The sequence below is a fragment of the Sphingorhabdus sp. Alg239-R122 genome (assembly GCF_900537065.1).
GTDB lineage: Bacteria > Pseudomonadota > Alphaproteobacteria > Sphingomonadales > Sphingomonadaceae > Alg239-R122.
Window position 1 is genome coordinate 1 of sequence record NZ_UNRC01000005.1, and the last position, 57,671, is coordinate 57,671.

The 57,671-nt window shown below is 53.3% G+C and carries 52 protein-coding genes (1 of these 52 running past the window's edge); 28 read left to right on the forward strand and 24 right to left on the reverse strand.

The genetic code is table 11. The annotated features are described in order from the left end of the window. A partial coding sequence (locus G6Q15_RS06675) for an MFS transporter (RefSeq protein WP_164117019.1) occupies positions 1 to 1,118 on the reverse strand: 1,118 nt, incomplete at its 3' end. Between the two features lie 171 nt (positions 1,119 to 1,289). Here G6Q15_RS06675 and pgsA point away from each other — a divergent pair. Beyond that, positions 1,290 to 1,841, forward strand: coding sequence for a CDP-diacylglycerol--glycerol-3-phosphate 3-phosphatidyltransferase (gene pgsA, locus G6Q15_RS06680; protein WP_164117315.1), 552 nt, complete (start codon positions 1,290 to 1,292; stop codon positions 1,839 to 1,841). Here pgsA and G6Q15_RS06685 read toward each other — a convergent pair. Beyond that, positions 1,838 to 2,758: a hydrogen peroxide-inducible genes activator gene (locus G6Q15_RS06685; RefSeq protein ID WP_164117021.1), complete on the reverse strand. Its 921-nt coding sequence runs from the start codon at positions 2,756 to 2,758 to the stop codon at positions 1,838 to 1,840. The genes pgsA and G6Q15_RS06685 overlap by 4 nt on opposite strands. Further along, positions 2,755 to 3,960 carry a ribonuclease D gene (gene rnd, locus G6Q15_RS06690; protein ID WP_164117023.1) on the reverse strand — a complete coding sequence of 402 codons (1,206 nt, stop codon included), beginning with the start codon at positions 3,958 to 3,960 and terminating at the stop codon, positions 2,755 to 2,757. The genes G6Q15_RS06685 and rnd overlap by 4 nt, the downstream gene beginning before the upstream one ends. A gap of 122 nt (positions 3,961 to 4,082) precedes the next feature. Between rnd and aspS the strand changes: the two genes are divergently transcribed. The 3 genes from aspS to G6Q15_RS06705 all read left to right on the forward strand — a co-directional run bounded on the left by aspS (position 4,083) and on the right by G6Q15_RS06705 (position 7,473). Continuing rightward, on the forward strand, positions 4,083 to 5,876 hold the full coding sequence (gene aspS, locus G6Q15_RS06695) for an aspartate--tRNA ligase (RefSeq protein WP_164117317.1): 1,794 nt from the start codon (positions 4,083 to 4,085) through the stop codon (positions 5,874 to 5,876). Between the two features lie 62 nt (positions 5,877 to 5,938). Beyond that, a complete protein-coding gene (locus tag G6Q15_RS06700; protein ID WP_164117025.1) occupies positions 5,939 to 6,724 on the forward strand; it encodes a polyphosphate kinase in 786 nt (261 codons plus the stop codon). Positions 6,725 to 6,735: 11 nt separating this feature from the next. Continuing rightward, complete coding sequence (locus G6Q15_RS06705) at positions 6,736 to 7,473, forward strand: CPBP family glutamic-type intramembrane protease (RefSeq protein ID WP_164117027.1); 738 nt, start codon at positions 6,736 to 6,738, stop codon at positions 7,471 to 7,473. On the opposite strand, the gene greB is transcribed toward G6Q15_RS06705, so the two are convergent. Together greB and G6Q15_RS06715 are read right to left on the reverse strand one after the other, a co-directional pair. Continuing rightward, positions 7,463 to 7,939, reverse strand: a complete 477-nt coding sequence (gene greB / locus G6Q15_RS06710; protein WP_164117029.1) for a transcription elongation factor GreB — start codon at positions 7,937 to 7,939, stop codon at positions 7,463 to 7,465. The genes G6Q15_RS06705 and greB overlap by 11 nt on opposite strands. Before the next feature lie 46 nt (positions 7,940 to 7,985). Beyond that, entirely contained in the window at positions 7,986 to 10,022 is a 2,037-nt protein-coding gene (locus tag G6Q15_RS06715) for a lytic transglycosylase domain-containing protein (protein WP_345940290.1), read from the reverse strand. 95 nt (positions 10,023 to 10,117) lie between these two features. Between G6Q15_RS06715 and dapA the strand changes: the two genes are divergently transcribed. From dapA to recA, 6 genes are all read left to right on the forward strand, one after another. Continuing rightward, entirely contained in the window at positions 10,118 to 10,993 is an 876-nt protein-coding gene (gene dapA, locus G6Q15_RS06720; protein WP_164117033.1) for a 4-hydroxy-tetrahydrodipicolinate synthase, read from the forward strand. Between the two features lie 6 nt (positions 10,994 to 10,999). Next, positions 11,000 to 11,482: an SsrA-binding protein SmpB gene (smpB, locus tag G6Q15_RS06725; protein WP_164117034.1), complete on the forward strand. Its 483-nt coding sequence runs from the start codon at positions 11,000 to 11,002 to the stop codon at positions 11,480 to 11,482. A gap of 34 nt (positions 11,483 to 11,516) precedes the next feature. Then, positions 11,517 to 12,065, forward strand: coding sequence for a DUF2062 domain-containing protein (locus G6Q15_RS06730; protein WP_240330793.1), 549 nt, complete (start codon positions 11,517 to 11,519; stop codon positions 12,063 to 12,065). A 104-nt stretch (positions 12,066 to 12,169) separates the two neighbouring features. Then, positions 12,170 to 14,581, forward strand: coding sequence for a response regulator (locus tag G6Q15_RS06735; RefSeq protein ID WP_164117037.1), 2,412 nt, complete (start codon positions 12,170 to 12,172; stop codon positions 14,579 to 14,581). Further along, a complete protein-coding gene (locus tag G6Q15_RS06740; protein ID WP_164117039.1) occupies positions 14,581 to 14,943 on the forward strand; it encodes a response regulator in 363 nt (120 codons plus the stop codon). Before G6Q15_RS06735 ends, G6Q15_RS06740 begins: the two co-directional genes overlap by 1 nt. A 150-nt stretch (positions 14,944 to 15,093) precedes the next feature. Next, positions 15,094 to 16,173 (forward strand): recombinase RecA, encoded by a 1,080-nt coding sequence (gene recA / locus G6Q15_RS06745; RefSeq protein WP_164117041.1) that lies wholly within the window; start codon positions 15,094 to 15,096, stop codon positions 16,171 to 16,173. Positions 16,174 to 16,300: 127 nt separating this feature from the next. Here recA and G6Q15_RS06750 read toward each other — a convergent pair whose 3' ends face one another. Further along, on the reverse strand, positions 16,301 to 16,816 hold the full coding sequence (locus tag G6Q15_RS06750) for a translation initiation factor 2 (protein ID WP_164117043.1): 516 nt from the start codon (positions 16,814 to 16,816) through the stop codon (positions 16,301 to 16,303). 344 nt (positions 16,817 to 17,160) lie between these two features. On the opposite strand from G6Q15_RS06750, the gene alaS reads away from it, so the two are divergent. Beyond that, complete coding sequence (gene alaS, locus G6Q15_RS06755) at positions 17,161 to 19,809, forward strand: alanine--tRNA ligase (RefSeq protein ID WP_164117045.1); 2,649 nt, start codon at positions 17,161 to 17,163, stop codon at positions 19,807 to 19,809. A gap of 36 nt (positions 19,810 to 19,845) precedes the next feature. On the opposite strand, the gene G6Q15_RS06760 is transcribed toward alaS, so the two are convergent. Together G6Q15_RS06760 and G6Q15_RS06765 are read right to left on the reverse strand one after the other, a co-directional pair. Next, positions 19,846 to 21,633 carry a cation:proton antiporter gene (locus G6Q15_RS06760; RefSeq protein WP_164117048.1) on the reverse strand — a complete coding sequence of 596 codons (1,788 nt, stop codon included), beginning with the start codon at positions 21,631 to 21,633 and terminating at the stop codon, positions 19,846 to 19,848. Between the two features lie 147 nt (positions 21,634 to 21,780). Further along, complete coding sequence (locus G6Q15_RS06765; protein WP_164117050.1) at positions 21,781 to 23,001, reverse strand: NADP-dependent isocitrate dehydrogenase; 1,221 nt, start codon at positions 22,999 to 23,001, stop codon at positions 21,781 to 21,783. Positions 23,002 to 23,228: 227 nt separating this feature from the next. Between G6Q15_RS06765 and G6Q15_RS06770 the strand changes: the two genes are divergently transcribed. The 8 genes from G6Q15_RS06770 (at position 23,229) to rimK (ending at position 30,055) form a co-directional block, all read left to right on the forward strand. Continuing rightward, positions 23,229 to 23,963 carry a phosphatidylserine decarboxylase gene (locus tag G6Q15_RS06770; RefSeq protein WP_164117052.1) on the forward strand — a complete coding sequence of 245 codons (735 nt, stop codon included), beginning with the start codon at positions 23,229 to 23,231 and terminating at the stop codon, positions 23,961 to 23,963. Between the two features lie 47 nt (positions 23,964 to 24,010). Next, complete coding sequence (locus tag G6Q15_RS06775) at positions 24,011 to 24,832, forward strand: phosphatidylcholine/phosphatidylserine synthase (RefSeq protein WP_164117054.1); 822 nt, start codon at positions 24,011 to 24,013, stop codon at positions 24,830 to 24,832. Between the two features lie 3 nt (positions 24,833 to 24,835). Continuing rightward, on the forward strand, positions 24,836 to 25,546 hold the full coding sequence (locus G6Q15_RS06780) for a hypothetical protein (RefSeq protein WP_164117056.1): 711 nt from the start codon (positions 24,836 to 24,838) through the stop codon (positions 25,544 to 25,546). Positions 25,547 to 25,699: 153 nt separating this feature from the next. Continuing rightward, complete coding sequence (gdhA, locus tag G6Q15_RS06785) at positions 25,700 to 27,055, forward strand: NADP-specific glutamate dehydrogenase (RefSeq protein WP_164117058.1); 1,356 nt, start codon at positions 25,700 to 25,702, stop codon at positions 27,053 to 27,055. A 38-nt stretch (positions 27,056 to 27,093) separates the two neighbouring features. After that, positions 27,094 to 27,981 (forward strand): AraC family transcriptional regulator, encoded by an 888-nt coding sequence (locus G6Q15_RS06790; RefSeq protein ID WP_164117060.1) that lies wholly within the window; start codon positions 27,094 to 27,096, stop codon positions 27,979 to 27,981. Positions 27,982 to 28,047: 66 nt separating this feature from the next. Further along, entirely contained in the window at positions 28,048 to 28,584 is a 537-nt protein-coding gene (locus G6Q15_RS06795) for a hypothetical protein (protein ID WP_164117061.1), read from the forward strand. A gap of 66 nt (positions 28,585 to 28,650) precedes the next feature. Further along, on the forward strand, positions 28,651 to 29,109 hold the full coding sequence (locus G6Q15_RS06800; protein WP_164117063.1) for a RimK/LysX family protein: 459 nt from the start codon (positions 28,651 to 28,653) through the stop codon (positions 29,107 to 29,109). Positions 29,110 to 29,149: 40 nt separating this feature from the next. Next, a complete protein-coding gene (rimK, locus tag G6Q15_RS06805) occupies positions 29,150 to 30,055 on the forward strand; it encodes a 30S ribosomal protein S6--L-glutamate ligase (protein ID WP_164117065.1) in 906 nt (301 codons plus the stop codon). 26 nt (positions 30,056 to 30,081) lie between these two features. On the opposite strand, the gene G6Q15_RS06810 is transcribed toward rimK, so the two are convergent. The 3 genes from G6Q15_RS06810 to G6Q15_RS06820 all read right to left on the reverse strand — a co-directional run bounded on the left by G6Q15_RS06810 (position 30,082) and on the right by G6Q15_RS06820 (position 33,507). Continuing rightward, positions 30,082 to 30,969 (reverse strand): NAD(P)H-hydrate dehydratase, encoded by an 888-nt coding sequence (locus tag G6Q15_RS06810; protein WP_164117067.1) that lies wholly within the window; start codon positions 30,967 to 30,969, stop codon positions 30,082 to 30,084. Positions 30,970 to 30,971: 2 nt separating this feature from the next. Beyond that, the gene (locus tag G6Q15_RS06815) at positions 30,972 to 32,057 is read right to left on the reverse strand and encodes a succinylglutamate desuccinylase/aspartoacylase family protein (RefSeq protein ID WP_164117069.1); all 1,086 of its coding nucleotides are present in this window, start codon (positions 32,055 to 32,057) and stop codon (positions 30,972 to 30,974) included. 64 nt (positions 32,058 to 32,121) lie between these two features. Next, entirely contained in the window at positions 32,122 to 33,507 is a 1,386-nt protein-coding gene (locus tag G6Q15_RS06820) for a DUF11 domain-containing protein (protein ID WP_164117071.1), read from the reverse strand. Positions 33,508 to 33,903: 396 nt separating this feature from the next. On the opposite strand from G6Q15_RS06820, the gene rpsM reads away from it, so the two are divergent. From rpsM to G6Q15_RS06855, 7 genes are all read left to right on the forward strand, one after another. Next, complete coding sequence (rpsM, locus tag G6Q15_RS06825) at positions 33,904 to 34,272, forward strand: 30S ribosomal protein S13 (RefSeq protein ID WP_164117073.1); 369 nt, start codon at positions 33,904 to 33,906, stop codon at positions 34,270 to 34,272. A gap of 79 nt (positions 34,273 to 34,351) precedes the next feature. Continuing rightward, complete coding sequence (gene rpsK, locus G6Q15_RS06830; RefSeq protein ID WP_164117075.1) at positions 34,352 to 34,741, forward strand: 30S ribosomal protein S11; 390 nt, start codon at positions 34,352 to 34,354, stop codon at positions 34,739 to 34,741. Positions 34,742 to 34,856: 115 nt separating this feature from the next. Then, positions 34,857 to 35,909: a DNA-directed RNA polymerase subunit alpha gene (locus G6Q15_RS06835; protein ID WP_164117077.1), complete on the forward strand. Its 1,053-nt coding sequence runs from the start codon at positions 34,857 to 34,859 to the stop codon at positions 35,907 to 35,909. Positions 35,910 to 36,029: 120 nt separating this feature from the next. After that, positions 36,030 to 36,455, forward strand: a complete 426-nt coding sequence (rplQ, locus tag G6Q15_RS06840; protein WP_164117079.1) for a 50S ribosomal protein L17 — start codon at positions 36,030 to 36,032, stop codon at positions 36,453 to 36,455. 206 nt (positions 36,456 to 36,661) lie between these two features. Then, positions 36,662 to 38,812, forward strand: a complete 2,151-nt coding sequence (locus G6Q15_RS06845) for a prolyl oligopeptidase family serine peptidase (RefSeq protein WP_240330794.1) — start codon at positions 36,662 to 36,664, stop codon at positions 38,810 to 38,812. 335 nt (positions 38,813 to 39,147) lie between these two features. Further along, positions 39,148 to 39,726 (forward strand): hypothetical protein, encoded by a 579-nt coding sequence (locus G6Q15_RS06850; protein ID WP_164117084.1) that lies wholly within the window; start codon positions 39,148 to 39,150, stop codon positions 39,724 to 39,726. A 122-nt stretch (positions 39,727 to 39,848) separates the two neighbouring features. Beyond that, on the forward strand, positions 39,849 to 40,442 hold the full coding sequence (locus tag G6Q15_RS06855) for a hypothetical protein (RefSeq protein WP_164117086.1): 594 nt from the start codon (positions 39,849 to 39,851) through the stop codon (positions 40,440 to 40,442). Here G6Q15_RS06855 and G6Q15_RS06860 read toward each other — a convergent pair. The 12 genes from G6Q15_RS06860 to G6Q15_RS06915 all read right to left on the reverse strand — a co-directional run bounded on the left by G6Q15_RS06860 (position 40,439) and on the right by G6Q15_RS06915 (position 54,184). Further along, complete coding sequence (locus G6Q15_RS06860; RefSeq protein WP_164117089.1) at positions 40,439 to 41,182, reverse strand: PepSY domain-containing protein; 744 nt, start codon at positions 41,180 to 41,182, stop codon at positions 40,439 to 40,441. The two genes, G6Q15_RS06855 and G6Q15_RS06860, sit on opposite strands and share 4 nt — an antisense overlap. Beyond that, positions 41,172 to 41,822, reverse strand: coding sequence for a trimeric intracellular cation channel family protein (locus tag G6Q15_RS06865; protein ID WP_164117091.1), 651 nt, complete (start codon positions 41,820 to 41,822; stop codon positions 41,172 to 41,174). Before G6Q15_RS06865 ends, G6Q15_RS06860 begins: the two co-directional genes overlap by 11 nt. Positions 41,823 to 41,846: 24 nt before the next feature. Next, positions 41,847 to 43,259, reverse strand: coding sequence for a dihydrolipoyl dehydrogenase (gene lpdA, locus G6Q15_RS06870; protein ID WP_164117093.1), 1,413 nt, complete (start codon positions 43,257 to 43,259; stop codon positions 41,847 to 41,849). Positions 43,260 to 43,270: 11 nt separating this feature from the next. Beyond that, a complete protein-coding gene (gene odhB, locus G6Q15_RS06875; protein WP_164117095.1) occupies positions 43,271 to 44,491 on the reverse strand; it encodes a 2-oxoglutarate dehydrogenase complex dihydrolipoyllysine-residue succinyltransferase in 1,221 nt (406 codons plus the stop codon). Positions 44,492 to 44,499: 8 nt separating this feature from the next. Then, complete coding sequence (locus G6Q15_RS06880; protein WP_164117098.1) at positions 44,500 to 47,421, reverse strand: 2-oxoglutarate dehydrogenase E1 component; 2,922 nt, start codon at positions 47,419 to 47,421, stop codon at positions 44,500 to 44,502. 46 nt (positions 47,422 to 47,467) lie between these two features. Continuing rightward, positions 47,468 to 48,358, reverse strand: a complete 891-nt coding sequence (gene sucD / locus G6Q15_RS06885) for a succinate--CoA ligase subunit alpha (RefSeq protein WP_164117100.1) — start codon at positions 48,356 to 48,358, stop codon at positions 47,468 to 47,470. Between the two features lie 90 nt (positions 48,359 to 48,448). Then, positions 48,449 to 49,411, reverse strand: coding sequence for a malate dehydrogenase (mdh, locus tag G6Q15_RS06890; protein WP_164117103.1), 963 nt, complete (start codon positions 49,409 to 49,411; stop codon positions 48,449 to 48,451). Positions 49,412 to 49,740: 329 nt separating this feature from the next. Further along, positions 49,741 to 50,859, reverse strand: coding sequence for a cell division protein ZapE (gene zapE, locus G6Q15_RS06895; RefSeq protein ID WP_164117105.1), 1,119 nt, complete (start codon positions 50,857 to 50,859; stop codon positions 49,741 to 49,743). Next, positions 50,856 to 51,338, reverse strand: a complete 483-nt coding sequence (locus tag G6Q15_RS06900) for a PaaI family thioesterase (RefSeq protein WP_164117107.1) — start codon at positions 51,336 to 51,338, stop codon at positions 50,856 to 50,858. Before G6Q15_RS06900 ends, zapE begins: the two co-directional genes overlap by 4 nt. 28 nt (positions 51,339 to 51,366) lie before the next feature. After that, the gene (locus tag G6Q15_RS06905) at positions 51,367 to 52,152 is read right to left on the reverse strand and encodes a succinate dehydrogenase iron-sulfur subunit (protein ID WP_164117110.1); all 786 of its coding nucleotides are present in this window, start codon (positions 52,150 to 52,152) and stop codon (positions 51,367 to 51,369) included. Positions 52,153 to 52,273: 121 nt separating this feature from the next. Beyond that, the gene (locus G6Q15_RS06910) at positions 52,274 to 53,299 is read right to left on the reverse strand and encodes a phosphoribosylglycinamide synthetase (RefSeq protein WP_164117112.1); all 1,026 of its coding nucleotides are present in this window, start codon (positions 53,297 to 53,299) and stop codon (positions 52,274 to 52,276) included. Positions 53,300 to 53,347: 48 nt separating this feature from the next. After that, complete coding sequence (locus G6Q15_RS06915; protein WP_164117114.1) at positions 53,348 to 54,184, reverse strand: NTP transferase domain-containing protein; 837 nt, start codon at positions 54,182 to 54,184, stop codon at positions 53,348 to 53,350. Between the two features lie 181 nt (positions 54,185 to 54,365). Here G6Q15_RS06915 and G6Q15_RS06920 point away from each other — a divergent pair, with 181 nt between their 5' ends. Beyond that, positions 54,366 to 55,694, forward strand: coding sequence for an oligosaccharide flippase family protein (locus G6Q15_RS06920; RefSeq protein WP_164117116.1), 1,329 nt, complete (start codon positions 54,366 to 54,368; stop codon positions 55,692 to 55,694). A gap of 5 nt (positions 55,695 to 55,699) precedes the next feature. On the opposite strand, the gene G6Q15_RS06925 is transcribed toward G6Q15_RS06920, so the two are convergent. Next, positions 55,700 to 56,701 carry a phosphoribosylglycinamide synthetase gene (locus G6Q15_RS06925; protein WP_164117118.1) on the reverse strand — a complete coding sequence of 334 codons (1,002 nt, stop codon included), beginning with the start codon at positions 56,699 to 56,701 and terminating at the stop codon, positions 55,700 to 55,702. Positions 56,702 to 56,847: 146 nt separating this feature from the next. Between G6Q15_RS06925 and G6Q15_RS06930 the strand changes: the two genes are divergently transcribed. Then, positions 56,848 to 57,671 carry the 5' portion of a hypothetical protein gene (locus G6Q15_RS06930; protein WP_164117120.1) on the forward strand. It continues 652 nt past the right edge of the window, so the window shows 824 of its 1,476 coding nt (coding positions 1-824); its start codon is at positions 56,848 to 56,850; its stop codon lies beyond the right edge, outside the window.

Below are 57,671 nucleotides of genomic sequence, written 5' to 3' on the forward strand. Positions count from 1 at the left end.
CTGATATCGACGGTCGTGGTCAGAAATGCGTATAGCGGTACCACAAACATGCCGCCGGTAATGGCAATGCCTGCCAGTGCGGCAATAATAAACCAGCTATGCTTGAAGCTGATAAAATCCCAGAAATCATAAAGCTGTCCTTCTGGCAGACCCTGCCAGCCAAGGCACAGGAAGTAGAGCAGCAATGCAAAACCACCCATGGCGATCACACTAATCGGTGCAAACCTTGCTGATACCTTGCTTTTGAGAATCAGGTTGATGAGCACCGAACCAATGGCGATTCCGATGGAAAACACACCCAAAACGCCAGTGGCAACACTGGGATCAGCAGTCAGAACGTTTTTGACCAACGGTGGAAACAGGATGATCAGCACTGCACCAATCGTCCAGAAAAAACTGATAGCGATAATGGCCAGAAATACAGTGCGGTTTTTCATGGTGGCGCGGATGAGATTATAAGAAGCGCGAATGACGTTATAATCGATCTTCTCGCGCGCCATTTGCGGCGGTGCAGCAGGGATTTGCCGGGCAGATATCCAGCCGGCTATGGCGACAACCAGGACGGCGCCTGCTGCCAGTTTCGGGTCATATTCCCCGGGTACGGTTTCGGTGGCATAGATCAGGGCTCCGCCCAATATCGTGCCGCCCAGGATGGCAATATAGGTGCCGGCCTCGACAAGGCCTGTACCCGCCAGAACTTCTTCTTTTTCAAGGTGCTGGGGCAGGATGGCATATTTGATTGGCCCGAAAAATGTCGATTGCAGCCCCAGCAGGAACAGGGCTGTCAGCATCAGCGGAATGTTTTCGTATATCAGGCCAATGCCGCCGACTATGGCGAGCAATATCTCGATATTCTTGACCAGGCGGCTGATCCGCGCTTTGTCGAAATTGTCGGCAAGTTGTCCCGCCAGAGCGGAGAAGAGAAAGAATGGCAGGATAAAAAGTCCCGAAGAAACCGCGCTGAACTGCGCTTCCTGAAGCGGGTCGTTGTATATGCCATAGACTACCAGAATCAGCATTGAGAATTTGAAAAGGTTATCGTTAAACGCCCCCAGCAACTGCGTGATGAATATCGGCAGGAACCTCCTTTTGTTAAGGAGAGAAATTGCTGATGACATATAAGATACCTTTTATGGCCTAGCCCTGTAGCAGGGGTAGCGGTTTCACCTCTCATCTCCAAGGGAAGATTTTCATGGGCATCCTGTCCCATGAACAGCGGCAGCTTCGTTAACAGGATAATTGCTATGGCAATTCCATTTACGTCTGAATATGGTTATGTCGGGAGAAATATGCTGACACTGCCAAACATCTTGACGCTCTCGCGTATCTTTACTGTGCCGGTACTGGTTGCACTGTTATGGTGGCCGGACTGGGAAATCGGCTATCTTGCGGCATTTCTTGTTTACTGCCTGATGGGCATCACTGATTATTTTGACGGTTACCTGGCGCGTTCACAGGGTACGGTATCGAAGCTCGGTATATTCCTTGACCCGATTGCTGACAAAATCATGGTGGCGTCGGTGATCCTGATCCTGTGTGCGAACCAGAATATCGCCGGTTGGCATGTCATCGCCGCGCTTGTTATCCTGCTGCGCGAAATTACCGTATCTGGCCTGCGCGAATTTCTGGCAGGCTTGCAGGTGTCGGTGCCTGTGTCCAAGCTTGCGAAATGGAAAACTACAGTGCAACTTATTGCTTTTGGCGGCCTGATATTGGGCGGTGGTTTGCCCCAATACACATGGATTCATGACACGTCACTGGGCTTGCTATGGCTTGCCGCACTGCTGACGATTATCACAGGCTGGGATTATCTGCGAGCGGGCCTCAAATACATGGATTAAGGGGACTTAGCACCCGTTTCCCAGCCATCGCGCAGCAAATCTGCCAGCATCTTGAATTCACCGCCACGTGGGCTATTTTTACGCCACACCAGCGCGATATCGCGCGCTGCATTTTTGGCAGTAAGCGGGCGTGCGGAAATGTCGGTATCGGTCAAAATACCGCTATCTATGGCAAGTTTTGGCAACAATGTAAGTCCCAGCCCGTTGTCGACCATCTGCACCAGTGTATGCAGCGATGTCCCGATCATTGTAGCACTGGCCTGTAATTCAGGACGATTGCATGCGGCCAGCGCCTGATCTTTCAGGCAGTGTCCGTCTTCCAGCAGCAAAAGCCGGTTTTCGTCGATCAACTCGGGCTTGACCGTGTCCGGTGGATCCCGTGGGTCGCCCTTGGGAAAAGCGACATAAAATTCATCGCTGAACAATATTTCGCTTTCGATATCACCGCAGGCATAAGGCTGTGCGAGCAATACGCAATCGACTTGGCCATGGTGCAGCGACTCACAGGCAGCGGCACTGATTTCCTCGCGCAAAAAGAGTTTAAGCTGCGGGCGCTCACGGCGCAGTCCAGGTAACAGCTTGGGCAGCAGGAAAGGCGCGATGGTTGGAATAACGCTCATCCTGAGCTCGCCAGCAAGAGGCTGTCCTGCAGAGCGTACGATATCATTCAATTCTTCGGCTTCGCGTAATATACGGTGCGCTTTTTCCACCACCAGATTGCCGAGCGGTGTAAAGCGCACCACGCGGCGTGTGCGTTCGACAAGCGTGACATCCAGCAGGTTTTCCATCTCACGCAGTCCTGCTGACAGAGTAGACTGCGTTACAAAACAGGATTCGGCAGCGCGGCCAAAATGGCCATATTCTTTCAGCGCGACCAGATATTGCAGCTGCTTGAGGGTCGGCAGATGACCGCTCATGACGCCATGCTGTCCTGTATCTGCTGTTCGTTTGCGCTATCGAGCCGCGTCATTTTCAGTTTGCCGTCAACAATCGCGAAAGCGAGTTTGCCTTCGACAAGGTCCAGTGCATCGCTGCCAAACTGTTCGAAGCGCCAGCCTTCAAGAATATCCAGCCCTTCACGTTCACCCGCGGCGAGCCGTTCCAGTACATCGGCCTTGGCAATTAATCGTGAGGCCACATCAATCTCACGCGACCGGATTTTGAGCAGCAGTTTAAGCAGGTCGGCAACCAGTGCGCCTTCCTTGCCCAGGCCAGGGCCGCGGCGACCACGTTTTGGCATTTCATCCGCCGGCAGCGGACCAGCCTGTTCCAGCACCTGCATCATGCGTCCGCCGATATCGTTATTTTTCCAGGCGGCGGATAATCCGCGTACACGGCCAAGATCCGTCTGTTTCTTGGGAGGATGAGCTGCGATATCCGCCATAGTCTCATCCTTGATTATACGGCCGCGTGGCAGGTTTTTTTCCTGCGCTTCATTTTCACGCCATCCGGCCAGTGCCTTGAGCCGACCGAGCACTTGAGGATTGCGGCCTGGGGACTTGACGCGCCGCCATACGGTTTCGGGGTCAACAGCGTAATTATCGGGACTGGCCAGTTTTTCCATCTCTGTGTTCAACCACAAGCCGCGATCTGTTTCCTGAAGTTTTTGCAGCATTCTGGGGAATATTTCCGAAAGGTGTGTGACATCGCCAATGGCGTAATCGATCTGGCGGTCATCCAGTGGCCGGCGTGACCAGTCAGTAAAACGTGCGCCCTTGTCGACATGTATCCCGAGCCAGCTTTCGACCAAGTTGGCATAACCTATCTGTTCCGACTGGCCGAGCGCCATGGCCGCAATCTGCGTATCGAAAATTGGATGCGGTGTTTTGCCCGTCAGGTTGTAGATAATTTCCACATCCTGGCCGCCGGCATGGAATACCTTGAGAACGTCTTCGTTGTCCGTAAGCAAGTCGAGCAGAGCTGTAAGATCAATATCATCGGCGAGCGGATCAATCGCTGCGGCTTCTTTGTCATTGCCAACCTGAACCAGACAAAGCAGCGGATAATAGGTGCTTTCCCGCATAAATTCGGTATCGACCGTGATAAAATCTGAGCTGGCAAGGCGCTCGCACAATTGCACAAGTGACTCGGTTGTCGTAATGAGCGGGTGAATTTTCATGAACAATCCCCTTAAAGCGCAACTCGCGCCTTGACAAATGCTTGCTTCCCCTGTGTTAGCACTTGCAACAGATTTTGATAGAAACCTACGGGCTTTGCCCACAGAAAATACTGGTGATAACAATGCACGCCTATCGTACCCATAACTGTTCCGAGCTTCGAAAGTCCGATGTAGGCAGCGAAGTCCGCCTTTCCGGCTGGATTCATAAGAAACGCGACCATGGCCAGCTCGTCTTTGTTGACCTGCGCGACCATTATGGAATTACGCAGATTGTAACCGATATCGACAGCGATGCTTTCAAGATTATTGATAAAGCGCGCAGCGAATCCGTTATCACTGTGACCGGCAAGGTGGTTGCGCGTTCCGATGAAACGGTGAATGCGAATTTGGATACCGGTGAAATTGAAGTGACTGCCGCAACAGTCGATGTGCAGTCCGCGGCAGAGGAATTGCCGATGCCAGTGGCAGGCGAGGCTGAATATCCTGAGGATATCCGTCTGCGTTACCGCTATCTCGACCTGCGCCGTGAGCGGTTGCACAATAACATCATGCTGCGTAGTCAGGTGATTGCGAGCTTGCGGGGCCGCATGGTGGAGCAGGGCTTTACCGAATTTCAGACGCCGATCCTCACCGCATCTTCGCCAGAGGGCGCGCGTGACTATCTGGTACCGAGCCGTGTGCATCCGGGCAAATTTTATGCGCTGCCGCAGGCTCCGCAAATGTTCAAACAGCTGATGATGGTGGCGGGTTTTGACCGCTATTTCCAGATTGCGCCTTGCTTTCGCGATGAAGACGCACGTGCGGACCGCAGCCCAGGCGAGTTCTATCAACTTGACCTTGAAATGAGTTTTGTCACGCAGGAAGATGTATTCCAGGCACTGGAGCCAGTTTTGGCCGGTGTATTTGAGGAATTTGCAAACGGTAAAACCGTAACTAAATCGGGTGAGTTCCCGCGCATTCCCTACAAAGAAGCAATGTTGAAATACGGCAGTGACAAGCCTGACCTGCGTAACCCGATTGAAATCAAGGACGTGACCGAGCATTTCAAAGGGTCCGGTTTTGGTTTGTTTGATAAAATTACCGGCAGCGGCGGTACAGTGCGCGCTATTCCGGCGCCGGGCGCTGGCACAAAATCGCGCAAATTCTTTGATGATATGAATAACTGGGCACGCGGTGAAGGCTTTGCGGGTCTGGGCTATATCAACATGAAGGACGGTGTACCGGGCGGTCCGATTGCCAAGAATCATGGCGAGGAAGCTACCGCAAAATTGCTCGCTGGTCTGGGTATCGGCGCAGACGATGGCGTGTTTTTTGCCGCAGGCAAGGAAGGCGATGCCGCTAAGCTTGCCGGTGCTGCGCGTACCCGTGTGGGTGAACAACTGGAACTGATCGAGCAGGGTGTTTTCAAATTCTGCTGGATCGTCGATTTCCCGATGTTCGAATATGATGAAGATGCGAAAAAAATCGATTTCTCGCACAACCCGTTCTCCATGCCGCAGGGAGAGATGGACGCGTTGGAAAACAAGGATCCGCTCGACATTCTGGCCTGGCAGTATGATATTGTTTGTAACGGTGTGGAGCTTTCTTCTGGCGCAATTCGTAACCATCGTCCCGACATTATGTACAAGGCATTTGAAATTGCCGGCTACGATCAGGCGACAGTGGACAAGGAATTTTCCGGTATGATCAACGCGTTCAAGTTTGGCGCGCCGCCGCATGGTGGTTCTGCGCCGGGTGTGGACCGTATGGTGATGCTGCTTGCCGACGAGCCGAATATCCGCGAAGTTGTACTGTTCCCGATGAATCAGAAGGCCGAGGACCTGATGATGAATGCGCCTTCGCCGGTATCGCTCAAACAGCTACGCGAGCTTAACATTCGTGTGCTAGAGCCACAGGCGACGACAAAAAAGGACTGACAGCCTATGGCTTAACCGTTAGTCCTGTTGACAACGTGCAGCAGTAACGGAGCGTTCGGGCAATGGCGATAGACCTGTCAGACTATGAAAAAAATTCGGAATTTGAGGGTGATTACAAGGATGCGTTAAAGGCGGCGCAAAAGCGGCTCGCCTATGTGCATTTTGCGCATATCATCCATAAAAAGCGCACAGTCCTTGCCTTTGAAGGCTGGGATGCTGCGGGTAAGGGTGGCGTGATCCGCCGTATGGCTGCGGAATGGGATCCGCGTTATTTTGAAGTCTATCCGGTAGGTGCGCCCACAAAGGCGGAAAAAGACCGGCATTTCCTATGGCGTTTCTGGCGCGATTTACCGGGAGATCGCAGTATCTCTGTATTCGATCGGACATGGTATGGCCGTGTGCTCGTCGAACGTGTTGAAGGCTATTGCAGCGAGGCCGAATGGCGGCGCGGCTATGATGAAATAAACGAATTTGAAGCGCAGCAAATCGATAGCGAAACCAATATCATAAAAATTTTCCTGCACACCACGCAGGAAACACAGGACAAACGTCTCGCGGACCGTTTGGATACACCAGAAAAACGCTGGAAAGTGACCAAGGACGATTTTCGCAACCGTGCGAAGCGCGCGGACTATCTGGCGGCCTATAATGATATGTTCAAAAATACCGACACACGTTGGGCACCCTGGGCGGTTTTTGACGGCAATAACAAAAAAGCGGCACGGATTGCCGTGCTGAATTATGTCGCCGAGCGCATGGAAGCTGATGTTCCGACTGATTTTCCGGAGGCCGATCCTGAGTTGCTGAAGTTGGCGGAAAAAGCGTTTGGGTATAAGCAGCCTGATTAGAAAGGAACTATATGAAAAATTGGCGCGGCATTGCTCTTTACGCTGTTTTAGCAACATTGATTTCCGGGCTTTTTCGCAGCCCATTTTTTGATTTCTACAACAATGATAACTTTCATTTTTTAGCGGCTTTTGCATGCGTGACAATTTTGATCGGTTGGGGACCCGCTATTGCTGCCGTATTCAGCTGGAAAATGTTTGGTGCGCAAGGCCGTAGCTCTACGCTCTTTGGCGCTTGGAAGGGCGGCGCGCTAATCATGGCGTTGGCGCCGCTGGTCGTTTTTGGTGCATTTGGTTATCCAAATGATTTTGGAATGAATGCACATCTTGCGGGCGGCATACTGGGCGGTCTTATATTTTTATATGCGTTAGGGGAAGAGATCGGCTGGCGAGGTTATATGCATGATGCCTTGGCCCCAAAATCTATATGGATGCGGGCTATACTTATCGGATCGGTCTGGTGGACGTGGCATTTGTTTTTTCTGACATCACTTGAGCCCAATTATATTTTGCTGACACTGGCGATAATCATACCGACTGCATTTATTTTTTCATGGGTAATTTCTGAAAGCAGGTCATGGATATCAGCCGCTGCGTTTCATAGTGTCGGGAATATTGCATTTATGGCAACAGCGATAAACATGCCGCAAACAGACCGTTTTACAGTGGCTGGTACTGTTTTTGGTATATTATTAACAGTGCACCATTTTTGGAAAAGACGCATTTCGGCTGAAATAGCAATTAATAGCTAATCGCCATTATCTCCCATTCTTTCGGCCCCGATGGCAGGCGCACAGTACGGATATCACCAACTTGTGCACGGCGTAGGCTGCGAGCGAGGGGGCTGTTCCAGCCGATGTGGCCTTTATCGGGTTCCGCTTCATCATCACCGATCAGCGTAATGGTGCAGCGGTTGTCATCTTCGTCGGCCAATTCGGCAGTCGCGCCGAAATAGATGCGGCCTTTATCAGGTTGTTCCGAGGGCTCTACAACTTGTGCTGATTTGATCCGTTTGTTGAGCCAGCGCACTTCGCGGTCAATTTCGCGCAGGCGTTTCTTGCCATAGATATAATCGCCATTCTCGCTGCGATCGCCATTGCCCGCGGCCCAGCTGACGATATCCACGACTTTGGGGCGCTCGATATTGAACAGCTCATGATAGCGCTCACGCAGCGCTTCATAACCAGACGGGGTGATATAGTTGGGCTTTGTGTTCATGGGAGGCTTTTCGTGCAACGAACAATAGCCGTAAGGTCAAGCAGAATCACCCCGGCCTGCGCTTGCCCAGATAATAGCTGGTCGGATTGGAACCACGATAATTCGCCTTGCCGGGCTCCATCGCGTCATAAACAACTGCGTTTTCAATCACGCGCTGTACGTAATTACGCGTTTCATAGATCGGGATTTTCTCGACCCATTTCAGGATATCAATCTGCCCCGTGCGCGGGTCGCCATTGCGGCGCAGCCATTTGTTTACGTTGCCGGGTCCCGCATTATAGGCAGCAATCGCGAGCGGATAGGAGCCATTATAGTAACGCAGCATTCGTGCGAAATAACCTGAACCCAGCCGAATATTGTAGGCCGGGTCATTGGTAAGAGCACTATAGCTGTAGCTGAGGCCAACTTTGCCCGCCTGTTCGCGGCCCGTGCCGGGCATAAGCTGCATCAGGCCCTGGGCGCCTGCATGGCTGGAAGCGTTTTGTGCGAACTGGCTTTCCTGCCGTGTAATGGCGTGGATGACTGTCCAGTCGCGCTCAAGACCCCGTGGCACTGGCATTTTTGGGAAGGCAACCATCTGGAAATTATCAATGCCCTTGGTCCGTGCACTTGACCCCAGGATAACAGCCAGATCGCGACGACCAATGTCGCGCGCAAGGTCGGCCACCATCTGGTGCTCGGCTTCAGTTTCCGCTTCGGAAACCAGTGCGCGGAAGAAGCGGTTTTGTGTTTTCCAGTCTCCGCCGCGAGAAATATCTCGCACGGCCCTTACCAGTGATTTGCTGTTAAATGCGAGCCGCTGTGCTGAATCAACCGTGATATTGGGTGCAGACGCAAAGCGCGGTACGGAACGGCCCAGCCGTTCGAGTGCCAGTTGCCCATAAAAATGGTCTGAATATTCTGTCGCCATTTCGAAATATTTGTTTGCAGTGGCGGTGTCGCGTGCCTCAACAGCGGCTACACCGGCCCAGTAAAAACCCTTGGACCGTGTTTGCGCGGTACGCGCGGCATTGCCATAGCGTGAAAACATGCTGATGGCCTTTGATGGCTGCCGCATGTCCCAGAGCGCAGTGGTTCCTGCCAGCCAGGTCAGGCTGGTATAGTCATCACGCACACCCAGGCTCTGGGCGCTGATATCTGTGCCTGCCGGGAAGGCGTCATCCACTTTGGAAGCGATGCGGTAAGCCAGCGAATATTGCCGATCATTGGCCGCCGCGCGCGCGTTTACGAGCAGCGTTTCATACCATTCTTCCTCATCAAGAGGATAGGTTGTAAGTTTTGGGCGGTTTGCCAGCATATTACGCACAGTGGAACTTTGTCCACCCTTGCGCCATGCGCGGGCGCGCTGCTCGACAAGACCGGGATCGGTCAGTGCTTTTGTACCAAGCCCGGAAATAAGCGCGTTCGCATTGGGCGATCCTGTCAGCTTGGCGTAGCGCGCCTGAAACAGTGCGCGTTTGGAAGGTGAAACATAGCCCAGCTGACGTCCGGCAGCAGCCTTGGCATAGGCCCAGAGCAGCGCATCCATGCGTTTGTCATGGTCTTCCATGGTGAAATCACGGCTGAACATACCGATGAGCAGCGTTTCATCTTCTGCCTTCATCGTACCGCCGCGCCATGCTTCACGCGCTATTTCGCTGGCTTCGGCACGTTTGCCTGTATTGCGGAGCGCCATCGCATAGCGCGCTTTGCCTGTATTGGTCAGCGGCGGGTATTTGGCAAAAAAGTCCAGAACCTGGTTATTGGAATAGCTGTTGAGCGCAATTGCGGTTTCAGCATTGCGGCGCATGCGGCTTTCATTCGGCCAGCCGGGATGACGCATCAGGAAATTGGCGTAGGTGCTAAATCCGTAGGCGTCCGATTCGCTCAGCCGTTTCCATTCGGCAATCGCGCCGCTCATTTCACTGCGACCGGAGCGGAGCAGCTCACGGCGTGCACGATCCCAGTCGCTACCATCGCTGGCAGCCTGCGCGGCAACAGCCGTTGATGTCTGCGCAAATGCCGGGGCAGTTGCAAATTGGGGGAGGGCCATTACGGTTATAATGGCGGTTGAGAGAGTAAATCTTTTCATCATGCTGGACATGATAGGCATATGCTCCTTATCAGGCGCTGAACGAGCACCCCTGTTGGTTTAAATTATTTCTATCCTTATATGGGGTAAAATTAAGGAGTAAATCCATGTTTTCCGGTTCCATTCCGGCTCTAGCGACTCCCTTTTGCGACGGGGCGTTTTCAGAAGGGCATTTTCGCGATTTTATCGACTGGCAGATCGAATCGGGTTCCAGCGCGTTAGTGCCGTGCGGCACTACGGGCGAAGCTGCGACTATGACGATTGAAGAACATAACCATGTAGTGAAAATCTGTGTGGAGCAGGCGGCAGGGCGCGTGCCGGTGATCGCAGGATGTGGTTCAAATGATACCAAAGTGGCGCTGGATCATATGCGCCACGCAAAGGACGCGGGCGCTACCGCCGCATTGCTGGTGCCGCCATATTATAATCGGCCAAGCCAGCAGGGTGTGATTGCCCATTTTGAGGCATTGGTGAATGGGTGTGACCTGCCAATCGTGCTCTATAATGTGCCGTCGCGTACCGTGACAGATATAAGCTGCGCAACTATGGCTCAGCTTGCAAAGCTGCCGACAGTGGTTGGACTTAAAGATGCAACCGGTGAATTACAGCGCGTGAGCGACCATCGCCAGAACTGCGGTGCGAACTTCTGCCAATTGTCAGGCAATGATGATGTGGCGCTGGCCCACCGCGCGATGGGCGGTGCGGGCTGTGTTTCGGTGACTGCCAATGTTGCGCCTGCGTTATGCGCAGCATTCCAAAAAGCTCTGGATGCAGGCGATTATGCCAGCGCACTTGAATATCAGGATAAGCTGTTTGCGCTGCATACTGCACTGTTCAGCGATGCCTCACCGGGGCCTGTTAAATATGCGTTATCACGTGTTCGCACGGATTTTCCGCAAGAACTGCGCCTGCCGATGACGCCGTCATCTGCACAGAGCCGCGCCTTGGTCGATGCCGCTCTGGAAATAGCTGGACTGGTATAGGTTCACATGGCTCGCCCACGTCCCACCACTTTTGACAAAGTCAAGGTCGTCGCGGAAAACCGCCGCGCGCGGTTCGACTATGCGCTGGATGAGATATTTGAGGCGGGCATTGTGCTGACCGGAACCGAGGTGAAATCGCTACGCTTCGGGCAGGGCAATATTGCCGAAAGCTATGCCGAGGTGAAGGATGGCGAGGTGTGGCTGGTCAATTCAAACATTCCCGAATTCAGCCATGGTAACCGGTTCAACCATGAACCGAAACGGCCGCGTAAGTTGCTGCTTAATGCACGTGAAATCAATAAGATGCATGGAGCCGTTAACCGCAAGGGCATGACGCTGGTGCCGCTCAACATCTATTTCAATAGTCACGGCCGCGCCAAGGTGGAACTGGCGCTTGCCAAGGGTAAGAAAGCACCTGATAAGCGTGCTACCGTAAAAGAACGTGACTGGAAGCGCGAACAGGGACGCCTGCTTCGAGACAAAGGTTAAGAGATGGGAATGATGTTGTGATAGGCTGTCTTCCATGAGCGGATGGTTTGCAAAATGGCTGGACCGGAATATGCCCACGCGCGAGGATATGGAGCGAAGCCGCTTCCTAAAGCCTATTGCGCACCGCATATTGCGATCCGAATTGTGGCGCTTCACGCGTCGTTCGGTACCGCGCGGCGTGGCGCTGGGCATGCTGGCCGCATTTCTGATTCCCATCGGTCAGATTTTTGTCGCAGCCTTCCTTGCATTGCCTGCACGTGCCAATGTTCCCATTGCGGCGCTGACTACATTCATAACCAATCCATTCACTTACCCATTTTGGGTGGTGATCGCTAACCGGGTCGGCAAGTTTATTCTTCAGGTCGATGCCATGACCTATGGTGCGCCGCTGAATGAACAGATGCGGAGCAGTTTTGGCGAGTGGCTCAGATGGCTCGGTCATGAAGGCGGCCCCACCGCTTTCGGGTTTGTGGTGCTGGCGGCTTTATTCGGTTCGGTCGGCTATCTTGCCAGCTCGTTTGGCTGGCGTATCTGGATCGCGCGTAAAAGGCGGGCTAAACTGACACCGAAACCACTCGATTAAACCTCCATTTTGTGCAAGATGAAGCGCATCCGTATTTTTGAAATTACAGAAGGCCTTTAGTGCACAATCCGGTAGGACATTTAGTGGGAGACGAGCGTAAGGTCATGCCTGACCTCGTCGCTGAAGAACAGGACCGCAGGCGTACTGCGGCGATACTGGTCCTTGCGGTATTACTTTCAGCCATAATCATTTATTTTTCGGTGGGAAGCGTCGCCCTGACCGGTATTTTTGCAGGTGCAATGCTGGCGTTGGTTGTGTTTTTCTATGCCTATAGACGACAATATCCCGCTACCGTTGCAGAAGATGTCGTCACACCGGACTGGTCGGTAACCTTTGCCGCAGCAGACCAGGCTGATACCGCTATTGCTATCACCGACCGTGCAGGCCGCCTGACATGTGCCAATAGCTGTTTTTCAGATTGGTTTGGCCCGCAAACCGCTCCGCCGAAAATGCCATTTGAGAAAGAGGATAATGACCGCTTGGTTGAGGCGGGCCGATCCGCATGGCGCGACGGGAGTAGTGAAACAGGTGACCTGCGTGTTGGTGATCAATGCTATGATGCCGAAATCCAGCGTATTGGGCGGGGAGAAGACTATCTGCTCTGGCGCTTCACCCCCTTCATGCAGACCGATATTGTATCTGAAGCCAACCGCATGCTTGCCGGAAAGCCTGGTGAAATGTTGGGTGTGTCTGCCATTATGTCAGCGGTTATCGGCCGGGAAGGTCACGTTCGTTCTGCCAATTCAGCTTTTATTGCGCGGGCAACAGGGGACGCTGGAGCAGATATAACAGGCCAGGATTTTGCCAGTTTTCTGAGGTCGGATGAACGCAACAATATCTTTTTCGCCCGTGAAGGCAGGAGCGGCACAGCGATAAGGCTGATGCATATTCCGCTTGCCGATCCCGACATGGTTGAAACGGGGTCGGGCCGCAAAAGCCCGTCACTGATCGTCATGATTGACCAGGACGCCAATTTGCAGGACCGGGCAACGGCACTTTCCTATATAGAAAACCTGCTTTCCATGCTGCCTTTCGGATTGGCGATGGCCGACCGTGACGGACGCTTTTTGTTCATCAATAAAAGCTTTGCGAGGGCGAGCGGGGTGGAAGACAAGTCCATGCCAGCCTATCCGAGCGACATTGTGGTGCATGAAGACAAGGCGGCCTTGTCCGATGCCGTGCACCGCTATGCCAGCGGATCTGCATCTGGCGTTTCGGGTATGCGCGGGGATGTGACGGTTCGCCTGCAATCTGCGCCTGAAGAGCCAGTGTCGATCAAGCTGTCGGGTGTGCGGGGCCTTGGCGACGCAGCTGTGCTGCTATCGCTCAAGGATTCCAGTGAAGAGACCAAGCTGAAACGGCAAATCGCCCAAGCGACGAAAATGCAGGCTGTGGGGCAGCTTGCCGGCGGTGTGGCACATGACTTCAACAATGTGCTGACGGCCATTATCGGGCATTGCGACCTGATGCTGATGCGTCATGCGCCGGGCGACAGCGATTATGATGATATCCAGCAGATCAGAAATAATTCCAACCGCGCGGCAAGTCTGACACGGCAATTGCTCGCTTTTTCACGGCAACAGACATTGCGCCCACAAGTGTTGCAATTGCCCGATATCGTGTCTGAAGTATCAAACCTTCTCAAACGCCTGCTGGGAGAAACGGTTAAGCTTGAGGTTATGCATGACCGCAATCTGGGACTTGTTCGCGCTGACCCTGGGCAGTTGGAACAGGTGATTGTCAATCTTGTCGTCAATGCGCGTGATGCCATGCTCGATGGCGGGACTGTCACAATTTCCACGCGTAAGGTTACGGCTACCGACGTGCGCAGAATGCAGAGCGAGATATTGCCGATTGGCGAGTATTCCAGCCTGATTGTGGCGGACACCGGTAGCGGTATTGCGCCTGAACATATTGGCAAGATTTTCGAACCGTTCTTTACTACCAAGGCGGTGGGCAAGGGAACAGGGCTGGGGCTTTCGACGGTCTATGGTATTATCAAACAGTCAGGCGGTTATATTTTTGCCGAATCTGACTTGGGGCAAGGCACCAGTTTTGTCATCTATCTGCCTGTACATGAGGCGCGTGAAGGTGAGCCATCAGGGCAGAAGAAAGAAAAAGTGCGTATCAAGGAGAACTGGGGCAGTGGCACCTTGCTGCTCGTAGAGGACGAGGCCATGGTCCGTGCTGTGGCACAGCGCGCGCTTGAGCGGCAGGGTTACACTGTGCTGACCGCCAATGATGGTGAAGAGGGCCTGGAACGACTGCGCAGCAATGCGGAGATTGATCTGGTGATCAGCGATGTCGTCATGCCCAATATGGATGGCCCGAAAATGGCTGAACAGATCCGGCAGACATACCCTGAATTACCGATCCTTTTCATGTCTGGCTATGCCGAGGAGCAACTGCGCAAATCAATTGATATTTCCAATATGCATTTTTTGCCCAAACCATTCTCAGTCACGCAAATTGCCGAGGCTGTGCAGGAAGCGCTTACATTGAGCGGAGCCAACTGATGGCGGGAAACATTATGCGGATATTGATTGTCGAGGACGAACCGATGATTGCCATGTTGCTTGAGGATACTCTTGATATGCTGGGTCATGAAGTAATCGGAACTGCTGAAAGCGTTGAAGCGGCAATTGCCCTGATTGATGCAGATGCCATTGACGCTGCCATCGTCGATATCAATCTAAACGGTGAAAAGGTATGGCCGGTTGCTGCAGCGTTGAAGTCGGCCTCTGTTCCTTTTGCTATTTCCAGCGGTGCTGTGGATTCGGAAATTCCGGAGCAACATGCCAGTGCCCCGCTCCTGAAAAAACCATATATGATTGCCGATATTGAAACTGTTCTGGAAGAACTTTCAGCTGCTTCATAGTTTGTAAGCGTGGTTTACCGCGGTGTGGCAAGGTAAATGCAGATTTATTTTGTTCCACTCTTGTTCTTTTAGAACAAAACATATACAAACCTTCTCAATGATGGATTGCCAAACGGCATTTCTGATGGCATTGAGTGAAGGAGCAGGCATATGGCCGGACAGTTAAAAGTCGTAAAATCAGACAATCAGGCAAAAGATATGGACAGACAAAAAGCACTCGATGCGGCATTAGCGCAGATTGACCGCGCCTTTGGTAAAGGGTCGGCAATGAAACTGGGTTCACGCGAAGCGATGAATGTTGAAGCGATTTCGACTGGTTCACTGGGTCTGGATATTGCGCTTGGCATTGGCGGTCTGCCTAAAGGTCGGATTATCGAAATTTACGGTCCGGAAAGTTCGGGCAAGACAACACTGGCATTGCATGCCATTGCTGAGGCGCAAAAAACGGGCGGTACGGCAGCTTTTGTCGATGCTGAACATGCACTCGACCCGGCTTATGCAAAAAAGCTGGGTGTAGATATTGATGAGTTGATTATCTCTCAGCCGGACACGGGTGAACAGGCACTTGAAATCGCAGATACGCTGGTGCGGTCCAATGCGGTCGATATTCTGGTGGTGGATTCGGTCGCTGCATTGGTGCCGCGGGCGGAAATCGAAGGCGAAATGGGGGATAGCCATGTCGGCCTTCAGGCCCGCCTGATGAGCCAGGCACTGCGTAAGCTGACAGGGTCAATCAATCGGTCGAAATGCATGGTGATTTTCATCAACCAGATCCGTATGAAAATCGGCGTCATGTATGGCAGTCCTGAAACCACCAGTGGCGGCAATGCACTCAAATTCTATGCTTCTGTCCGCCTTGATATCCGCCGCACGGGTCAGATCAAGGACCGGGACGACATTATCGGTAATTCCACCCGTGTCAAAGTCGTGAAGAATAAGGTTGCACCGCCATTTAAGCAGGTCGAATTTGATATCATGTATGGCAAGGGTATTTCCAAGGTAGGCGAGATACTCGATCTTGGCGTTAAAGCGGGTGTGGTCGAAAAATCCGGTTCCTGGTTCTCCTTCGATTCGATCCGCATCGGGCAGGGGCGTGAAAATTCGAAACAGTTCCTGTTGGAAAATGATGAGGTACGCACGAAGATCGAAAACCTTATCCGCGGTAAGGAAGAGGCAGTAGCCGAAGAAATGATGACAGGACCGACTGCTGAAGGTGATGAAGCAGAATGAGTCCACAGAGCTAGAGTACATTAAAGGATGTATATTACCTCTTTGTTGCATAAGGGATTTTTCAGCAAAAAGGGCAGGGTATCATATACCCTGCCCTTTGAAAAATGTGTTGAAGAGCCAATAGAATTTAGTCTTCCATATTTTCTTCCAGACCGGCCAAATCTGGTCCGATAGTTTTTGCTACATCTATTCGAACAGAATCATTATGTTCTTTGACAGTTTTTAGAACATTTCCATCTTTGTCGAGTAATACAGCTTCTTCGTCAGAACCTTCTGGAGCCAAGCGAACTATGAGCGGACGCGGATAAAGGCGATTGCTGGCACCGTTACTGCCATCGACGATTGCGCCGACCCCCCCACCAAGAAGGATATTGCCAAATGCGCCACCGCCTAGTTTGGATTGGATTAGAACATAGGTTGGTTTGTAACCAGGGAGCGTAATATCTGCACGCTGATCATCTTTACGTCTCGCTTCAATTTCGCAAGGCGTAACACATTCGCTACCATCAGTGAATTTAACCTGTGCTCCTCCGGGCATCGTTTCCGTGACATAATCAACGTTTGTGCCATTTAACACGGTTGCACAACCACCCAAGCTGAAAGCCAAAGTCGCAACAATGGCTACAGAAAATTTATTTTTCATGGATATATCCCCCCAGTTGAAACAAAGTTTTGGATGGCAGTAAGTTTCTTAGTTGTAAAGTATTTTGTCATAACTTTACGATCGGATATGTTAGCATAACATTTTATCGTAGAGGATTAGCTGCAGCACACGACTTGAATTTTAGAGAAGCGAGGTTGCGATATGGTATATGTAGCATTGCTTGTTTTTGTTGCCTTAAACATAAGGTGGTAGAACCTCTCCACGCCTTTGCCGCTGGAGTTAAGCAAGGGCCATAAGAAAATCGCGTAACACATCGTTGCAATTTTCATATAGCTACCATCTTCCACTTGTAAGCTATTTGCCACTCGCCTAAGTCATTTTGCATGACTTCGACTAATGATATCCGGCGTTCTTTCCTCAACTTCTTCGCTTCGAAAGAACATGCCATAATTCCGTCTGCACCGCTTGTGCCGCATAATGACCCGACATTAATGTTCGTCAATGCGGGTATGGTGCCGTTCAAGAATGTGTTTACGGGCCTTGAAAAGCTGGATAGCAGCCGCGCGACATCGTCGCAAAAATGTGTGCGTGCTGGCGGCAAGCATAATGATCTCGACAATGTGGGTTATACCGCACGCCACCATACTTTCTTTGAAATGCTCGGTAATTTTTCGTTTGGCGACTATTTCAAGGAAGAAGCCATCCTGAATGCATGGACCCTGCTGACGAACGAATGGGGATTGCCAGCGGAAAAACTGACGGCGACAGTTTATCATACTGATGACGAAGCTTTCGACCTCTGGAAAAAAATAGCTGGTCTGCCGGACGAGCGTATCATCCGCATCGCCACCAATGACAATTTCTGGTCAATGGGCGATACGGGTCCCTGCGGTCCGTGCAGTGAAGTTTTTTATGATCATGGTGACCATATTCCCGGTGGCCCTCCCGGTAGCGCGGATGAAGATGGCGACCGGTTTATCGAAATCTGGAATCTGGTGTTCATGCAATATGACCAGTCGGCAGATGGCGAGCGTGGCGACCTGCCAAGCCCCAGCATTGATACGGGTATGGGGCTTGAGCGCATTGCTGCGGTTATGCAGGGCGTGCATGACAATTATGACATTGATACATTCAAGGCGCTGATCGCTGCATCAGGCCAGTTGACAGGCACCGCAACCGATGGCGCGAATCAGGCCAGCCACCGTGTCATTGCCGATCATCTGCGCGCATGTAGCTTCCTGATTGCGGATGGCGTTCTGCCCGCCAATGAAGGGCGCGGCTATGTACTGCGCCGTATCATGCGCCGGGCAATGCGGCATGCGCATCTGCTAGGTACTGACGAACCGCTGATGCACCGCCTTGTCGGATCGCTTGTTGCCGAAATGGGACAAGCTTTTGGCGAACTTGGCCGTGCACAGCCGCTTATTGAAGAGACGATGCTGCGTGAGGAAACCAAATTCCGCCAGACGCTCGATAAAGGGCTTAAACTGCTGGATGATGCTACCGGTGAAATGGCCGAGGGTGACACATTACCCGGCGAAACCGCGTTCAAACTCTATGACACATATGGTTTCCCCTATGACCTGACCGAAGATGCCCTGCGCAATCGCGGGCTGTCAGTGGACCGGGCGGGCTTTGACACCGCGATGGAAGCTCAAAAAGCCGCCGCTCGCGCCGCATGGAAGGGCTCTGGCGCAGCGGCATCGGATGATATCTGGTTTGACGTAGCTGAGCGTGAAGGGGCAACCGAGTTTACGGGATATACATCCACAACTGGCGAAGGCAGGGTTGTTGCGCTTGTAAAAGACGGCACACTGGTGGACAGTATTTCCAAAGGCGATGAAGTTATCATTGTTACCAACCAGACGCCTTTTTACGGTGAATCCGGCGGGCAGATGGGTGATAGCGGCATGATGTCGAGCGCAGAGGGCTTGTCTATAACTGTTGCCGATACATCAAAACCGCTGGGCCGTATCCATGCGCACCATGGCAAAGTGGATGCAGGGGAAGTTTGTGTTGGCGATACGGTGCACCTGGATGTTGATGCAGCCCGGCGTGATGCGCTGCGCGCCAATCATAGTGCGACGCATCTGTTGCATGCAGCTCTGCGGAATCAGCTGGGCGGACATGTGACGCAAAAGGGCAGTCTGGTTGCACCCGATCGGTTGCGGTTTGATTTTTCCCATCCGGCGGGGCTCACAGCCGAGGAAATCGCGGTGATTGAGGCCGAAGTAAATGCTGAAATTCGCGGAAATGAGGCGGTGACAACTCGGCTTATGTCACCAGATGATGCTGTCGAGGCAGGTGCCTTGGCGCTATTTGGTGAGAAATACGGTGATGAAGTCCGTGTTCTGTCGATGGGCCGGGGCGCTGACAAACCCTATTCGGTCGAACTGTGCGGTGGTACGCATGTGAATGCGTTGGGCGATATCGGTATTTTCCGTATCATATCTGAATCTGCCGTTTCAAGTGGTGTACGCCGGATTGATGCGCTGACAGGAGAAGCGGCGCGGCAGTGGCTGGTAAGACGCGATGATACGGTGAAATCACTTGCCGCGCTTGTGAAATCGTCGCCAGAAGAGCTGTCTTCAAGAGTATCCGCCCTGCTTGATGAGCGCAAAAAACTTGAGCGTGAGCTGGCGGAAGCAAAAAAGACACTCGCCATGGGCGGTGGAGCAGGCACATCAGGCGGGAATGAAGCGGAAATCATAGGTGATGTGAAATTCCAGGGGCAGGTTGTGGACGGTTTGAATCCCAAGGAACTGCGCGGGCTTATTGATGAAGCAAAGGCGAAACTGGGTAGCGGTATTGCTGCGCTCGCGGCGGTGAATGATGGCCGTGCCACATTTGCCGTGGGTGTTACAGATGATCTGACTGACCGTTACAGCGCGGTAGATCTTGTGCGCGCTGGCGTTGAAGCATTGGGCGGCAAAGGTGGCGGCGGACGCGCTGATATGGCGCAGGGCGGCGGGCCCGATGGCGCTAAAGCGGGTGCTGCCATGGATGCTGTGAAGGCACGCTTAAAAGACTGAACTGTATAGCCGAACGGCGAGCTACAAGTTACCGGTTCAACCGCCTTTTGGCTTCAGATCTGAATCGTGATGCGATTTTAGGGACGGTTTTTCGGTAAGCCCGCCTTCTTCCATAATCTTGCGGCGAAATTCGTCGCGTTTTTCATGCACGGAAGCGATGACTGGGCCCATGGCAATGCCCAGGTCGACCAGCAATGCTTCAGAAAGCTGTAGCGAGCTTTCCAGTGTTTCAGGCACGGCAACACTAACCCCCATGCGATATAGTTCGGCGGCATGGTCACTGTCACGGGCACGCGATATTATCGGCAGGTCAGGAACCCAGCCGCGCACACGTTTGACAATCTGCGCCGCCAGTACAGGTTCGTCCATGGTGATGACCAAGGCGCGGGCATGACCCAGTTTCAGGCGGTCCACCATACCAGGTCGTGAAATATCGCCATAGCCGGCATGATAGCCGTTACGTCGTGCCGTGGCGATTGTGTCGATGTCCGAATCAATTGCGATATAGGGTTGTCCGTGCTCTTTAAGCATGTCCGCGACCAACATACCCACCCGGCCAAAGCCGAAAATGACCGTGCGATGGGCATCTTCCACATCATTAATTCCCGCGGTTTGCTCGTTGCTTTTCATGTCCAGCCAGCGTGCTACATCATGGCCAACCCGTGCGAGTAGCGGCGTGATGGTAAGGCCGATAGCAGTGACAATCTGCCAGAACTGGGCTGTGCTGGCACCGATAAGGCCAGCGGCAGATGCACTGGCAAGCACGATCAGGGTTGTTTCCGAAGGACTAGACATGAGCAGACCAGCCTCTGCCGACGTGCCCTTGCCCGCGCCGGAGAAACGAAGCAACAGGCCAGTCACCAGCGTCTTGACCACAACGACGCCTACAACTGCAAGTGTGAGCGAAACCCAGTTTTGGGCAATGACTTTGAGATCAACGCTCATGCCAACGGTGATCAGGAAAATACCGAGCGCAAGCCCTTTGAAAGGCTCGATTATGCTTTCGACTTCGCCATGATAATCGGTTTCAGCAATGATAAGCCCAGCCAGCAAAGCGCCGACAATTGGGGAGAGGCCAACGGCTGCCGTTGCGAGGGCCGATGCGATAACGACAAGCAGGCTGGCGGCCAGGAATAACTCTGGACTCTTTGTACGGGCCGCCTGTGCAAACAGGCGTGGGAGCAGGAAGCGTCCCAGCACCAGCATCACGATAATGACAAGTGCACCTTCCCACAATGTGGTCGCCAGTCCTTCCAACCCTTCGCTTTCTGCATAGGGAGCGAGCGCGCCAAGGATAAAAATGATCGGTACGATGGCCATGTCTTCGAACAGCAGCATGGCAAGCGCCGCGCGGCCTACGGGAGAAGACGTTCCTGCCATGGGGAGCACCAGTGCGGTGGAAGAAAGCGCCAGTGCAAGGCCCAGGCCCATGGCACCTGCCCAGGGCTGCCCCATCAGGTAAAGCGCGGTGCCGATGATAAAGCCAGCTATCAACAGTTCTGCAGCACCAACCCCGAATACCAGTTTTCGCATCATCCATAGGCGTTTGAAAGACAGTTCTAAGCCTATGGAAAATAGCAGTAATATGATTCCGAAATCGGCAAAGGGCTTGATAGCCTCTGCGTCAGTTATGGTAACATATTGTAGCCAGGGTGCACGATCGACCAATGAGCCAAGTCCAGCCGGGCCAACCAATATACCTACCAGGATGAAACCAATAATGGGGGTAATGCGAAACCGGTTAAATGCAGGTATGACAATGCCCGCTGCGCCCAGAATAACGAGCGCGTCCGATACGGATTTATATTCAATTTCCCCTGCCATGATTTTCCGTATACCCGAAAGCGTCAGCGCAAGTCAGCATATATTGTGCGACTGCGAAAGAAAAATTACGGGGATGCTATTTGGATATAAAAATCCCGCCAGTGATATGCTGGCAGGATTTTGAAGATTTGTTTCTGAAGGGCTGGTTTACTGCCAACTACCCATTTCTTTTTCCAGATTAACCCGGATCGCTTCGAAGAACTGCTCTGTTGTCATCCAGTTCTGCTCAGGACCGATCAGGATTGCCAGATCCTTAGTCATATCACCGTTTTCTACGGTCTGGATACAGACGCGCTCAAGTGTTTCGGCGAAGCGAACGACTTCAGGCGTCTCGTCAAACTTGCCGCGATACATCAGGCCGCGTGTCCATGCGAAAATGGAGGCAATCGGGTTGGTGGATGTCGCCTTGCCCTGCTCATGCATGCGGTAGTGACGCGTCACGGTGCCGTGCGCGGCTTCTGCCTCAACAGCCTTGCCATCGGGGCGCATCAGGACGGAGGTCATCAGACCCAGTGAACCGAAGCCCTGTGCAACCGTATCGGACTGTACATCACCGTCATAGTTCTTACAGGCCCAGACAAATTTACCGCTCCATTTCATGGCGCTGGCGACCATGTCATCAATCAGGCGATGCTGATACTCGATACCATGTTTATCAAACTGCACCTTGAATTCGCTCTCAAAAACTTCTTCAAACAGATCTTTGAAGCGGCCGTCATAGGCTTTCATGATTGTGTTCTTGGTGGACAGGTACACTGGCCATTTGCGGTCCAGGCCATAGTTGAATGAAGCACGCGCAAAATCGCGGATCGAGTCATCCAGATTGTACATCGCCATGGCAACGCCGGGGGATGGGAACTGAAATACTTCCTCGTCAATATTGGTGCCATCATCGCCTTCATAGACGAGGCGCAGCTTACCGGGGCCAGGGACCAGGAAATCGGTGGCACGGTACTGGTCACCAAAGGCATGGCGGCCAATTACGATTGGGTTGGTCCAGCCGGGTACGAGCCGTGGCACATTGTCAATGACGATAGGTTCGCGGAATACAACACCGCCCAGGATATTGCGGATAGTGCCATTGGGCGACTTCCACATTTTCTTCAGGTCAAATTCTTCCACGCGGGCTTCGTCCGGGGTGATGGTCGCGCATTTGACGCCGACACCATGCTCGCGGATCGCATTGGCGCTATCGACCGTGATCTTGTCATTGGTCTCGTCGCGTTTCTGGATCGACAGGTCATAATATTTCAGGTCAATATCCAGATATGGCAGGATCAGCCGTTCACGGATCCATTCCCATATGATGCGTGTCATTTCATCGCCGTCGAGTTCGACGACCGGATTTTTTACCTTGATTTTTGCCATAGAGTGCCCTGTCTTTCCGTTCGGGGAGGAATCGTGCCTTGCGGCGTGTCTGCACGTCTCTTAGCAAAGATAGCCATAGTTTCAACAGGCCAATGCCTGAATTGGTGATTGCCCGTGCGCTGTCAGCAGAGGCTTTTCGTTAAAAAGCGTAAATCTTTCCACCGGAAACGCATTCAATGGCCATATGAATATTGTAACATCGCGTTACACTCCCTAGTAGATAGGCCATGTCCAATGAGATTTTAGATAATAAAGGCAGCGGTGTCGCTACATGGAGCTTTCCCCCTGTCCATCCCGAAGGCCGCAAGTTCGCGCTGATTTCCGGTGTGATATGCCTGTTTTTCGCGTTTATGGCCTGGGAAACGCTGGCCTGGCCCATGGCAGGTGTAACGGCATGGATACTCGCGTTTTTCCGCGATCCACAGCGTGTGACACAGCAGGATGAAAAATTCATCACGGCGCCCGCTGATGGCCTTGTCACATTAATCGAACAGGTCCCGCCGCCGCCTGAATTGGCCGGTGATGAGGGGCTTGGCAACGAACCGATGATGCGCGTGTCGATTTTCATGAGCGTGTTTGATGTCCATATCAACCGTGCACCCATTGGCGGCACGGTGAAGCGTGTCGCCTATATTTCCGGCAAGTTCCTGAATGCCGATCTCGATAAGGCAAGCGAAGAAAATGAGCGGCAGCACTTCATGATCGAGCGGAATGATGGTCTGCGCATCGGCTTTACGCAGATTGCGGGTCTGGTGGCCCGCCGGATTGTACCATTTGTGAAGGAAGGCGATATTGTCGCTGCCGGCCAACGTGTCGGTCTGATCCGGTTTGGCAGCAGGGTTGACGTTTACCTGCCGCACGGGACGCAGCCACGCATCGTCAAGGGACAACGTATTGTTGCGGGCGAAACTATTTTGGCGGAAGTGGGTGCGACAAAGCTGCTCACTGGAGTTAGTCAGTAATAATTAGCCAGCGATACGGCCATTTGGATAAGGAATAGACTCAACGGATGTCAGGTAAGAAGCCCCGCCGTTTTTCACCGCGCGCCATTGCGCAGCGCCGTCTGAAACTGCGCAAGGGGCTTAGCCTGAGAGCAATGGTCCCGAATGCTGTCACTGCTACAGCGCTTTGTTTTGGCCTGACCGGTATCCGTTTTGCAATAGCAGGTAATTTCGAACTGGCCGCCGCCGCCATTATCCTGGCAGGCGTTCTCGACGGTCTTGATGGCCGTATTGCCCGCATGATGAACGCACAAAGCCGTTTCGGCGCAGAGCTTGACTCGCTTTCGGATGCAATTGCCTTTGGTGTGTCACCTGCGCTGGTTATGTACCTTTGGTCATTACAAGAAATGCCGCGTTTCGGGTGGATCATCTCCTTGGCTATTGCGGTGTGCTGTGCGCTCAGGCTTGCGCGCTTCAACGCACAAATTGATATGGATGAACAGCCGCATAAGTCGGCGGGTTTCCTGACTGGCGTGCCTGCACCGGCGGGCGCGGGCCTTGCATTCCTGCCACTCTATCTGTGGCTGGTGACCGGGGAAGAATGGTTCCGCCATTACAGCGTCGTCGCCCCATGGGTCGGCGTGATAGCATTTTTGATGATATCCAACGTCGCGACTTTCAGCTGGGGCTCGCTGCGTCTGCGCCGCAATATCCGGCTGGAGGCGCTTGCGGGTGTGGCACTGCTCGGGGCTGCGTTGCTGACAATGCCGTGGCACACGCTGATTGCTATTAGCGTGATTTATGTTTTGCTGATACCATTTGGTATATTAAGTTATTCCAGAGTTAAAAAACGGCGCCTTGCTGAGCAGGTGCAGACAGGGGAGGCATAGCCCATGCTGAAAAAAACAGGGATTGTGGCAGGCGCACTGGCAGCGACATTGGTGGTTGCTCCGGTGGCCCAGGCGGAAGTGATCGAGAAAAGCGAAAACGGATTTGTGGTGCGGCACAAGGCACACGTAAAGGCCAGCCCCGATGATGTATTCAAAATGCTGCGTTCCCCCGCCAAATGGTGGTCTGCGCAGCATAGCTGGACAGGTGATGCTGATAATTTTTACATGGATGCGCAGGCGGGCGGTTGTTTTTGTGAACTGATCCCGGCGGCCAAGGAAGGCGACAAACGCGGTAGTGCAGAGCATATGCGGATAATATACGCGCAGCCGGGCAAAATGCTGCGGCTCTCAGGCGCGTTAGGGCCATTGCAGAGTGAAGCGCTCTCCGGGACGCTGACAATTGCCATCAAGGCCAATGAGGATGCAACCACGACCATCGGCTTCGAATATGTAGTTGGCGGCTTCATGCGTTTCAAAATGGATCAGATTGCCCCGGCGGTGGACCAGGTGATTGGCGAACAGATATCACGGCTTTCGATGCAGCTTGGCCCGCTCCCGAAAAAAGGGAGTGGTGGCAAGGCTGGCAATAGTGAGGATGAGAGTGCAAAAGCAGATAAGGGTGCGTCTGCAGAAGATGAAGAAGCTCCTGCAAAAAAAGACAAAAGCAGCTTTGAAAAAGAATTTGGCGATGGCGCGAAAGACGGCGGGCGTTGATCTTCATGTCATTCACACAGTGACATGCCGCATAATCTGCGTATAATTTTACAATAACATAAAAGCTGCGACTCGCATGAAGCAGCACATCTTCCGGTCGCGCATATAATAAGCCCTTGCAGCATGTGAGGGCATAGCAGGGGAGGTTTGGCTATGGCCGTATCAGATCATGTTGATTTGGAAACATTTATCAAGGGCGTGGAAAAGCGTAATCCGGGGCAAAACGAATTTGTACAAGCGGTAACGGAAGTTGCGCAGGATATTTTCGAATTTATTGCTGACAAGGAAGAATATCACGAAGCGCAGATATTACGCCGTATTGCCGAACCCGATCGCGTGGTTTCCTTTCGTGTTTGCTGGGAAGATGATAATCATAATGTGCGCGTTCAGCGTGGTTGGCGTGTGCAAAACAACAACGCCATTGGCCCCTATAAAGGCGGCATCCGTTTTCACCCCAGCGTCACCGAAAGTGTGCTGAAATTCCTGGCATTTGAACAGACATTCAAAAATTCACTCACCGGCTTGCCCATGGGCGGCGGCAAAGGCGGCGCGAATTTCAACCCCAGAGGTAAATCGGACGGGGAAGTCATGCGGTTCTGCCAGTCATTTATGACCGAGCTTTACCGCCACATTGGCCCTGACACAGATGTACCCGCCGGTGATATTGGCGTAGGTGCCCGCGAGATTGGCTATATGTTTGGTCAGTACAAGCGTATCACAGGCCGCTGGGAAGGCGTACTGACAGGTAAAGGCATGGAGTATGGCGGCTCACAAATGCGACCTGAAGCCACAGGCTATGGCGCAGTTTATTTCATGCAGAACATGCTGAAGCACAAAAAAGACGGTATTGATGGAAAAACGGCGGTGATATCCGGATCAGGTAATGTCGCCACCCATGCCGCCGAACAGATTACCAAGCAGGGCGGCAAGGTGCTAACCCTGTCAGACAGTGGCGGTTTTATTCATGATCCAGACGGTATTGATCAGGATAAGATTGACTGGATCAAGGACCTTAAAACCAACAGGCGTGGCCGGATCAGCGAATATACAGACGAGTTTACCGGTGCGTCCTATCATGAAGGTGAGCGGCCATGGGGCGTCAAATGTGATCTGGCCCTGCCATGCGCAACACAAAATGAGCTGAACGGAGACGAAGCAAGGACGTTGGTTGATAATGGCGTAATCGCTGTGTCTGAGGGCGCCAATATGCCAACTACGCTGGAGGGCGTGCATATCTTCCACGATGCGAAGATCATGTATGGTCCCGGCAAAGCTGCCAATGCGGGCGGTGTGGCGGTATCTGGCCTGGAAATGAGCCAGAATGCAGAGCGCATCAGCTGGAACCATGAGCGATTGGGCACAATGCTGACCGAGCTTATGGAGGGCATTCATGATAAATGCGTCAAATATGGCGACCAGGGCGATGGCTATGTCGATTACGTCAAAGGCGCGAATATAGCAGGGTTCAAGAAAGTGGCCGATGCCATGCTGGCTTACGGGGTTGTGTGATTTGACTGCCAGCTGGCCGTTCCCCTAAACCCTGTTTCATGAGCGCACAGGAATTTGATACTGCGGCAGGGCAGTGGTCCATGCAAATGGCTGCTGCGCCGCAATATCTATCGGGCCATGTTGCCCTCTTTCTGGAAACCAGGGGTAGTGTCTGCTACACGCTGGAAAAACTTATTCCCGATGGACATGCGATATTCATGATAAATCTCGGCCCACCACAAATGGTGGTGGAAGGCGGAGAAAATGGTGTATCCAGCAATCATGTGCGGGCCTGGCTTTCCGGCATTCACGACAGACCGCTATATACTGCGCCAGTGGCTGGTAACGGCGCTTTCCATACGCATTTCATCGCAGCTTCACTGACCTTCAGTGGAGTCTATAGCCTGTTCGGTATAGCAGCGAGTGAAGTGGCAAATCGTGTTATCGATGCTGAATTGCTGTTTGGAGAGAAAATCCGTCATTTGCATGACCAGATGGGTGAACTGGATACCACGCCACAGAGATTTGCCCTGCTGGCCGGTTTCCTGCAAAAAATATCTGAAAAGAGGTCGCGCCCTGTGCACCCTGGCGTGTTGGAAGCGATCGAAAAAACGCTGCACAACCCATATGACCTCAGGGTTAGCGGATTATGCCAGCAGCTGGATATCAGCAGGAAACACCTCAACACGGTTTACCGGCAGAATGTCGGGGTAAGCCCGAAGACATTCGCGCGTCTGGTCCGTTTCCATGCAATAGTCGATCGCTTAAGCCGCCCGCATTTTGGAGACTGGGCTGGACGTGCCATTGATGCAGGTTATTTCGATCAGGCACATATGCACCGCGATTTCGCGCAATTTGCAGCGGAGCCTCCAGGCGCTTTCATGCAGCAAATATCCGATGATGGAATGTCAATCGTATATGATGCCGAACATAATGTACTCAGGTAACATTTTTCCAATATGGAATAGTTGTACGAAGGTAGCTTGCCATCTGACCTGACAGGAGAAAGCTACATGACTGTATTTTTGAAATTGATTGCCACGTCTGCACTTGCGATCGTATCCATTCAGGCGTGGGCGAATGATAGTTCCAAAAACCTTGCTAAGCCACTTGCCCCGCTGGACCTGCTTTCAGGTTCCTGCTGGCATGGCCAATTCGCCGGACAGGAAAAAACCGACACGCATTGTTTCATACCCATATACGGTGGTGCGCATATTCTGGACCGGCACCGCGTTGATGGCGGCGAAGGTGAATATGCGGGCAGTAGTGTCTATTCATGGAACCCGAAAGAAAAGCGGATCGAATATGTCTATTTTGACAGCCATGGTGGTGTCAGCCGTGGCTGGATGAAAAAGACCGAAACGGGTTTTTCATTTCCGGATGAAACATATCTGGCGGCAAACGGGATGGAACGCATAATCAGTTCAAGGTGGCTTGTATCCGTGGATAAATGGGTTCAGACAGCCAGAGAGAATGGCCGTATCGTCTGGCAAGTGACCTATGAACGGAAACCCCTATCGGATTATCCTGAACTTTCCATGCAGGAGTGAGTTTTCTAGCCAGGTGTTGCCAGATTTAACTTGTATTTCGTCCTTGTCATCGGGCACATGGCATCCATGGCTCTTGCATCCACTCTCGGCTTCAGGCGTAAAAAAGCACCCGTTGAAATCGGCTGGGCGGAGATGGTTGATCTGCCCGAGCTTGGTATATTCGGTATCCCGTCGAAAATTGATACAGGTGCGCGTTCATCAAGCATTTATGGCACGCATATCCGGGTGATTGAACGTGATGGAACGGAATTTCTGCGCTTTCGCCTACGCACGGCACCCCGGCATTTCCACATGGTTGAGGCGCCGCTGATCGAACAGCGCCACGTGACCAGCTCAAATGGCCGCAAAGAACATCGTTATGTCATACGCACGACATTAAAGATCGGCAGGAAGAAGAAGCGCACTGACATAACAATCAGCAATCGGCGTAGTATGACCTTTCCGATGCTGGTGGGGCGGCGTGCGCTCAGAAACTCTTTTACTGTGAACGTCGCACGCAAATATGTGTTAGGGCATCCTGCGTGACCCCGAATGGGATATGCGCCTTGCCTGGATTGGAATACAGATGAAAATTGCGATGCTTGCCCGCAACCCGAACCTCTATTCGCATAGAAGGCTGGCGGAAGTGGCAGAGGCGCGTGGCCACAACCTTGACATCATCAATACGCTCAGATGTACGATGAATATCACATCGCATCGCCCTACCGTACTGTATAATGGCGAAACGCTTAGAGGCTATGACGCCGTTATCCCGCGCATTGGAGCTTCCATCACGCAATATGGACTGGCGGTGTTGCGGCAGTTTGAAATGATGGGTGTCTGGCCGCTCAATGAAAGTGTGGCGATTGGCCGCAGCCGTGACAAATTGCGGTCGATGCAGATTTTCGCGAAACATGGCCTGGGTCTGCCAGTGACCGCTTTTGCCCATGATCCGAACCAGACGGACGAAGTGCTTAAAATAGTAGGCGGCGCGCCCGCCGTGGTAAAACTGCTTGAAGGCACACAGGGTATCGGTGTGGTGTTGGGCGAGACCGAAAAATCTGCAAAATCGGTTATCGAGGCTTTTCGCGGAGCGAACGTCAACATATTGGTGCAGGAGTTTATCAAGGAAGCGGGCTCCAGCGATATCCGTATTTTCGTTATCGGTGGTAAAGTTGTCGCATCCATGATGCGCACCGGTGCGGAAGGTGACTTCCGGTCCAACCTGCACCGCGGCGGCACTGCTAAAAGCGTGAAGATAACGCCGGAGGAGCGTTCGACAGCAGTACGTGCGGCCAAAGTGATGGGGTTAAACGTTGCGGGCGTCGATATATTACGTGCCAATCATGGCCCGGTCATCATGGAGGTGAACAGCTCACCGGGGCTTGAGGGTATTGAAAGCTCCACCGGCAAGGATGTCGCGCTGAAGATTATTGAGTTCATGGAAAAAAATGCCAAGCCCGGCAATACTAAGACACGCGGTAAGGGATAAAAGGTAAGGGATAAATCTAGGCCCGCCTAGGACCAATCACCAAATCCGATTCCGGGAGAGGGGGCTTTGCGCAAAGTGGAAAGCGGCCCGCGAATGACTTCGGGCAGGTCGTCTGCGATCAGGCCTGCACCTGCTATATTGCCCGCTTTGCCATGTAGCCAGACACCGGCACAGGCTGCTTCATAGGCGGGCATGTCCTGCGCTAGCAGGCCGGTTATAAAGCCGCTGAGGACATCGCCAGACCCAGCGGTGGCCAGGTCTGGCGGCGCATTACTATTAATGGTTATACGCCCATCTGGTGCCGCAATGACGGTTTCGGGCCCCTTGAGCACAATAACGGCATCCATGTGCGATGCTGCGGCAGCAGCGCTTTCGTGAGGGGACATATTCGCGAACTTATCCGCAAATAGCCGCGTAAATTCGCCTGCATGCGGGGTCAGCACGGCATGACCCTGCGATGTTTTGAGAATGTCTGCCAAGTCATCTGCCGCGCTGGCAAAGCTTGTAAACACATCGGCATCCAGCACCATTGCGCGGCCCTGCGCAGCTATAGTGCGTACAGCGCCAACTGTATCTTCGCCAACACCGTAAGCCGGGCCGATACACAGCGCATTGATGCGCCTATCGTCCAGCAGCGCTGCCGGTCCGGCGTCGCTATCAACACGCCGCACCATTAGCGCATCGGGCAGCCGTCCGGCATGTGCCATCAATGCGGAAGCGGGTACCGCGATGGTAACGAGGCCTGCGCCTATCCGCAACGCCCCGCGCGCGGCCAGACGTGCAGCACCAGTACCTTGCAGGCCGCCTGCAAAAATAACGGCGTAGCCGCGGTTATATTTATGTCCGTCATCTGCGAGTTTCGGAAAAACATCGCGCCAAAGCTGAGGTGAATTTATGTCGGTTGCCTGCGCCATGGCTACAGCACTTCATCCTCGTCCAGCATGACATCATCAAGCATTACATCATCCAATATGCTGCCGGTTATGGTGCCGATGCGTTCTTCGACTGTATCAATGCTGCGTACTTCGGCGATGTGGAGCAAGGCGTCGCCCTGGTTGACAATGGGAAGTTGCCTGTGGCCGATAATAATGCCGTCAATTGGTGCCGTGATGGTGTGCGGATCATCACCCATCGCGTCGCTGACAATCGCAACCTTGTCACCTGTATGTACTTTTGTACCGGATATTTTGGATGGCCGGAATATGCCGCCGCGCGGGGCACGCACCCATGTTGAACGGCTGGATCGGGCAGGGTTGGCCGGAGCGTGGCCAAGCTGCTTATTTGTAATCATCCTTAAATGCCGCATGACGCGCAGTACGCCAGAGACACCGACGCGCACGGACATTTCGTCAACGCGCAAGCCTTCACCTGCTTCCAGAAGCAGCATATTGACGCCTTTCTCTTTAGCGATTGCGCGCATCGAGCCGGGGCGAAGAGGTGATTCAATGATAGCGGGCGCACCAAAAGCAAGTGCCAGTTCCTGTAAATGCGGGACATCTGGCGCTATGCGGATCTGCGGCAGGTTATACCGGTGCTGCGCAGCGGAGTGGATATCAATGCCGAGTTCACAACGGGCAATGACTTCAGTGCGGAAGATATAGGCCATTTGCGATGCCAGTGACCCTTTGGCACGGCCCGGAAATGACCGGTTCAAATCACGCCGGTCAGGCAGGTATCGGTCATGCGAGATGAAACCAAAGACATTGACAACAGGCGCAAAGATGACTGTTCCCGCCATTTTTGCCGGTTTGAGCTTGGAAAGCACCCGGCGGATGATTTCGGTGCCGATGATTTCATCGCCATGTACCGCGCCGCTCACGAATATGACAGGGCCATCCTGCCGGCCATGCAGGATGCGCAGGTCCAGCGTGACGGGCGTACCGGAGGAAAATTTGCTGATGGGCAGGGCAATGTCTGCGCTGCTGCCGGACATGACCTGATGTCCTGCAATCTCGAAAGGTTGCCGCGAATCAGATGACTGTTTGCTTTGCTTGTCTGTCATGGGCATGCAAGCTTCCACATCACAGGCTTAATGGCAATGATTGGCAGGCTATACCATGTAGCAGTTATTCGATGATCACGCGGTACGTGAGGGTGAAGCTGCCTGCTCCACTGCCACGGTCACCTTCAAGAAAGCCCATAGGGGAAACACGAAAATGCGTTACGTCCGTATCGCTGCCATCACCTGCAGCTACGGGGGTATAGCCATAGCCGGTGCCGTCGGTTGAAAAGGACAGGCTATCACTTCCATTGCCCAGGCCTGCATACGAATAAACAAGCCCTGCGCTGCCGATGCCGCCGCCATAACCGACCGGTCCACTGCCACCGCCCGCTATATCATTGACAATCAGCGCAACGTTATCCGGCAGGATGTCGGTAACAATCAGGCTATCCTTGTCAGCAGGGGCAGTGCCGCTGTTGGTGACGGTTATATTATATTCGACAATGGTTCCGGGAATTGCAAAATCATTACCCAGGCTGTTGATTTGTGTGGCGCTGGACTTGCTCACCGATATGGCGGGACGCAAGTTGGCATGAAAGCTTCGGGAAAAAGCGACAATGGCTGCGGATTCCGCCTGCCCGGCCGGAACTGAACGTTCATTGTCCTGATCGGTATCTTCCTCGACACGTAGGCCGATTGTGCTGGCCGACAGGCTGCAATAGCGAAGCCAGCCGCCATCACCATTGTTGCGGGTGCGTTTCTTGGCGACGGCAATGCGGGTGGAACTTGTAATGGGTAAAGCTGTTGCAAAGCAGCCATCATTCCAGCCGCGCACGCTGTTGCCACTGTTACTCGCGCCCCAGTTGACTGTGATGCCCGCGACGTCGGTGAAGCTGTCGCTGCTGCCCGAGGGAAAGGCAATCCAGCCCACCTGTTCCGATACGGGTGTGCCAATTGCGGCCTGGCTGCGTTCCAGCGCAACGTCAAAACCGGATGCACTTCCATTATTCGTGATTGCCGTAATATGAGGGCGTGAGGATTGGGAAGGGACGTTGCGGGTTTCGCTATTGGCGGTCTGGATCTGTGAAAGCACGGTTGCCGATGCACTCAGAGGGGAGGAAAACGTGACATTGGTCCAACTGGCTGACCCGGTGACGCCCGGACCGAGCTGCACGGATGATGTATTGACGAAACCGGCTTCGATTTCCGTGCCGCCGGGCAAAATCTGACGGCCAGGTTCAATGGCGATATACTGCACGGTTTGCGCGCCGTGCCGTCCATTGAAATTGTCAGGTTCCAGCACTAGCGCGTCGAATCCCGATATGGTTATGTTGGTGATGCGGATCGAGGCGGACTGGTTGCCTCTTTGGTCTGAAATGGCAACGACAACAGGTACCGTGTCGAAACTGGCCTGGAAACTTACCGGTGTCGGTGCATTATTGCCACCGGTCGTCCTGGTCGTTGTGAAACTACCCGCTTCCAGCCGCCCAGCGTGCGCAGCAGAAGCCATGCCTAGAAACGACATGCTAAGGAATATTGCAAAAATACTCCTGAAATACAGAACTTTACGCAGCAGCATATAATAGCCTTATCGCAAATAGTTTATGATTTCTTTACACCATTTGGTAAACCCTTGTAAAAGCCTAGAGGGTGCTTATCTGGTATTAACGATAGCCTGCGTTGCGAAGGGATTCTCCGCAGTGCAGCAAAAAACAGCAAAAATGGTAATTCCGCTGTTGACTCTGGCGTGGAATCGACCTAGGCGCTGGCTTCATTTTCGAAAACGGCAGTCACCGACATCGCAAATCTTGCGCGGCTGGTGGGTTGCCCTTTTTGTGCATGTAGCGTTGAGATGGGCCGGAAACAGGTGTTTCCATATGGTCTCGTGGAGCAGGAGAAAATTTAAGTGGCTCGTATTGCTGGGGTAAATATCCCTACAAATAAGCGTGTTATTATCGCGCTGACCTATATTCACGGTATTGGTCGCACCAAAGCGGTCGAAATTGCTGACAAGCTGAAAATCGATCATACCCGCCGCGTGCAGGACCTGAGCGATCAGGAAGTGCTGCAGATTCGTGAAACTATTGATGCTGATCATACGGTAGAGGGCGATCTTCGCCGCGATACCGCGATGAACATCAAGCGCCTTTTGGACCTGGCCTGCTATCGCGGCCTGCGTCACCGTAAAGGCCTGCCAGTTCGCGGACAGCGCACTCACACCAATGCACGTACCCGCAAGGGTAAGGCGAAACCGATTGCAGGTAAAAAGAAATAAGCCGCTGGCCGGAGTTTCTCCGGCGGCATGCTTTTTCTTTGGCAATCTTTTCAGATTTAGAATCAGGAATTAAGATAATATGGCACGCGAACCGCAGCGTATCCGCAAGAAGGAACGCAAAAACATATCATCTGGCGTAGCGCACGTTAACGCCAGTTTTAACAATACAATGGTGACAATCACCGACGCGCAGGGCAATGCGATCAGCTGGTCTTCAGCTGGCATGATGGGCTTTAAGGGCTCACGTAAATCCACGCCCTATGCTGCGCAGCTGACAGCGGAAGATGCTGGCAAGAAAGCGCAGGAGCACGGTGTACGCACTTTGGAAGTGGAAGTGAAAGGTCCAGGTTCAGGTCGTGAATCTGCACTGCGCGCTTTGCAGGCTGTTGGTTTTACCATCACCTCAATCCGCGACGTAACATCCATTCCGCATAATGGTGTCCGTCCTTCAAAACGCCGCCGGGTATAATTACCTGCGGTGTTTGAGCGGGCGGTGCATGCCGCCCAAGTTTCTTTATCAGGCCGGAATTTGATGCGAATTCATGCATCTCACAAAATTCCCGCCAAATCATTAGGGGAAGTCCATGACTGTCAATATCAAGAACTGGCAGGAATTGAAAAAGCCAAACGGCCTGGAAATGAAGGCTGGCGGCGATCCCAAGCGCAAAGCAACATTTGTGGCCGAACCACTGGAACGTGGATTCGGCCTTACGCTTGGTAATGCCCTGCGCCGGGTTCTGCTCTCATCCTTGCAGGGTGCTGCGATTACATCGATCAAGATTGAAAATGTGCTGCACGAATTCTCGTCACTCGCTGGCGTGCGCGAAGACGTGACGGACATTGTTCTCAACATCAAACAGATTTCCATTTCCATGGAAGGCGAAGGCCCGAAACGCTTGCAGCTTTCTGCAACCGGCCCTGCCGAAGTGAAAGCGGGTGATATTGCTGTTTCCGGTGATATTGAAATCCTGAACCCGGATCTTGTTATTTGCCACCTTGATGAAGGTGCGACGCTGAATATGGAGCTGACTGCAGACACTGGCAAAGGCTATGTTCCCGCTGTCGCTAACCGTCCTGCAGATGCACCAATCGGCCTGATTCCGGTGGATTCGCTCTACTCACCGATCAACCAGGTGTCCTATAAGGTAGAAAAAACCCGTGTTGGTCAGGAGCTTGACTTTGACAAGCTGGCACTCACCATCGAAACCGACGGCACCGTGACACCTGAAGATGCCATTGCATATGCAGCTCGCATTCTTCAGGATCAGCTGCAGCTGTTCGTACACTTTGAGGAATCGCTTGCTGCTGCCAACCAGGCCAGCGCTGCTGCGCAAAGCCAGGAAGAAAGCGATGCGAATCAGCTCAACCGCTATCTGCTCAAGAAAGTGGACGAACTGGAACTTTCCGTACGCTCTGCCAACTGTCTCAAGAACGACAACATCATCTATATCGGCGATCTGGTCCAGAAAACCGAAGCAGAGATGCTGCGCACGCCAAACTTTGGCCGCAAGTCACTCAACGAGATCAAGGAAGTATTGTCCAGCATGGGGCTGCGCCTCGGCATGGATATCCCCGGTTGGCCGCCTGAAAATATTGAAGAAATGGCCAAGAAGCTCGAACAGGAGCTGTTGGGTTAATCTGAATATGCCATTCCTGCCTTGGGCGGGGATGGCAAAACAGGGAAATAGGCTGACCCTGAAAACAGCCTGATTTGGACTACCTGATACGGGTCCCTAACGAACGAAAAAGGAAATACCATGCGTCATAGAATGAAGGGCCGCCGGATGCAGCGGACCAGCTCACACCGTCAGGCACTGCTGAAAAACATGTCAGCCAACCTGATCAAGCACGAGCAGATCAAGACAACCTTGCCAAAAGCCAAGGAATTGCGTCCTTATATTGAAAAGCTGGTAACACTGGCAAAAAAAGGTGGCTTGTCCAACCGCCGTCTGGCGATGTCTCGCCTTATGGATGAGACACAGCTGAAAAAACTGTTTGATGTGATGGCCGAGCGTTATGCTGACCGTAATGGCGGTTACACCCGGATCATCAAAGCCGGTTACCGTGCTTCGGACGCTGCACCTATGGCTATCATCGAATTCGTTGACCGCGATGAAGAGGCCAAAGGTCAGGACAGTGGTCCCGTCCAGAGCTTCGACGAAGAAGAATTTGCCGACGTATAAAGTACATCAGCATTATTTTGTGAAAAGGGCAGGATATCTACGGATTTCCTGCCCTTTTTCTATCCTGACCTGATATGTCAGGATAACTTGAGGCAAACTTGCCAAAAGCGCATCCCATGCTAGTCTGCATGGCTTTGATACATTATTGCTGAAAGGCACAATCCATGCGCATCTCCACACTTGCTCTATTGCTTGGAACTATATCCATGACAGCCACTGCTCCTGCTCTTGCCAAACATCATGAAGAAAAAGCGAATATGCTTTCCTATCCGGAAACGGAGACAGTTGATGTGGTCGATCCGCAATTTGGTGTGGATGTAAAGGATCCGTATCGCTGGCTGGAAGATGACGTACGCGTCAATCCCAAAGTGGCAGAATGGGTTAAGGCCCAGAACTCGGTCACGGATGCCTACCTGGAGACTCTGCCGGGCCGTGAGGCACTGGCAAAGCGGATGCAGGAACTGTTCGATTATGAACGCTTCGGTCTGCCGACCGCGCGCGGTGACAGATATTTCTATACCCGCAATGATGGTCTGCAAAACCAGTCGGTGCTTTATGTGCGCGACGGGCTGGATGGAAAAGGCAGGGTGCTTGTGGATCCAAATGCATGGGCGGATGATGGCGCAACCGCGCTTGCAGGGTGGGTGCCATCAGATGACGGGACCAAGCTGCTTTATGCCATTCAGGATGGCGGATCGGACTGGCGTACCGTGAAAGTACTGGATGTTGCCAGCGGCAAAGTCATGGACGACACAGTCGAATGGATGAAATTTTCAGGACTGAGCTGGGTTGGCAATGACGGGTTCCTGTATTCACGTTTCCCTGAGCCGGAGGAAGGCGCCGAATTCCAGTCACTGAACAAGAATCACGCTGTCTATTATCACAAGCTGGGCACCGCGCAGGCAGAAGACAGGCTTGTCTATGCAACGCCGGACAGGCCGGATCTGAACAATACGGCCGAAGTGACGTCGGACAATAAATGGGTGGTGGTGACATCATCATCGGGTACTGATGAAAAATATGAAATCACGGTGATGGATATTGGCGGTGGTAACTGGAGCCCGCGTAAGCTCATCACCGGCTTTGACAATGCGTGGGAATTGATCGACGGGATTGGCGATACGCTCTATTTCCGTACGGATAAAGACGCACCGCGCCAGCGCATCGTCAAATTTGATATGTCTGCAGCAGGGCCGCAGCCGGTAGAAACTGTGGCGCAACGTGAAGCCACACTGTCGGGCGCATCAATTGTCGGCGACAGGCTGATTGTCACTTATATGGAGGATGCCAAATCACTCGCCGAAATGCTGTCGCTGGATGGCGTGAAAGTCGGTGAGATCAACCTGAATGGCATTGGTACGGCTGGTGGATTTGGCGGTAAACCGGGCAATAACGAGACATTCTATGCCTTTACCAACTTTACCCAGCCAGGGGCAGTATACCGGCTGGACACCAAGACTGGTGAAAGCACCGTTTTTGCGAAACCTGAACTTGCGTTTGACCCTGATGACTATGTGACCACGCAAAAATTCTACTCATCAAAAGACGGTACGAAAATCCCGATGTTTATCGTGCACCGCAAGGATCTGGACCTGACTGGCGGCGCGCCGACACTGCTTTATGGATATGGTGGTTTCAACATTTCGCTGACGCCATCTTATTCCCCCACCAAAATGGCATGGATAGATGCGGGCGGTGTCTATGCCATGGCCAACCTGCGCGGGGGCGGTGAATATGGCAAAGACTGGCATGATGCCGGACGGCTTCAGAACAAGCAGAATGTGTTTGATGATTTTGCCGCTGCCGCAGAATATCTGATCGCCGAAGGTATCAGTGCGAAGGGCAAGGTTGCCATTGAAGGCCGCTCCAATGGCGGCCTGCTGGTCGGCGCGAGTGTCAACCAACGCCCGGACCTGTTCGCGGCGGGTCATGCCGCAGTCGGCGTGATGGACATGCTGCGTTTCGACCGCTTTACAGCGGGGCGTTATTGGGTGGATGATTATGGATATCCAAACAAGGAACAGGATTTCCGGAAGTTGCTGAGCTATTCACCCTATCACAATATCCGTTCCGGCGTGGAATATCCCGCGGTGATAGTCTCTACCGCTGATACCGATGACCGCGTGGTGCCGGGGCACAGTTTCAAATATACTGCGGCGCTACAGGCTGCGGATACAGGGGATAAACCCAAAATCATCCGCATCGAAACCCGCGCCGGCCACGGTAGCGGCAAGCCGACCGACAAGATTATCGAGGAATATAGCGATATCTATGCCTTCCTTGCGCATTGGACGGGATTGGACGTTGAAAGCGCAGAAGAGGAAGAATTCACACGTGAAAATATGCAGGGGGACTGAGGCCCTTTGCCCAAGGGTATAAATCATTTCAAACATGGCATGCGCCAGAACTATTGCCGCTTGCGCTGCGTTGGGTAGGGGAACCTATATTTGAGTGCAGTTTTTTGCGTTTTTTGGAATATTATTCGCTACCCTATTCACAATAATCCAACCTTGGCCTTAATTTTATAGTTATAGATGAAATACTTATAGTCACATCCATTGCGTTCATAAAAACATATAGTTTTATGAACAAAACCTGTCGCCAGGGTTCAGTGTGAGGTCAATGCGAATCACCTATAAAGTCCTTGCAAGCTCGGAAATGGTTCTGGGCAGCATTTGAAAGGACTAGCGTGATGAACAAGTTGAATAAAGCTCTTATCGGAACCGCTGCCGCTGCTGCGATGGCCGTTTCCGCAACCCCTGCTGTGGCAAAGCACCGCGACAATGACAAGATTGATGCAGGCGATGTTATTGCCGGCGCACTGATTATCGGCGGAATTGCCGCCATTGCCAGCGCAGCGAGCAAGAAAGACCGCTATGGTTATAATGACCGCGACTACCGTTATAATGACAACAGGCGTTATAAACGTGGTGATTATTACAGAGGTGACCGCTATCGTGGTGACCGTTACCGCAGCGACCGTTACCGTGGTGACTATCGTTATGACCGTGCCGGATACCGGTATAATTATGATATCAGCCCGCGTCGCGCCGTTGAAAAATGTGTCCGCGCTGTGGAGCGGCACTTGCGCCGCCACCGTGCCGATGTAACACAGATCCGCGATGTGGACCGCACACGCTACGGTTACCGCGTAAAGGGTAATGTGGTATTGCAGACCGGTTACAATGATGACCGCGGCAGGTTCACCTGCGTAGCAAATGGTCAGGGCCGCCCGAGCCTGAGGTTCAGGGGCCTGTGGAATGGCCGGTAATGCGAAAGGCATGTAAATATATGTAACGCGGCAAGGCGGTTCAGACTGGTGACAGGCTGAACCGTCTAGTCATGTTCCATAAAAGAGCGGGGCTTCCCGCATGAATTTGAAGGGAAACCCAAATGAAACAATCAAAGTTATTTGCAGGCGTCAGTGTCGCTATTGCGATGACCGCGTCGTCCTTGACACCGGCCATGGCTGCACCCGTCATGGAACCGCTTCCCGCACCGGTCAGTTATAATACGGGGCTTGAGGATCTGAGCTGGTCCCCTGCCAAAGAAACTGCTGAGCGTCATCGCCGCTATCGTCACCGCCGCCATCGCCATCGCCGCCACCGTGTGGATGCAGGCGATATCATCGCCGGGGTGTTGATACTGGGCGGTATAGCCGCTGTTGCTGATGCAGCGAGCAAGAACAAGCGTCGCAGCCGTGACCGCGATTACCGTTATGAACCCAACCAGCGCTATCCGGAGCAGCGGACCCAAAGCAACGAGTTGAATGCTGCTGCCGATCAGTGCGCTTATGCCGCCGAGGAGCGCGGCGGGCGTGATGCACGCGTGCAGCGCATCGACAAGGTGGAGCGTGACGGCAACGGCTGGATGGTTGAAGGCAGCATCTCAACACGCAGCGGCAGTGAAGGTTTCAAATGCGGCGTGACGAATGGGCGTATCGACTATGTCCAGATTGATGGTGATGGAAGCTATCGCGACGATTAATCACGCACAGTTTGTGGGGAGGGCGCCGTTTCCATCTTGGGGGCGGCGCTTTTTTTTGTGCGCAAGGACTTCCTTTTACGGAACAGCAGGATAAAGCCGAACAGCGTGCCGATAAGCGCCAGCGCGGCGAACAGTATCAATACCGGGTGGCTGGTATCCTCACGCGTTTGCAGGTCCATGATATGCAAGCCCCACATAAAGTCGAATGTCCGCCACAGTCCGCTGCGAGTGGCCAGCGTTTCTCCGGTCTCGGCATCGATATAGATGTGTGTGTCATCGCCGAAAACGGCCTGCCATGCAGGGCGCCCGCGTCGCAGCTCAAGCGGGTTTGCGTCTGCCGCAAAATAGGTCACACCCTTTAAGGCGGCTTCACCTGCATAGGCATTTTGCGCAAAGGCAGATGCCTTGATAGCGGTCAATGGTGGTAAAATGTCACCAGTGGTGCCAGATGCGCGTTTCTTGCCGCCATCCTGAAACATGATAACCCATACTGGGCCGTCCGCTTGCTGGACAAGACTGGCGCTGGTTATGGCGCGGCCTTTCAGGCTGGGCGGTGCCGGCGTGAATGGCGCTATGGCGGCAGGCGGCGCTTTTAGATGATTGCCGCGCACCTTTTCAATGGGCTGTGATACCATGAACAGTCCGCTGATGGTCCATAGCAGTAACGGAATACCGATCAACCAGCCCAGCCAGATATGGAACCTGGCTGTTTTCCTGAAAAAGCCTTGGCTAGTCTTCATTCCGGCCCCGATAGGTCGGCAGCCCGAGCTGGTAATGAATAGCGGCTCCGCGCAGTGCAAAGCCGGCAAGGGCGGATATAACTGCGGCAACAGGCGCCGTGACACCGACAAGCGATAGGATGACAAACATGGTAGCTGCCAGTGCAGCAGCGGTCACATAAAGCTCAGGCCGCATTAATATGGATGGTTCACCAGCCAGAACATCACGGATAATACCGCCGACACAGGCGGTTATCACGCCCATCATCATGGCGGGCAAGGGGTGGACGCCATATTCGAGCGATTTGGCTGCGCCAAATACGGCATAGGCAGCGAGTCCTGCAGCATCGAGCCAGTCGAGCGTTTTCCCCTTCCACCAGCGTTCGGGCGTGATCCAGACTAGCAAGACCACGGCCAGAACGGCCATGGGCACCATCGCATCTTGTATCCAGAACACCGGTGCATCAATCAGCAGGTCACGGATTGTGCCGCCGCCCACGCCTGTCACGAGTGCGAAAAAGGCGAAGGTCACCAGTGTTTGCCCCTTGCGCGCTGCCGCCAGTGCTCCGGTCATGGCAAACACGGCAATACCAAACAGGTCCAGCGTAGTCAGGATCGGTCCGATGATGACCTCAGGAGGGGGCAGTAATGGATTGGTCATGCCTCTTTCCTGCCCCTTCTGCGATCAGATATGGATTGGCTTGCCCTGTACTGCCATGGCCGCTTCCTTTACCGCTTCGCTGTGCGTTGGGTGGGCGTGGCAGGTATAGGCAATATCTTCAGATGTAGCACCAAATTCCATCGCCTGTGCGGCCTGGGCAATCATAGTGCCAGCGACGGAGGCGATGCACCACACGCCCAGCACGCGGTCGGTCTCGGCATCGGCCACAACCTTCACGAAACCGTCTGGCTCGTGGTTGGTTTTGGCGCGGCTGTTGGCCATCATAGGGAATTTGCCAACCTTGACTTTGGTCTTGTCGCCGCCGGCTTTTTCAATGGCTTCTTCCGTGGTGAGGCCGACACCGGCGAATTCGGGCATGGTGTAGACCACACCCGGGATGATGTCGTGGTTCACGATACCGGTCTGGCCGGCGATATTTTCCGCACAGGCAATGCCTTCGTCCTCGGCCTTGTGCGCGAGCATCGGACCCGGAACAACGTCGCCGATCGCCCACACACCATCGACTTTGGTGCGGAAATCGTGATCGGTTTCGATCTGGCCGCGCTGGTTGGTTTCGAGACCGATATTTTCGAGACCAAGACCTTCAGTGTTAGGCTTGCGCCCGATTGAGACAAGCACGCAATCTGCTTCCAATGTCTCTTCGTCTCCCCCCGCTGCGGGTTCCAGTGTCAGTGTGGCCTTCTTGCCCTTGACCGTGCAGCCGGTGACCTTGGTCTTGAGTTTGAGTTCCATGCCTTGTTTCTTGAATATCTTGGCCGCTTCCTTGCGCACGTCACCATCCATGCCGGGGAGCAGCTGGTCGAGGAACTCGACCACGGTTACTTCAGCGCCCAGGCGATTCCAGACGGAACCCAGCTCCAGCCCGATAACGCCGCCGCCGATGACGACCATTTTTTTGGGTACCTTTTTCAGTTCCAGTGCGCCGGTGGAATCAACCACCACCTGCTTGGCATTGTCAACCTCGACACCCGGCAGCGGGGTTACCGAAGACCCTGTGGCGATAATGATGTTCTTTGCGGTGACGCTCTCGTCTCCAACTTTGATCGTATGGGCATCCTGAAAGGTGGCAAGCCCCTTTTTCCAGTCTATCTTATTCTTTTTAAACAGAAATTCTATGCCCTTCGTCAGGCCGTCGACCGCGTCGGTCCGCTGGCCATGCATCGCAGTTAGGTTAAGCTTGGGTTTCACCTCGATACCCATGCTTTCCATCGCACCGTTCGCCGCCGCGTCGTAATATTCAGACGCGTGCAGCATAGCCTTGGAAGGAATGCAGCCGACATTGAGGCATGTACCGCCCAGTGTCTCCCGGCTCTCCGCGCAAGCAGTTTTCAGGCCCAGTTGCGCCGCCCGGATCGCGGCTACATATCCGCCAGGACCCGCACCAATTACCAGAACATCATAATCAAATTCAGACATAGAAAATTTCCTTAAAGATCAATCAAAAGCCGTGTGGGGTCTTCAATCGCTTCCTTGATGCGGACGAGGAATGTCACGGCTTCGCGCCCGTCGATAAGGCGGTGGTCATAGCTAAGCGCGAGATACATCATCGGGCGCGCTTCGATCGAACCATCGGGCATGACAACCGCGCGTTTTTCAATGCGGTGCAGGCCGAGCACAGCCGATTGCGGCGGATTGATGATGGGAGTCGACATAAGCGAGCCAAACACACCGCCATTTGAAATGGTGAACGTGCCGCCCTGCATTTCTTCCATTTTCAGGCTGCCATCTTTTGCGCGGCGGCCAAAATCACCAATGGTGTTTTCGATATCGGCAAAGCTCATCTGCTGCGCATTGCGGATCACCGGTACGACAAGCCCGTTGGGCGCGCTGACCGCGACCGAGATATCGACATAATCGTGATAGACGATTTCCTTGTCATCAATCTGCGCATTGACGGAAGGTACGTCTTTCAGGGCCAGGCAGGCGGCTTTGGCGAAAAAGCCCATAAAGCCCAGGCGGACACCGTGTTTCTTCTCGAACAGTTCCTTGTACTTTGTACGGGCTTCGATAACCGCTGTCATGTCGACATCATTGAAGGTGGTCAGCAGCGCTGCTGTATCCTGTGCAGATTTCAGCCGCTTGGCTATGGTCTGACGCAGGCGCGTCATGCGCACGCGCTCCTCGCCGCGCATATTGGCCGGGGCAGCGGCAGCTTCGGTGCCCGCCTCTGCCGCAGGTGCAGGTTTCGGGTTCTTTGCTGCAGCCAGCACATCTTCTTTCGTCAGGCGGCCATCGCGGCCCGTGCCCTTGATGCTGCTGGGGTCAAGCCCGTGTTCCAGCACCAGACGGCGAACGGCGGGTGACAATGTGACCGGCGCGCTATTCGCATCAGGCTGCTGCTTTGCCTTTGTTTCGGTTTTCGCAGCCGTATCATCGGCTTTCGCGGCGGGCTTCGCTGCGGCCGCACCGCTGCCTGCTTCAATGGTTGCAATCAGTGCGCCGACCTCGACATTATCGCCCTCGGCAACTTTATGTTCGCCCAGCACACCAGCAGCGGGGGCAGGGACTTCTACCGCAACCTTGTCGGTTTCCAGACTGACGATCGGTTCGTCTACCGCAACGGCGTCGCCCGGCTGTTTCAACCATTCACCAACTGTTGCCTCGGTAATCGATTCACCCAGTGTGGGTACATTTACATCAATGGCCATGATATTTTTCAGCCCTTTCTCTGACGACGTATTTCTTTGCGGACGCTATGTCCCAGCGCATCTGCGACCAGCGCGCCCTGTTCGGATAGGTGGCGTTTGGCATAACCGGTTGCGGGCGATGCCGATGCGGCGCGTCCGGCATAGCGCGGACGCTGCGGCTTCAATTTGGCTTTGACCATGCATTCTTCAATGCATGGCTCGACAAATGTCCATGCGCCATTATTTTTCGGTTCTTCCTGCGCCCAGACGACTTCTTCCAAATTGGTCATGCGCTTCATCCGTTTGACCAGCGGTTCGCCGGGGAAGGGATAAATTTGCTCAATACGGACGATGGAAATGTCGGTATCGCCTGCGGCATCGCGCGCTTCCATAAGGTCATATGCGACCTTGCCCGAACACAAAATGAGGCGTTTAATGTCTTTGTCCGCTGGTGGGTTCCTATCGGATTTAATCCGCATGAAGTGACTGGTGCCGATAAAATCTTCGGTTTCCGAAACAGCCATTTTGTGGCGCAACAGCGACTTGGGTGTCATTATAATCAGCGGTTTGCGGAAGTTACGGTGCATTTGCCGGCGCAGCACATGGTAGTAATTAGCAGGTGTGGTGATGTTGCATACTTGCATATTATCATCGGCGCATAGCTGTAGAAAACGTTCTAGCCGTGCCGAGCTATGCTCTGGCCCCTGACCTTCATAACCATGAGGAAGCAGCATGACGAGGCCGTTGGCGCGTAGCCATTTGGATTCGCCCGATGCGATAAACTGGTCGATCATAATCTGCGCACCATTGGCAAAATCGCCAAATTGCGCTTCCCATAGCACCAGCGTTTTCGGGTCGGCCAGTGCATAGCCATATTCAAAACCCAGCACGCCATATTCGGATAGCGGGCTATCGAGTACTTCAAAGTTGCCATGTGGAACTTGTTCGAGCGGCACATAACGCGCCTCTGTTTTCTGATCGACCCATACGGCATGACGCTGGCTAAATGTACCGCGTCCGCTGTCTTGACCGGACAGACGAACATTATAGCCTTCGCTGACAAGCGAGCCGTAAGCCAGCGCTTCGGCGGTTGCCCAGTCAAAACCTTCGCCGTTTTCAAACATTTTCGCCTTGGCGGCGATAATGCGTTTCAATGTGTTATGAACATTGTGTTCTTCAGGAACAGTCGTCAGCGTGCGCCCCAGACTATCGAACAGTTTTTTGTCGATACCCGTTTCGGTATTGCGCCGCGCCGTTTCAGGGCTGGCAGGTTTATGTAACCCTGACCATTGGCCGCTAAACCAGTCGGCTTTATTGGGTTCATAATCCTTGGCACTGTCAAATTCATTTTGCAGCTGGGCTGTGAAATCATCCTCGGTCTGCTTGACCCAGGCACCATCAATAACGCCTTCTTTGGCAAGTCGCGCACCATATATTTTGCTGACATGCGGGTGTTTTTTGATTTCATCATACATCAGCGGCTGTGTGAATTTGGGTTCATCGCCTTCATTATGGCCATAACGGCGGTAACACCACATATCGATCACAATATCACGGCCAAAACGCTGGCGAAAATCAATTGCAATCTTGCAGGCAAATGTCACTGCTTCGGGATCATCGCCGTTGACGTGGATGATCGGCGCCTGCACGCCTTTGGCAACATCGGACGGATAGGGTGATGACCGCGCGAACTGCGGGCTGGTCGTGAAGCCGACCTGATTGTTAATCACAAAGTGAATGCAGCCACCGGTATTATATCCGCGAATGCCGGAAAAACCGAGGCATTCCCATACGATACCTTGTCCCGCAAAAGCTGCATCACCGTGTAGCAACACAGGCAAGACCTGGTCGTGTTCTTCCAGATCATCACGCAAAACTTGCTGCGCGCGGACTTTGCCGAGGACCACTGGATCAACAGCCTCAAGGTGAGACGGGTTGGGGACCAGCGACATGTGTACGCTAATGCCGTCAAACTCGCGGTCGGTGGAGGTGCCGAGGTGATATTTCACATCGCCCGAACCACCCACGTCATCGGGGTTGGCGGAGCCACCGGAAAATTCGTGGAAGATAACGTGATATGGCTTGGCCATCACATTGGCGAGCACGTTCAGGCGGCCACGGTGCGCCATGCCGAACACGATTTCCTGCACGCCGTACTGGCCGCCATATTTGATAACGGCTTCCAGTGCAGGCACCATGGATTCGCCGCCATCCAGGCCAAAACGCTTGGTGCCGACATATTTTTTGGCGAGGAAGTTTTCAAACTGCTCGGCTTCGATGACTTTGCTCAGTATGGCTTTCTTGCCAAGCTCGGTAAATTCCACCGTAGCTTTGCTGCCTTCCATGCGTTCCTGAAAGAATACGCGCTCTTCCAGATCGGAAATATGCATATATTCCAGACCGATATTGCCGCAATAATTGGCACGTAACTGATCGACAAGCTCCCTTACGGTCGCTGTTTCCAACCCCATCGTGCCGCCCAGATAGACTTTCTTGTCCAGATTTTTATCGGAAAAACCATGATATTCCGGCGTCAAGTCTGCCGGGAGTTCGCGGGTAGAACGGCCCAGCGGATCAAGGTCCGCCGCCAGATGTCCGCGCACCCGGTAGGTGCGGATCAACATCATGGCACGGATTGAATCCCCGGCAGCTTCGGCAATGCTGCCCGTGTCGAGTGCGGCCGCAACCTTGCCTTTGCCTTTGGATTGCGCTTTCGGCTCTGGCTCCATGCGCGTCGGGTCGAGCGCGGATGTGAGATCGTCACTGTCATTCAAAGGCCAGTGTGACCGCTGCCAGCTCGGTCCGCTTGCGGCGTCTTCAAGGCCTACAAACCATTGCTGCCACTTGGCGTCGACGCTGCCAGGATTGTCCCGGTACTGCCGATAGAGTGATTCCACGAAAGAAGGGCTTACACCCTCCAGATCATCGAAATCCTGACCTTCAAAACCCATATGCTTTTCCTTTGGGTCAAATCCCCGAGAAGAGATTGCCTGGCGCTTACACCGTTTCTTTCAGCAGCGCGTCGAGCGTGGTGCCGAGTTCGGACGGGCTGGGCGATACGCGGATACCAGCGGCTTCCATCGCCGCAATTTTGTCTTCTGCGCCGCCTTGACCGCCGGACACAATTGCACCGGCATGACCCATGCGGCGTCCCGGAGGCGCCGTAAGACCCGCGATAAAGCCAACCATTGGCTTGCTGCGGCCTTTTTTGGCTTCGTCGGCGATAAACTGCGCGGCTTCTTCTTCTGCGCTACCGCCGATTTCACCGATCATGATGATCGATTTGGTTTCATCGTCCGCAAGGAATAGCTCGAGCACGTCGATAAAATTGGTGCCATTCACCGGGTCACCGCCAATGCCAACCGCCGTGGTCTGGCCAAGGCCCACCGCAGTCGTCTGATGCACGGCTTCATAAGTCAGCGTACCGGAACGTGAAACAACACCGACAGACCCTTTTTGGAAAATGCTGCCGGGCATGATGCCGATCTTGCATTCGTCAGGGGTCAGAACGCCCGGGCAGTTGGGGCCGATAAGACGCGATTTCGAGCCTTGCAGCGCGCGTTTCACACGAACCATATCAAGCACGGGAACGCCTTCGGTAATCGCAACGATCAGCTCAATCTCTGCATCAATTGCCTCGAGGATTGAGTCCGCAGCAAATGGCGGCGGCACATAAACAACGCTGGCGGTCGCGCCGGTTGCTTCCTTGGCTTCACCCACAGTGTTAAAATTGGGCAGCCCCAGATGCGTCGTGCCGCCTTTGCCGGGGGTCACGCCTGCAACCATCTGCGTGCCATAATCCAGCGCCTGCTGCGTGTGGAATGTACCGGTATTGCCGGTCATGCCCTGGGTTATGACTTTGGTGTTTTTGTTAATAAGGATGCTCATTATTATTCCTTTTCGTCACTTCGGCGAGCGGGAGGCACATTCCCGTGCTCCGCGTTAAACAAGAGATTCCGGATTGCGCCGGAATTGCAATTATTTGAGACTTTCGTCCAAACCCTTACACGCTTCCAGCAATTCCTTCACCGCGTCGACCGACACGTTGAAATTGCCCTGTGCTTCTTCGCTCAGTTCGATCTCGATGATTTTTTCGACACCGTCTTTGCCGATAATGCATGGTACACCAACATAAAGGTCATCGACACCATACTGACCGGTCAGGTGCGCGGCGGCAGGGAGCACGCGGCGTTTGTCTTTCAGATAGCTTTCCGCCATCATGATCGCGCTGGTTGCGGGGGCGTAATAAGCAGAGCCATTGCCGAGCAGGCCGACAATCTCACCGCCGCCGCCGCGTGTGCGTTTGACGATGGCGTCGATATTTTCCTGAGTGGTCCAGCCCATTTTGATGAGGTCTGGAATGGGGATGCCCGCCACTGTCGAATATGCAGGGACGGGGACCATCGTGTCGCCGTGCCCGCCCAGGACGAATGCGGTGACATCTTCGACCGACACGTTGAATTCATCTGCAAGGAAGTGGCGGAAACGCGCGCTGTCCAGAACGCCCGCCATGCCCACAACCTTATTATGCGGCAGGCCGGAAAATTCGCGCAGGGCCCAGACCATTGCGTCCAGTGGGTTGGTGATGCAGATAACGAAAGCATCCGGGGCATGTGTTTTGATGCCATCACCCACCGCCTTCATGACTTTCAGGTTGATGCCAAGCAGGTCATCACGGCTCATGCCGGGCTTGCGGGCCACGCCGGCGGTGACGATGATGACGTCCGCGCCCGCGATATCGGCATAATCGCTGGTGCCCTTCAGGTTGCTGTCAAAACCGTCCACCGGTGCGGCCTGGGACAGATCAAGCGCCTTGCCCGCCGGCATGCCGTCAACAATATCGAACAGGACTACATCACCCATTTCCTTTGAAGCGGCGAGGTGTGCCAGCGTTCCGCCAATCATGCCTGCGCCGATCAGCGCGATTTTGTTGCGTGCCATGAATTATGCCTTTCGTTTCCATGTAATGAGATAAATATTATATTGTTTTATGGGCAGAAAATTCCTGCAATATCCGTTGCTAATCTGTCCCTTTCGCGGTGCGCAATTCCACGCACCGGATAAACTGTGTTGGGCGAGGGAATGACATGATGTCATTTTAGACTCGTTTTCGGCGGCGATATTAAGCGCTTATATCAGGAAATTCAACAGGCAAAAGGGCGGAAACCAAGGTATCGTTGATAACAATTCGCATTATTAATTACTATCAAAAATACCTGTAGGGCAAGATTGGATAAAGCTGCGAATTAACGGGTAGAGAGTGCGCACCTCTATTCAGTCTCACTACCGTGGCCCAGTGCCAGATAGTCGTTTGACTGCATTTCCATGAGCCGCGACACGGTACGGTCAAATTCAAACCGGCCATCACCATGCGAATAGAGCGCGGCTGGCTCGGCATCTGCTGCGGCGAGCAGTTTCACCCGATATTCGTACAGAGCATCAATCAGGGTCACAAAGCGTGCGGCTTCGTTACGGTTTTCCGGTGATAGCACGGGAATGCCAACCATGATGACAGTATGAAACCGGCGGGCGATGGCCAGATAATCGGCGGCACCGCGCGCTTCACCGCATAGCCGCTTGAAAGAGAATACGGCAACTCCCTTCAGCGCGCGCGGTACATGCAAGATGCGTCCGCCTTCGACTTTCAGTTCCATTGACGGAACATTGGCCCGATCCTCGGGCGGATAGTCGGTCAGTCGAAAGAAAGCGGCGCTCAAGTCCTGTGTGGCCTGCTCTCCGTTCGGGACTAGCCATGTGTCGCTGCCCGATAGGCGCTCTAGCCGGTAATCGGTCGGACCATTAAGCGGCAATATATGCATCCGTGCTGTCATCAGCGCGATAAAGGGCAGGAAATGCTCGCGGTTCAGCCCGTCCTTGTAAAGGTCATCTGGCGGCCGGTTCGATGTGGTCACTATGGTGACCCCCGCGTCTATAAGGGCTGTAAACAGCCGCGACATGATCATCGCATCGGCGCTGTTATTGACCACCATTTCGTCAAAAGCGAGCACGCGGACTTCCTCGGCAAGCTGCTTTGACACTGCAGTGATCGGGTCGCCTTTCTGCGTATCGCGTTCGGTGCGCAGTCGGGCATGGATGTCGAGCATGAATTCATGGAAATGCGCGCGGCGTTTGCGGGCAATATCCAGATTGTCATAGAACAGGTCCATCAGCATGGATTTGCCGCGCCCGACACCGCCCCACATATATATACCGCGCGGCGCTTCTGGTTTTCGGCCAACCAGCCGCCATAAAACGCTGCCACGCGGCGGGGCTGCTTCCAGCTTTACCTGCAACTCCCCAAGCGCCTCGACAGTGTGACGCTGGTCAGCATCAGCGCGTAATTCTCCCGCTGCAATCAGTTCATCATAGCGGGTGACAAGGCTGCTCATGCGCGTGGTTTTGGCGTTTTGCGGATGGTGCCGGAAAAGGCGCCGATATGATCTGTGCCCTGTACCAGCAATCCGCGCAGGAACAGCAGCCGCCCTGTTTCGCGCAAGATTTCAACCTCGGCATCCAGCGGTTCACCAATCCGTCCTGCGGCCAGAAATTGCGTGTTGAGGTCGAGCGTGACGCCGGGACCATATTGCAGGGCGCCGTGCAGCCGCGCGGCCACAAAAAACGCAATATCAATCTGTGTCAGCATTGCGCCGCCATGCACATTATTGCCGATATTGCCCTGTAAATGTCCGGGCTCGGTGCGCACGACAGTAATGCCGTCCTGCCGCAACTTTGCCCACATGGGGCCGATCGTGCTGTTATAGCGGTCTTTTTCGCGCAATCCCCATTTCAGCCAGCCCGGGCGATCCGGGTCGGGCGAATGATCAAAGACGGTGTCGCCCTGAAGGTGATTGGGAAGATGATCGGGCATAGGCACTGATCGCAATCAGTAAGCCGGATCAGATATGCCGCTCGGCGGTCATTTTCTTGATCTCGGCAATAGCCTTGGCAGGAGAAAGCCCTTTGGGGCAGACATTGGCGCAGTTCATGATGGTGTGGCAGCGATACAGGCGGAAGGGATCTTCCAGTTCATCAAGTCGCTCACCGGTCATTTCATCGCGGCTGTCGGCTAGCCAGCGGTAAGCCTGCAGCAATATGGCAGGGCCTAGGAACTTGTCGCTGTTCCACCAGTAACTCGGACAACTGGTCGAGCAGCAGGCGCACAGGATGCATTCATACAGCCCGTCGAGTTTCTCGCGATCTTCGGGGCTTTGCAGGCGTTCTTTGCCCGATGGTTCGGGTGTTAGCGTCTGCAACCATGGTTTAATCGATGCATATTGCGCATAGAAGTGGGTGAAATCAGGAACCAGGTCTTTCACCACATCCATATGCGGCAGAGGTGTGATACGCACATCGCCCTTGCAATCTTCAATTGCAGTGGTGCAGGCGAGGCCGTTTTTGCCGTTAATATTCATTGAACAGGACCCGCAAATGCCTTCACGGCAGGAACGGCGGAAAGTGAGCGTGCTGTCCTGTTCACTTTTCATTTTGATCAGTGCGTCAAGCACCATCGGTCCGCAACTTTCGGTATCGACCTCAAACGTGTCATAACGCGGATTTTCACCGCTGTCGGGATCATAACGGTACACTTTGAATTTCTTGGTTTCTCCTGCACCATCCGCTGCCTCATGGGTTTGTCCATTCCGGCTGATTTTGCTGTTTTTCGGCAGTGTGAAAGTCGCCATTTTTTTTCCTTGCTTCAATTTCCTGCGTCAGCCGAGAGGCACTTGCATCCTGAATAACTTAGATGGTTACAGAATTAGCGGGTCAGACTCAACGGCTTTAGTTCACTGGACTTCTGGAATATTATCCTGTCTGGATCAAGCCATTGCGCCGCAAGCCTTCCGCGATGATTGTTTCCAGTAATTGTGGATGGCTCAGGCCTGCAACTGCAGCTGATTTGGCTACAACCTTTTCAGACCATAAATTGCAATTAAGATTGATTTCGATAAAATTGATATCGCCTGTATTTCGATCCAGCCGGAATTCGATCCGGCCATAGTCAAACGGTTCAAACTCACGGGCGATTCTGGAAGCCAGTTCCTGTACCCTGGGTGCGAATTCCAGATCCTCGAATTGCTTAAGAGTCGCCTTTTCTGTGTTAGGCACCAGATCGCGTTTTTCATAATATGTCCAGAGTTTTTGCGTATCCTCACGCTCATAGATCAGCATTGGCAGGGCTTTCGGGCCATTGGCGCTAATAAACGCCGCCTGTATATCATGGCCGTCCAGATAGGGCTCAACAATTGCATCATGACCCTGTTCGTGTATGCCCGCCACCGCGTTGGCTACGCCGGTCCAGTCAAATGCGTCGGAAATGGCCCAGCTGGCGGAAGAGGCATTTGGCTTGATTACCCAGCGTTCAGCCCTTGGACAATCGCTCTCGCTAACTGGCGCTCCACGGCGGTAGCAAAACCACGGTGCAGTTGGCACGCCGGCTTTTTCGGATACCAGTTTGGAAACCGACTTATCGTCGCCTAAACCGCGGATGAAGGGCATCGCACCAACATAGGCAATGCGGTGCATGTTGCACAGAAGCGGAATGAGCATTTCGCTATTCACGAACCCGCCGCGGTTGAGCAGGGGAAAGACAAAATCAACATCAGGCCGTTCGAACAGGACACTGTAATTATCGGCTACCTGCAGGTTAATGCCAAGGCTTTCCAGGCTGGTGCGCACCTCATGATGATAGATGGCATGATTTCCATCCTCCGGATGCATTCCGCCTCCCCATAGTGCATGTTTGGCCATGTACAGGAATTTAAGGCGCTCTTTGGATTCATCAGGAATGGTGAGGGGTTCGATGGAGGCGGGCAATGTCGAATATGCCATGGTATTACCCCTTAAGATATGGCGGCGAATGGCCGTTGAAAGTGCGCGTCAGGATTTTGCTGTGCTGGCCTTGTCGAGTTCGTTAGAATCCAGTTTATCCACCGTGTCTGTCAAAACCGCCTCAACAATTTTGTAAGTCCGTTCATTGTCCACGTCGATAGCTTGAGTACCATCGCTGAGCGGAAGGCGCCGTATCGCTACGCCAAAGCGTTTCGACATGCGCCGGAATGCCTGGTCAATCGTTACCAGCCGGAACCGCATCAGGAATATGTTGAACAGGCCAAATGCCCTGACCAACCGCCCCGGATTTCCCATGAACTGGCCGCCTTCACGAAAAATATTGGCGGCATCGAGTGCCCGGTTGCTTTTCAAGCCGTAGAGATTGCAATTGGCGTACCCACCATCGCGGAAATCATAAAATCCCCTCTGTGCGAGTGGATGGACAGCATGAATGTCGGTTTTTTCGGCCAAAGCCGCCACCGCGTCCGCCCCATTGTTCATCATTGCCAGTGCCTGGTCAATGCTGTCATGTTTCAGCAGGACGTTATCCGCTGTGGTAACCAGATAGGGCGCTTCAGCCTGGTTGCAGCCCTTGATAACACTGGCGGCAATATTTTCATCTGATGTGATGAACGTGATTGGCAGGTCGTCACGGGTATATTTCTCCACCGCATTGCGTATCTTTTCCTCGCCATCCGGCTCTATAAGCACATAAATTGCGCGGCATCCCTGATGGCTACTCAAAATTTCCAATATACGCTGGATAAGCGATTTACCTGCTATCGGGATCAGGCATTTATGGCTGACGTCATGGGCCTTTGCCAGTGGATTGACAACACCGGTCCGCTGAGCCGCCAGCAGGATTACATCGAATTTATTGTTCATGGCTATGCCTTAGCCAAGCCAAGGAAAAGGTCAAGTCTACCCGCTTTCGGCTACGGACTGTTCGATAGTATCATTGTGGCTATAGCCGAATCTGTTTGCCATAGCATCTGTTGGCGGCTAGCTGCATTGGTTAGCATCCAATCCACCCGAAACTAGGATAAAACCAGACTTGCCGAGCCGGATGTTCCATAGATTCAAAACAAGCGATGATACGCTGGCGCGTGTAGGTCGTAATAGTGCCTGGCTGTTTTCAAGCAAGGGCGTCAGCGCCATTTTGAGCCTCGCTTATCTGGCAATTGTCACGCGTACACTTGGCCCGGCTGGGTTTGGGGTGTTCATTCTGGTCGTAAGCGCAGGGCAGATGCTGGCAGCGCTTTTTCGGGTGCAGACATGGCAGGCGATAGTTCAGTTTGGCACGCCGCTACTTGCGAAAAATGACCAGGCAGGCTTTAGGCAGTTGGCAAAACGCGGGTTGACCATAGAGACTGTTGGCGGTGTGTTGGCATGTCTTCTACTCTATTTTCTGTTACCTGCTGCGGCGGCACGTTTCGGTCTCACTACGGAAATAGAGCAGGGGTTGCTGATCTATGGCTTTTTCATTCTGCTTGCGATCCGCTCTACACCAACAGGAATTTTGCGTGCGCATGACCGTTTCAGGGACAATGCGTTGGGCGAAACAGCGGTGCCGGTCACACGTATGGCGGGTGCGCTGGTGCTGGTGGCTATTGGTCCCAGCATCACTGGTTTCCTGATTATCTGGGGCATTTCAGAGCTGGTAAGCACCGTATTGCTATGGGTTCTGGTCTGGCGCAGTGATAACTCGCCGGGACAACGGGATGACATAGAAGACGAAATTGATGCGATTCAGCCAATGCCATTGAAAGGCGGACAGAGTTTTTACGGTTTTCTGGCAGCAACCAACTTTTCCCACCTGCTTACGACCACAAGAGAGCGTTTCGTGGTGATTATAGTCGGCCTGTTTGTCGGTGCGTCCGCAGCAGGCCTGTTCCGGCTTGCTGATCAGCTTGCCAACAGCATTAACCGGCTGACAGAAGTGTTCGCACGGCCGATGTTCGCAGAATTATCTCGTCTTTACGGACAAAGCGAGAAAGCGGAGTTACAGAGTCTGTTTTTCCGTTCTTTGCGTATTTCAGCAATTTCGGGTGCGGTAATCTTTACTGTTCTGATATTGGCTGGAAAACATATCATTTACATCATGTCAGGTCCCGAATTTGTTGATGCCTACCCATTATTGTTGCTGCTTGCAGGAGCGACAATTATCGGATTGGTGGCCGTGGGCCTTGAGCCTTTGCTGCAGGCGGCCCACCGGGCAGCAGGCGCGTTTGTCATCCGCCTGCTGTCACTGACTGTATTGGGTGGGCTGTTATATTGGTTGCTGCCGCTTTATGGCGTCCAAGGCGCTGCTCTAGCGATGCTGGTATCAGCCGTCGTAACCGCTTTCCTGCTTTTGCTGATGGGGTCAAAAGTGCTGCGTGACCTGCGCAAATAGCTGCTCTAGGCCGGTTCCAGCAGGTTGTTCGTGCGAAGCGCTTCTGTCACAATTGTTTCGATCAATTGCTCTTGGGTCCAACCTGCGCGCAGGGCGGAACGACCAAAAACCTTTTCTGACCAGAGGTTGCAGTTCAAATTGAGCTCAAGAAAGTTGAGTTCACCCTTTTCCGCGTCGAGGCGGAATTCATAGCGGCCATAATCGAATGGCAGGAATTCCTGCGCCAGATTGCGGGTATGGGTGGCAATTTGCTTGTGAAATGCCGGCCCTTCAAAATCGACCAACTGGTATTTGTGCCCGCGCTCGACAAGATCGCGTTTTTCCCAATAGGTGCGTAAATGCTCAGGGTCTGCCTGTTCAAACAGCATCATCGGCATTATCTGTGGCTGGCCATTGATCGTAATGACCGGTACTTCGACATCGCTGCCTGTCAGGAAAGGTTCAACAATGGCGTCATGGCCTTCACTGTGGATATTGGCGACAGCCTGTTTGACACCAGTCCAATCGCCAGCATCGGCAACGCCCCAACTGGCAGAGCTGGCATTGGGTTTGATAACCATGCGTTCCGCCATGGGGCAGTCTTTTTCCAGCACCGGTGCACCAGAGCGGTAGATCGCCCAGTCGGCGGTAGGGATACCGCGCTGTCTGGCGACGACTTTTGACAGGTGTTTGTCATCCGATAATCCGCGCAGGATCGGACTGGCACCCAGAAAGGGAAGGCCGATCCGGTTGCAGAGCAGGGGAATCATTATTTCGCTGTTCACGAAGCCGCCACGGTTCAGCAGAGGAAATACGAAATCTGCCTCAGGTTTCTCGAACAATGCTTCGTACCTGTTTTCCACCAGAAGCCTGTCAAACAATCCTTCCAATATGGTGCGCACTTCATGATGGTAAACGGCATGATTGCCGTCCTCTTTATGCAGGCTACCGTCACCCTTGGCGTGCTTTGCCATGAAAAGCAGGCGTACATTTTCGCGTGCATGCTGCGTTAGTTTCAGAGGTTCCATAAATTACGTTCATCAATCATATTACTGGTGCAGGCTTAGGATAAATTTTCATACAGCCTATCGTTACCGGCGCACTCATAGACGAATATGCGGATATATCAATTTGCATATTTGCCGTCTGTGCTTATTAGGCGGTGACAGGAAATATGGCAAAGAAGGTCGGCATGGATAAAAGCGAGTTGAGCGAGTTGCTCACAATGGGCGGCGATGCCCGTATCATAATGAAATCCGGCACTGGCGTGAATAAATATTTTGCAAGCCCTTATCCACGCGAGACAGTCACGTATGCATCTTCGACCGCAAATGACATAAGCGCAGAAGCTTTTGCGCATTTACAGGATTTTGCTGCAGCCACCAGTGTATCAAATCTGGCTGAACATAATGGATATGCGGCGCACCTGGAAGATTTACGGACACGTATCCGCAAGGCTTATTCGATTGCAGTTGATCACGATATCATCTTCTCGCCTTCCGGTACGGACCTTGAATATGTTGCGATTCTGGTATGTGCCAATCGCGCTGAAAACGGTGTCCACAATATCCTGTTGGGTGCAGATGAAGTGGGCAGTGGCTGTATCCACAGCGCGCATGGGGCGTATTTTGCCGGGGAAACCGCTCTTGGCTTTTCCAGCAAAGCTGGGGAACCCGTTAAAGGTCTGGGGCCGGTAACGCTGACTGAAATGCCGGTCCGTTGTAACGGGGGGATCGCGCATGACAGTCAAGCAATAACGCAGCAAATGCGAACTGCCATTGATACGGCGCTTGAACAGGGCCAGCATCCGCTGGTGCATATTGTGCACGGGTCCAAGACCGGTTTGATCATGCCGCATATGGATGATGTTGATGCCCTAATTGATTGCTATGGAGACAAAGTCAGTTTCGTTGTCGACGCATGTCAGGCGCGCATAACCACTGACGCGATTGCCGATTATCTGAAACGCAATGCCATCATATTTCTGACAGGCTCAAA

Bases quoted from the DNA above. Each gene is read 5' to 3' on its own strand.
- sucD (WP_164117100.1), bottom strand. From the start codon at position 48,358: ATGAGCATCCTTATTAACAAAAACACCAAAGTCATAACCCAGGGCATG.
- rimK (WP_164117065.1), top strand. From the start codon at position 29,150: ATGAAAATTGCGATGCTTGCCCGCAACCCGAACCTCTATTCGCATAGA.
- G6Q15_RS06835 (WP_164117077.1), top strand. From the start codon at position 34,857: ATGACTGTCAATATCAAGAACTGGCAGGAATTGAAAAAGCCAAACGGC.
- G6Q15_RS06850 (WP_164117084.1), top strand. From the start codon at position 39,148: ATGAACAAGTTGAATAAAGCTCTTATCGGAACCGCTGCCGCTGCTGCG.
- G6Q15_RS06760 (WP_164117048.1), bottom strand. From the start codon at position 21,633: ATGGCAGGGGAAATTGAATATAAATCCGTATCGGACGCGCTCGTTATT.
- G6Q15_RS06910 (WP_164117112.1), bottom strand. From the start codon at position 53,299: ATGGCATATTCGACATTGCCCGCCTCCATCGAACCCCTCACCATTCCT.
- G6Q15_RS06855 (WP_164117086.1), top strand. From the start codon at position 39,849: ATGAAACAATCAAAGTTATTTGCAGGCGTCAGTGTCGCTATTGCGATG.
- G6Q15_RS06810 (WP_164117067.1), bottom strand. From the start codon at position 30,969: ATGGCGCAGGCAACCGACATAAATTCACCTCAGCTTTGGCGCGATGTT.
- G6Q15_RS06735 (WP_164117037.1), top strand. From the start codon at position 12,170: ATGCCTGACCTCGTCGCTGAAGAACAGGACCGCAGGCGTACTGCGGCG.
- G6Q15_RS06750 (WP_164117043.1), bottom strand. From the start codon at position 16,816: ATGAAAAATAAATTTTCTGTAGCCATTGTTGCGACTTTGGCTTTCAGC.
- G6Q15_RS06865 (WP_164117091.1), bottom strand. From the start codon at position 41,822: ATGACCAATCCATTACTGCCCCCTCCTGAGGTCATCATCGGACCGATC.
- G6Q15_RS06795 (WP_164117061.1), top strand. From the start codon at position 28,048: ATGACTGTATTTTTGAAATTGATTGCCACGTCTGCACTTGCGATCGTA.
- G6Q15_RS06790 (WP_164117060.1), top strand. From the start codon at position 27,094: ATGAGCGCACAGGAATTTGATACTGCGGCAGGGCAGTGGTCCATGCAA.
- alaS (WP_164117045.1), top strand. From the start codon at position 17,161: ATGACTTCGACTAATGATATCCGGCGTTCTTTCCTCAACTTCTTCGCT.
- G6Q15_RS06685 (WP_164117021.1), bottom strand. From the start codon at position 2,758: ATGAGCGGTCATCTGCCGACCCTCAAGCAGCTGCAATATCTGGTCGCG.
- gdhA (WP_164117058.1), top strand. From the start codon at position 25,700: ATGGCCGTATCAGATCATGTTGATTTGGAAACATTTATCAAGGGCGTG.
- G6Q15_RS06900 (WP_164117107.1), bottom strand. From the start codon at position 51,338: ATGCCCGATCATCTTCCCAATCACCTTCAGGGCGACACCGTCTTTGAT.
- G6Q15_RS06780 (WP_164117056.1), top strand. From the start codon at position 24,836: ATGCTGAAAAAAACAGGGATTGTGGCAGGCGCACTGGCAGCGACATTG.
- zapE (WP_164117105.1), bottom strand. From the start codon at position 50,859: ATGAGCAGCCTTGTCACCCGCTATGATGAACTGATTGCAGCGGGAGAA.
- smpB (WP_164117034.1), top strand. From the start codon at position 11,000: ATGGCTCGCCCACGTCCCACCACTTTTGACAAAGTCAAGGTCGTCGCG.
- G6Q15_RS06815 (WP_164117069.1), bottom strand. From the start codon at position 32,057: ATGACAGACAAGCAAAGCAAACAGTCATCTGATTCGCGGCAACCTTTC.
- G6Q15_RS06800 (WP_164117063.1), top strand. From the start codon at position 28,651: ATGGCTCTTGCATCCACTCTCGGCTTCAGGCGTAAAAAAGCACCCGTT.
- G6Q15_RS06715 (WP_345940290.1), bottom strand. From the start codon at position 10,022: ATGTCCAGCATGATGAAAAGATTTACTCTCTCAACCGCCATTATAACC.
- lpdA (WP_164117093.1), bottom strand. From the start codon at position 43,259: ATGTCTGAATTTGATTATGATGTTCTGGTAATTGGTGCGGGTCCTGGC.
- greB (WP_164117029.1), bottom strand. From the start codon at position 7,939: ATGAACACAAAGCCCAACTATATCACCCCGTCTGGTTATGAAGCGCTG.
- G6Q15_RS06775 (WP_164117054.1), top strand. From the start codon at position 24,011: ATGTCAGGTAAGAAGCCCCGCCGTTTTTCACCGCGCGCCATTGCGCAG.
- pgsA (WP_164117315.1), top strand. From the start codon at position 1,290: ATGCTGACACTGCCAAACATCTTGACGCTCTCGCGTATCTTTACTGTG.
- G6Q15_RS06915 (WP_164117114.1), bottom strand. From the start codon at position 54,184: ATGAACAATAAATTCGATGTAATCCTGCTGGCGGCTCAGCGGACCGGT.
- G6Q15_RS06730 (WP_240330793.1), top strand. From the start codon at position 11,517: ATGAGCGGATGGTTTGCAAAATGGCTGGACCGGAATATGCCCACGCGC.
- G6Q15_RS06765 (WP_164117050.1), bottom strand. From the start codon at position 23,001: ATGGCAAAAATCAAGGTAAAAAATCCGGTCGTCGAACTCGACGGCGAT.
- G6Q15_RS06770 (WP_164117052.1), top strand. From the start codon at position 23,229: ATGTCCAATGAGATTTTAGATAATAAAGGCAGCGGTGTCGCTACATGG.
- G6Q15_RS06880 (WP_164117098.1), bottom strand. From the start codon at position 47,421: ATGGGTTTTGAAGGTCAGGATTTCGATGATCTGGAGGGTGTAAGCCCT.
- G6Q15_RS06845 (WP_240330794.1), top strand. From the start codon at position 36,662: ATGACAGCCACTGCTCCTGCTCTTGCCAAACATCATGAAGAAAAAGCG.
- G6Q15_RS06705 (WP_164117027.1), top strand. From the start codon at position 6,736: ATGAAAAATTGGCGCGGCATTGCTCTTTACGCTGTTTTAGCAACATTG.
- rnd (WP_164117023.1), bottom strand. From the start codon at position 3,960: ATGAAAATTCACCCGCTCATTACGACAACCGAGTCACTTGTGCAATTG.
- G6Q15_RS06860 (WP_164117089.1), bottom strand. From the start codon at position 41,182: ATGAAGACTAGCCAAGGCTTTTTCAGGAAAACAGCCAGGTTCCATATC.
- mdh (WP_164117103.1), bottom strand. From the start codon at position 49,411: ATGGCACGCAACAAAATCGCGCTGATCGGCGCAGGCATGATTGGCGGA.
- G6Q15_RS06700 (WP_164117025.1), top strand. From the start codon at position 5,939: ATGGCGATAGACCTGTCAGACTATGAAAAAAATTCGGAATTTGAGGGT.
- G6Q15_RS06740 (WP_164117039.1), top strand. From the start codon at position 14,581: ATGGCGGGAAACATTATGCGGATATTGATTGTCGAGGACGAACCGATG.
- dapA (WP_164117033.1), top strand. From the start codon at position 10,118: ATGTTTTCCGGTTCCATTCCGGCTCTAGCGACTCCCTTTTGCGACGGG.
- aspS (WP_164117317.1), top strand. From the start codon at position 4,083: ATGCACGCCTATCGTACCCATAACTGTTCCGAGCTTCGAAAGTCCGAT.
- G6Q15_RS06920 (WP_164117116.1), top strand. From the start codon at position 54,366: ATGTTCCATAGATTCAAAACAAGCGATGATACGCTGGCGCGTGTAGGT.
- recA (WP_164117041.1), top strand. From the start codon at position 15,094: ATGGCCGGACAGTTAAAAGTCGTAAAATCAGACAATCAGGCAAAAGAT.
- G6Q15_RS06925 (WP_164117118.1), bottom strand. From the start codon at position 56,701: ATGGAACCTCTGAAACTAACGCAGCATGCACGCGAAAATGTACGCCTG.
- G6Q15_RS06905 (WP_164117110.1), bottom strand. From the start codon at position 52,152: ATGGCGACTTTCACACTGCCGAAAAACAGCAAAATCAGCCGGAATGGA.
- rplQ (WP_164117079.1), top strand. From the start codon at position 36,030: ATGCGTCATAGAATGAAGGGCCGCCGGATGCAGCGGACCAGCTCACAC.
- G6Q15_RS06820 (WP_164117071.1), bottom strand. From the start codon at position 33,507: ATGGCTTCTGCTGCGCACGCTGGGCGGCTGGAAGCGGGTAGTTTCACA.
- odhB (WP_164117095.1), bottom strand. From the start codon at position 44,491: ATGGCCATTGATGTAAATGTACCCACACTGGGTGAATCGATTACCGAG.
- rpsK (WP_164117075.1), top strand. From the start codon at position 34,352: ATGGCACGCGAACCGCAGCGTATCCGCAAGAAGGAACGCAAAAACATA.